This is a genomic window from Stenotrophomonas maltophilia (genome assembly GCF_006970445.1).
GTDB classification, from domain to species: Bacteria; Pseudomonadota; Gammaproteobacteria; order Xanthomonadales; family Xanthomonadaceae; genus Stenotrophomonas; species Stenotrophomonas maltophilia_AU.
Window position 1 is genome coordinate 438,008 of the sequence record NZ_CP033877.1, and the last position, 54,074, is coordinate 492,081.

At 65.5% G+C, this 54,074-nt stretch carries 55 protein-coding genes (2 of these 55 running past the window's edge); 27 read left to right on the plus strand and 28 right to left on the minus strand.

The genetic code is table 11. The features are described 5' to 3' along the window. On the plus strand, positions 1–336 hold the 3' end of the coding sequence (gene hglS / locus EGM71_RS01925) for a 2-oxoadipate dioxygenase/decarboxylase HglS (protein WP_188487415.1). 1,029 nt of this gene lie to the left of the window's left edge; only the last 336 of its 1,365 coding nucleotides appear in the window; the start codon falls outside the window, past its left edge; the stop codon is at positions 334–336. A 72-nt stretch (positions 337–408) separates the two neighbouring features. On the opposite strand, the gene EGM71_RS01930 is transcribed toward hglS, so the two are convergent. After that, positions 409–1,923, minus strand: coding sequence for an acetyl-CoA hydrolase/transferase family protein (locus EGM71_RS01930; protein WP_188487417.1), 1,515 nt, complete (start codon positions 1,921–1,923; stop codon positions 409–411). Positions 1,924–2,287: 364 nt separating this feature from the next. Between EGM71_RS01930 and glnE the strand changes: the two genes are divergently transcribed. Then, the gene (gene glnE, locus EGM71_RS01935; protein WP_188487419.1) at positions 2,288–5,083 is read left to right on the plus strand and encodes a bifunctional [glutamate--ammonia ligase]-adenylyl-L-tyrosine phosphorylase/[glutamate--ammonia-ligase] adenylyltransferase; all 2,796 of its coding nucleotides are present in this window, start codon (positions 2,288–2,290) and stop codon (positions 5,081–5,083) included. A 168-nt stretch (positions 5,084–5,251) separates the two neighbouring features. On the opposite strand, the gene EGM71_RS01940 is transcribed toward glnE, so the two are convergent. The 6 genes from EGM71_RS01940 to EGM71_RS01965 all read right to left on the minus strand — a co-directional run bounded on the left by EGM71_RS01940 (position 5,252) and on the right by EGM71_RS01965 (position 9,153). Next, complete coding sequence (locus EGM71_RS01940) at positions 5,252–5,812, minus strand: queuosine precursor transporter (RefSeq protein ID WP_188487421.1); 561 nt, start codon at positions 5,810–5,812, stop codon at positions 5,252–5,254. Positions 5,813–5,887: 75 nt separating this feature from the next. Next, positions 5,888–6,403: a hypothetical protein gene (locus EGM71_RS01945; protein ID WP_188487423.1), complete on the minus strand. Its 516-nt coding sequence runs from the start codon at positions 6,401–6,403 to the stop codon at positions 5,888–5,890. Between the two features lie 32 nt (positions 6,404–6,435). Continuing rightward, positions 6,436–6,939 (minus strand): hypothetical protein, encoded by a 504-nt coding sequence (locus tag EGM71_RS01950; protein WP_188487425.1) that lies wholly within the window; start codon positions 6,937–6,939, stop codon positions 6,436–6,438. A gap of 19 nt (positions 6,940–6,958) precedes the next feature. Further along, entirely contained in the window at positions 6,959–7,810 is an 852-nt protein-coding gene (locus EGM71_RS01955) for a DUF2145 domain-containing protein (RefSeq protein WP_188487427.1), read from the minus strand. Positions 7,811–7,858: 48 nt separating this feature from the next. Next, a complete protein-coding gene (locus EGM71_RS01960; RefSeq protein WP_188487429.1) occupies positions 7,859–8,089 on the minus strand; it encodes a hypothetical protein in 231 nt (76 codons plus the stop codon). 104 nt (positions 8,090–8,193) lie between these two features. Continuing rightward, positions 8,194–9,153 (minus strand): mitochondrial fission ELM1 family protein, encoded by a 960-nt coding sequence (locus tag EGM71_RS01965; protein ID WP_188487431.1) that lies wholly within the window; start codon positions 9,151–9,153, stop codon positions 8,194–8,196. 126 nt (positions 9,154–9,279) lie between these two features. On the opposite strand from EGM71_RS01965, the gene EGM71_RS01970 reads away from it, so the two are divergent. Together EGM71_RS01970 and EGM71_RS01975 are read left to right on the plus strand one after the other, a co-directional pair. Continuing rightward, entirely contained in the window at positions 9,280–9,870 is a 591-nt protein-coding gene (locus EGM71_RS01970; protein ID WP_049443517.1) for a malonic semialdehyde reductase, read from the plus strand. A 75-nt stretch (positions 9,871–9,945) separates the two neighbouring features. Next, entirely contained in the window at positions 9,946–10,653 is a 708-nt protein-coding gene (locus EGM71_RS01975) for a YceI family protein (RefSeq protein ID WP_188487433.1), read from the plus strand. Positions 10,654–11,163: 510 nt separating this feature from the next. Here EGM71_RS01975 and EGM71_RS01980 read toward each other — a convergent pair. Continuing rightward, on the minus strand, positions 11,164–11,565 hold the full coding sequence (locus EGM71_RS01980) for a hypothetical protein (protein WP_188487435.1): 402 nt from the start codon (positions 11,563–11,565) through the stop codon (positions 11,164–11,166). Between the two features lie 209 nt (positions 11,566–11,774). On the opposite strand from EGM71_RS01980, the gene EGM71_RS01985 reads away from it, so the two are divergent. Next, entirely contained in the window at positions 11,775–12,608 is an 834-nt protein-coding gene (locus tag EGM71_RS01985) for a hypothetical protein (protein WP_188487437.1), read from the plus strand. Between the two features lie 73 nt (positions 12,609–12,681). On the opposite strand, the gene EGM71_RS01990 is transcribed toward EGM71_RS01985, so the two are convergent. Both EGM71_RS01990 and EGM71_RS01995 read right to left on the minus strand, forming a co-directional pair. Further along, positions 12,682–13,479 carry a siderophore-interacting protein gene (locus EGM71_RS01990; RefSeq protein ID WP_188487439.1) on the minus strand — a complete coding sequence of 266 codons (798 nt, stop codon included), beginning with the start codon at positions 13,477–13,479 and terminating at the stop codon, positions 12,682–12,684. A gap of 60 nt (positions 13,480–13,539) precedes the next feature. Continuing rightward, positions 13,540–14,100 (minus strand): PadR family transcriptional regulator, encoded by a 561-nt coding sequence (locus EGM71_RS01995; protein ID WP_188487441.1) that lies wholly within the window; start codon positions 14,098–14,100, stop codon positions 13,540–13,542. A gap of 545 nt (positions 14,101–14,645) precedes the next feature. Between EGM71_RS01995 and aceE the strand changes: the two genes are divergently transcribed. The 5 genes from aceE (at position 14,646) to EGM71_RS02020 (ending at position 20,550) form a co-directional block, all read left to right on the plus strand. Continuing rightward, a complete protein-coding gene (aceE, locus tag EGM71_RS02000) occupies positions 14,646–17,333 on the plus strand; it encodes a pyruvate dehydrogenase (acetyl-transferring), homodimeric type (protein WP_046984452.1) in 2,688 nt (895 codons plus the stop codon). A gap of 144 nt (positions 17,334–17,477) precedes the next feature. Beyond that, positions 17,478–17,693: a hypothetical protein gene (locus EGM71_RS02005; RefSeq protein WP_161770659.1), complete on the plus strand. Its 216-nt coding sequence runs from the start codon at positions 17,478–17,480 to the stop codon at positions 17,691–17,693. Positions 17,694–17,732: 39 nt separating this feature from the next. Continuing rightward, on the plus strand, positions 17,733–19,313 hold the full coding sequence (locus tag EGM71_RS02010) for an anti-phage dCTP deaminase (RefSeq protein ID WP_164090151.1): 1,581 nt from the start codon (positions 17,733–17,735) through the stop codon (positions 19,311–19,313). Between the two features lie 128 nt (positions 19,314–19,441). Beyond that, positions 19,442–19,816 carry a Panacea domain-containing protein gene (locus EGM71_RS20975; RefSeq protein ID WP_430544080.1) on the plus strand — a complete coding sequence of 125 codons (375 nt, stop codon included), beginning with the start codon at positions 19,442–19,444 and terminating at the stop codon, positions 19,814–19,816. Positions 19,817–19,827: 11 nt separating this feature from the next. Continuing rightward, the gene (locus tag EGM71_RS02020; protein WP_164090153.1) at positions 19,828–20,550 is read left to right on the plus strand and encodes a hypothetical protein; all 723 of its coding nucleotides are present in this window, start codon (positions 19,828–19,830) and stop codon (positions 20,548–20,550) included. 8 nt (positions 20,551–20,558) lie between these two features. Here the strand turns inward: EGM71_RS02020 and EGM71_RS02025 are convergent, their stop codons facing one another. The 6 genes from EGM71_RS02025 to EGM71_RS02050 all read right to left on the minus strand — a co-directional run bounded on the left by EGM71_RS02025 (position 20,559) and on the right by EGM71_RS02050 (position 25,957). Further along, positions 20,559–21,476 (minus strand): HNH endonuclease, encoded by a 918-nt coding sequence (locus EGM71_RS02025; protein ID WP_188487445.1) that lies wholly within the window; start codon positions 21,474–21,476, stop codon positions 20,559–20,561. Positions 21,477–22,100: 624 nt separating this feature from the next. Continuing rightward, positions 22,101–22,469: a hypothetical protein gene (locus EGM71_RS02030; RefSeq protein WP_188487447.1), complete on the minus strand. Its 369-nt coding sequence runs from the start codon at positions 22,467–22,469 to the stop codon at positions 22,101–22,103. A 453-nt stretch (positions 22,470–22,922) separates the two neighbouring features. Beyond that, positions 22,923–23,348: an energy transducer TonB gene (locus EGM71_RS02035; RefSeq protein WP_188487449.1), complete on the minus strand. Its 426-nt coding sequence runs from the start codon at positions 23,346–23,348 to the stop codon at positions 22,923–22,925. A gap of 91 nt (positions 23,349–23,439) precedes the next feature. Then, positions 23,440–23,649, minus strand: coding sequence for a hypothetical protein (locus EGM71_RS02040; protein WP_188487451.1), 210 nt, complete (start codon positions 23,647–23,649; stop codon positions 23,440–23,442). A 91-nt stretch (positions 23,650–23,740) separates the two neighbouring features. After that, the gene (locus EGM71_RS02045) at positions 23,741–25,066 is read right to left on the minus strand and encodes an XVIPCD domain-containing protein (RefSeq protein ID WP_188487453.1); all 1,326 of its coding nucleotides are present in this window, start codon (positions 25,064–25,066) and stop codon (positions 23,741–23,743) included. 21 nt (positions 25,067–25,087) lie between these two features. Then, positions 25,088–25,957 (minus strand): hypothetical protein, encoded by an 870-nt coding sequence (locus tag EGM71_RS02050; RefSeq protein ID WP_188487454.1) that lies wholly within the window; start codon positions 25,955–25,957, stop codon positions 25,088–25,090. Between the two features lie 216 nt (positions 25,958–26,173). Between EGM71_RS02050 and EGM71_RS02055 the strand changes: the two genes are divergently transcribed. The 4 genes from EGM71_RS02055 (at position 26,174) to EGM71_RS02070 (ending at position 30,271) form a co-directional block, all read left to right on the plus strand. Further along, a complete protein-coding gene (locus tag EGM71_RS02055; RefSeq protein WP_188487456.1) occupies positions 26,174–27,100 on the plus strand; it encodes an XVIPCD domain-containing protein in 927 nt (308 codons plus the stop codon). 165 nt (positions 27,101–27,265) lie between these two features. Next, positions 27,266–28,411, plus strand: a complete 1,146-nt coding sequence (locus tag EGM71_RS02060) for a YncE family protein (RefSeq protein ID WP_188487458.1) — start codon at positions 27,266–27,268, stop codon at positions 28,409–28,411. A gap of 143 nt (positions 28,412–28,554) precedes the next feature. After that, the gene (locus EGM71_RS02065; protein WP_188487459.1) at positions 28,555–29,130 is read left to right on the plus strand and encodes a hypothetical protein; all 576 of its coding nucleotides are present in this window, start codon (positions 28,555–28,557) and stop codon (positions 29,128–29,130) included. 37 nt (positions 29,131–29,167) lie between these two features. Next, a complete protein-coding gene (locus tag EGM71_RS02070) occupies positions 29,168–30,271 on the plus strand; it encodes a hypothetical protein (protein WP_188487461.1) in 1,104 nt (367 codons plus the stop codon). A 49-nt stretch (positions 30,272–30,320) separates the two neighbouring features. Here EGM71_RS02070 and EGM71_RS02075 read toward each other — a convergent pair whose 3' ends face one another. Further along, complete coding sequence (locus tag EGM71_RS02075; RefSeq protein WP_188487463.1) at positions 30,321–30,737, minus strand: XVIPCD domain-containing protein; 417 nt, start codon at positions 30,735–30,737, stop codon at positions 30,321–30,323. A gap of 75 nt (positions 30,738–30,812) precedes the next feature. Next, complete coding sequence (locus EGM71_RS02080) at positions 30,813–31,292, minus strand: nuclear transport factor 2 family protein (protein WP_188487465.1); 480 nt, start codon at positions 31,290–31,292, stop codon at positions 30,813–30,815. Positions 31,293–31,523: 231 nt separating this feature from the next. On the opposite strand from EGM71_RS02080, the gene EGM71_RS02085 reads away from it, so the two are divergent. Both EGM71_RS02085 and EGM71_RS02090 read left to right on the plus strand, forming a co-directional pair. Continuing rightward, positions 31,524–32,336 (plus strand): alpha/beta fold hydrolase, encoded by an 813-nt coding sequence (locus EGM71_RS02085; protein WP_188487466.1) that lies wholly within the window; start codon positions 31,524–31,526, stop codon positions 32,334–32,336. Between the two features lie 9 nt (positions 32,337–32,345). After that, a complete protein-coding gene (locus EGM71_RS02090) occupies positions 32,346–32,528 on the plus strand; it encodes a hypothetical protein (protein WP_188487468.1) in 183 nt (60 codons plus the stop codon). A 135-nt stretch (positions 32,529–32,663) separates the two neighbouring features. Here the strand turns inward: EGM71_RS02090 and EGM71_RS02095 are convergent, their stop codons facing one another. Next, the gene (locus tag EGM71_RS02095; protein WP_188487470.1) at positions 32,664–33,344 is read right to left on the minus strand and encodes a hypothetical protein; all 681 of its coding nucleotides are present in this window, start codon (positions 33,342–33,344) and stop codon (positions 32,664–32,666) included. A 138-nt stretch (positions 33,345–33,482) separates the two neighbouring features. On the opposite strand from EGM71_RS02095, the gene EGM71_RS02100 reads away from it, so the two are divergent. The 3 genes from EGM71_RS02100 (at position 33,483) to EGM71_RS02110 (ending at position 35,759) form a co-directional block, all read left to right on the plus strand. After that, entirely contained in the window at positions 33,483–34,133 is a 651-nt protein-coding gene (locus tag EGM71_RS02100) for a hypothetical protein (protein ID WP_188487472.1), read from the plus strand. Between the two features lie 45 nt (positions 34,134–34,178). Continuing rightward, the gene (locus EGM71_RS02105; protein ID WP_188487474.1) at positions 34,179–34,724 is read left to right on the plus strand and encodes an RNA 2'-phosphotransferase; all 546 of its coding nucleotides are present in this window, start codon (positions 34,179–34,181) and stop codon (positions 34,722–34,724) included. 66 nt (positions 34,725–34,790) lie between these two features. Continuing rightward, positions 34,791–35,759 (plus strand): polysaccharide deacetylase family protein, encoded by a 969-nt coding sequence (locus EGM71_RS02110; RefSeq protein WP_188487476.1) that lies wholly within the window; start codon positions 34,791–34,793, stop codon positions 35,757–35,759. Positions 35,760–35,762: 3 nt separating this feature from the next. Here EGM71_RS02110 and EGM71_RS02115 read toward each other — a convergent pair whose 3' ends face one another. From EGM71_RS02115 to EGM71_RS02125, 3 genes are all read right to left on the minus strand, one after another. After that, positions 35,763–36,605, minus strand: a complete 843-nt coding sequence (locus EGM71_RS02115) for a class I SAM-dependent methyltransferase (RefSeq protein WP_188487478.1) — start codon at positions 36,603–36,605, stop codon at positions 35,763–35,765. 456 nt (positions 36,606–37,061) lie between these two features. Then, positions 37,062–37,700: a hypothetical protein gene (locus EGM71_RS02120; protein ID WP_188487479.1), complete on the minus strand. Its 639-nt coding sequence runs from the start codon at positions 37,698–37,700 to the stop codon at positions 37,062–37,064. A gap of 135 nt (positions 37,701–37,835) precedes the next feature. Continuing rightward, positions 37,836–38,252 (minus strand): hypothetical protein, encoded by a 417-nt coding sequence (locus EGM71_RS02125; RefSeq protein ID WP_188487481.1) that lies wholly within the window; start codon positions 38,250–38,252, stop codon positions 37,836–37,838. A gap of 90 nt (positions 38,253–38,342) precedes the next feature. Here EGM71_RS02125 and EGM71_RS20930 point away from each other — a divergent pair, with 90 nt between their 5' ends. Continuing rightward, positions 38,343–38,627, plus strand: a complete 285-nt coding sequence (locus EGM71_RS20930; protein ID WP_188487483.1) for a hypothetical protein — start codon at positions 38,343–38,345, stop codon at positions 38,625–38,627. Between the two features lie 89 nt (positions 38,628–38,716). Here the strand turns inward: EGM71_RS20930 and dmeF are convergent, their stop codons facing one another. Continuing rightward, positions 38,717–39,691, minus strand: a complete 975-nt coding sequence (gene dmeF, locus EGM71_RS02135) for a CDF family Co(II)/Ni(II) efflux transporter DmeF (RefSeq protein WP_188487492.1) — start codon at positions 39,689–39,691, stop codon at positions 38,717–38,719. A 49-nt stretch (positions 39,692–39,740) separates the two neighbouring features. Between dmeF and EGM71_RS02140 the strand changes: the two genes are divergently transcribed. Next, the gene (locus EGM71_RS02140; protein WP_188487494.1) at positions 39,741–40,025 is read left to right on the plus strand and encodes a metal-sensing transcriptional repressor; all 285 of its coding nucleotides are present in this window, start codon (positions 39,741–39,743) and stop codon (positions 40,023–40,025) included. 76 nt (positions 40,026–40,101) lie between these two features. On the opposite strand, the gene EGM71_RS02145 is transcribed toward EGM71_RS02140, so the two are convergent. Next, positions 40,102–40,473 carry a MerC domain-containing protein gene (locus tag EGM71_RS02145; protein WP_014645760.1) on the minus strand — a complete coding sequence of 124 codons (372 nt, stop codon included), beginning with the start codon at positions 40,471–40,473 and terminating at the stop codon, positions 40,102–40,104. Positions 40,474–40,542: 69 nt separating this feature from the next. On the opposite strand from EGM71_RS02145, the gene EGM71_RS02150 reads away from it, so the two are divergent. Next, on the plus strand, positions 40,543–41,868 hold the full coding sequence (locus tag EGM71_RS02150; protein WP_188487495.1) for a GTP-binding protein: 1,326 nt from the start codon (positions 40,543–40,545) through the stop codon (positions 41,866–41,868). Between the two features lie 78 nt (positions 41,869–41,946). Here EGM71_RS02150 and EGM71_RS02155 read toward each other — a convergent pair whose 3' ends face one another. Both EGM71_RS02155 and EGM71_RS02160 read right to left on the minus strand, forming a co-directional pair. Next, entirely contained in the window at positions 41,947–43,554 is a 1,608-nt protein-coding gene (locus EGM71_RS02155; RefSeq protein WP_188487497.1) for an ATP-binding cassette domain-containing protein, read from the minus strand. 271 nt (positions 43,555–43,825) lie between these two features. Continuing rightward, positions 43,826–44,725, minus strand: a complete 900-nt coding sequence (locus tag EGM71_RS02160; protein WP_188487499.1) for a LysR family transcriptional regulator — start codon at positions 44,723–44,725, stop codon at positions 43,826–43,828. A 228-nt stretch (positions 44,726–44,953) separates the two neighbouring features. Here EGM71_RS02160 and EGM71_RS02165 point away from each other — a divergent pair, with 228 nt between their 5' ends. Together EGM71_RS02165 and EGM71_RS02170 are read left to right on the plus strand one after the other, a co-directional pair. Then, complete coding sequence (locus tag EGM71_RS02165; RefSeq protein WP_188487501.1) at positions 44,954–46,132, plus strand: serine hydrolase domain-containing protein; 1,179 nt, start codon at positions 44,954–44,956, stop codon at positions 46,130–46,132. Continuing rightward, on the plus strand, positions 46,129–47,313 hold the full coding sequence (locus EGM71_RS02170; RefSeq protein WP_188487503.1) for an MFS transporter: 1,185 nt from the start codon (positions 46,129–46,131) through the stop codon (positions 47,311–47,313). The genes EGM71_RS02165 and EGM71_RS02170 overlap by 4 nt, the downstream gene beginning before the upstream one ends. A gap of 64 nt (positions 47,314–47,377) precedes the next feature. Here EGM71_RS02170 and EGM71_RS02175 read toward each other — a convergent pair whose 3' ends face one another. Next, positions 47,378–48,994, minus strand: coding sequence for an EAL domain-containing protein (locus EGM71_RS02175; protein WP_188487505.1), 1,617 nt, complete (start codon positions 48,992–48,994; stop codon positions 47,378–47,380). 230 nt (positions 48,995–49,224) lie between these two features. Here EGM71_RS02175 and cycA point away from each other — a divergent pair, with 230 nt between their 5' ends. Further along, entirely contained in the window at positions 49,225–50,598 is a 1,374-nt protein-coding gene (cycA, locus tag EGM71_RS02180; RefSeq protein WP_049444868.1) for a D-serine/D-alanine/glycine transporter, read from the plus strand. A gap of 327 nt (positions 50,599–50,925) precedes the next feature. Continuing rightward, on the plus strand, positions 50,926–51,702 hold the full coding sequence (locus EGM71_RS02185; protein WP_188487509.1) for a lytic transglycosylase domain-containing protein: 777 nt from the start codon (positions 50,926–50,928) through the stop codon (positions 51,700–51,702). Between the two features lie 7 nt (positions 51,703–51,709). On the opposite strand, the gene EGM71_RS02190 is transcribed toward EGM71_RS02185, so the two are convergent. Next, a complete protein-coding gene (locus tag EGM71_RS02190; RefSeq protein ID WP_188487511.1) occupies positions 51,710–53,230 on the minus strand; it encodes a hypothetical protein in 1,521 nt (506 codons plus the stop codon). A 160-nt stretch (positions 53,231–53,390) separates the two neighbouring features. Between EGM71_RS02190 and EGM71_RS02195 the strand changes: the two genes are divergently transcribed. Next, positions 53,391–54,074, plus strand: partial view of an NHL repeat-containing protein gene (locus tag EGM71_RS02195; RefSeq protein WP_188487513.1) — the 5' end (the start) only. It continues 1,398 nt past the right edge of the window; 684 of the gene's 2,082 nt are visible here — the first part of the coding sequence; its start codon is at positions 53,391–53,393; its stop codon lies off the right edge, out of view.

The window sequence follows — 54,074 nt, forward strand, 5'->3', positions numbered from 1 at the left end:
GACCATGACACGCTGCGCCAGGAAGGCCTGGGCTATTACCGCTACCAGCTGACCGACGCCGGCCGCGCCGCACCGGAGCGCGTGGCCGATCTGCCGGCCGAAGTGCTGGTGGCCGCGGGCCTGGCCACGGCCGACCCGATCGTCTACGAGGATTTCCTGCCGGTCAGTGCGGCGGGCATCTTCCAGTCGAACCTGGGTGGCGAAGAGCAGCGTGCCTATGCCGCGCATGCCAACCGCGAGGCCTTCGAACAGGCCTTGGGCGCGGCGGTGAATGACGAGTTCGAGATCTACGAGCGGCTGCAGGCTGAGTCGCTGGCGGCGCTGCGTACCGCGTGAAGGTAGAGCCGGCCGCTGGCCGGCTGTTCTGGGGAGCCGGCCAGCGGCCGGCTCTACCAAGGTTCGCGGGCCTCAGCCCTTCATCGTGCCGGTATCCAGCCAGCGCTGGTGCCACGACAACGCTTCCGGCAGCAGGTGCGGGGTGTGCTTGCCGTAGCTTTCGCGGCTGGCACGGTCGAAATAGTCCTGCAGCTGCGGGCGGAAATCCGGATGCGCGCAGTTGTCGATCAGCACCTGTGCGCGCTTGCGCGGGGTCAGGCCACGCAGGTCGGCCAGGCCCTGTTCGGTGACGATCACCGACACGTCGTGCTCGGTGTGGTCGACATGGCTGGCCATCGGCACGATCGCCGAGATGCTGCCGTTCTTCGCGGTGGACGGGCTCAGGAACGCCGACAGGAAACCGTTGCGGGCAAAGTCACCGGAACCGCCGATGCCGTTCATGATCCGCGTGCCCATCACATGCGTCGAATTGACGTTGCCGTAGATGTCCACCTCGATCATGCCATTCATGCCGATGCAGCCGAGGCGGCGCACCAGTTCCGGATGGTTGGAGATTTCCTGCGTGCGCATGATGATGCGCTCGCGGTAGAAATCGATGTTCTCCTTGAACGTCTCGTTGGCCTGCGGGCTCAGCGCGAAGCCGGTGCACGAGGCGTAGCTCAGCACGCCGTCGCGCAGCAGGTCGAGCATGCCGTCCTGAATCACTTCGGTGAACGCGGCCAGGTCGCGGAAACCGCTCTTGGCCAGACCGGCCAGCACGGCGTTGGGGATGTTGCCCACGCCCGACTGCAGCGGAAGCAGGTTCGGCGGCAGGCGGCCCTTTTTCACCTCGTGCTTGAGGAATTCGATCAGGTGCGAGGCGATCTGTTCGCTGGTCGCATCGATCGGGCTGAACGGGCTGTTGCGGTCCGGGCCGTTGGTACGCACCACGGCCACGATCTTGTCCGGGTCGCAGCGCAGCGCGGTGTCGCCGATGCGATCGTTGGCGTTCACCAGTGGAATCGGCTTGCGGTGCGGCGGCAGCGCGGTGCCGTAGTAGATGTCATGCATGCCGTCGACGCCGGCCGGCTGCCACTCGTTGACCTCGACGATCACCTTCTTGGCCAGGTCCAGCCAGGTCTTGTTGTTGCCGACCGAGGTGGAAGGCACCAGCGAGCCATCTTCGCGGATGGCCGAGACCTCGATCACCGCGGTGTCGATCTCGCCATAGAAGCCGAACCACACGTGCTGGGCAACGTGGCTGAGGTGGATGTCGATGTAATCCAGCTTGCCCTCGTTGATGCGGTTGCGCGCATCCGGGTCGCTCTGGAACGGCATGCGCATGGCGATGCCATCGGCCTTGGCCAGCGCGCCATCGAGTTCCGGGGCAGTGGACGCGCCGGTCATCAGGCTGATCTGGAAGGGCTGGCCCTGGGCATGCACCGCTTCGATGCGGCGCGCCAGTTCCACGGGAACGGCCTTGGGATACCCGGAGCCGGTAAAGCCGCTCATGGCCACGGTTTCACCGGGCTGGATCAGCGCGGCTGCGGCCTCTGCGGAGACCACGCGGTCACGGAGACGCGCGTTGGCGATGCGATCAACAGACATGACGACACGTGTTGCTGGGGGAATCCCGATTATCGGCCATCCCCCGCCGTACGGGGGGTTCTACCTTCGTGGAATGGCTTTTCCCCCGAGGGGGCACCCATACCCGCCGGTTTTGTTTTGCAGTGCAGCGTGCAAAGTGCTTTCGCAGCCCGCACGATGGACCTGCATCCCGACGTGGGGGAGGGAGCAGAGCCCGCTGGCAGTTCGCTGCAAGCGGGCTTTTTTATTGCCTGTCGTCCAGTATGAATACGCGACATCCATTATCGGTAGTGCCGGCCGCTGGCCGGCAACCCCAGCAACCTTCGGCAGGATCATCGGATTTGCCGGCCAGCGGCCGGCACTGCCGGGTCGATACAATCCGTGCATGACCCTCGCCACCGCTGACCTGCCCGCCACCCTGCAGCCCCTTGTCGACCGCGCCCTGGTGCGTCTGGCCCAGGTCCTGCCCGAGCCCATCCCGGCCGAGCTGCTGCCGCTGTTGACCCGGCTGGCGGTGGCCAGCGACTTCGCGCTGGACACCCTGGTGCGGCAACCGGCGCTGCTGGCGCAGCTGGCCGCGCCCGGCTGCCCGCCGATCCCGGCGCCGGTGCTCGATCCGCTGCAGCCCAGCGACTGGCCGGCGCAGATCCGGCGCTGGCGTACCGCCATGTCGACGCGGCTGATCTGGCGCGATCTGGCCGGGCTGGACGATGTGGCGCAGACCCTGGCCGGCGCCACCACGCTGGCCGAGGATTGCCTGCGGTTGGCGCTGGACGCCCTGCAGCAGGAATTCGCACAGCGGCACGGCGTGGTCCGTGATGGCGAAGGCGTGCCCCAGCAGCTGGTGGTATTCGGCCTGGGCAAGCTCGGCGGTGGCGAGCTCAACTTCAGTTCCGATGTGGACCTGGTCTACGCCTATCCGCACGGCGGCGAATCCGACGGGCCGCGCCCGTTGGCGGCGGAAGAATATTTCGCCCGCCTCGGCCAGCGCCTGGCCAAGCTGCTGGACGAAACCACGGTCGATGGCTTCAGCCACCGCGTCGACCTGCGCCTGCGCCCGTTCGGCAGCGCCGGTCGCGTCGCGCTGTCGTTCGCGGCGATGGACCAGTACTTCCAGCGCGAAGGCCGCGACTGGGAACGCTACGCCTGGCTGAAGGCGCGCGCGGTCGCCGGCGATATCGAGGCCGGTGAAGCGTGGCTGCAGACGCTGCGCCCGTTCGTGTATCGCCGCTACCTGGATTTCACCGCGCTCGACGGCCTGCGCGAGATGAAGGCGGCGATCACCGCCGAAGTCGCGCGCCGCGAACTGCATGAGGACATCAAGCGCGGCGCCGGCGGCATCCGCGAGATCGAGTTCCTGTGCCAGGCGCTGCAGCTGATCCGCGGTGGCCGTGAGCCCGCGCTGCGCGAGCGCCGCCTGCTGGTGGCGCTGGAGGCACTGGTGGAGGCCGGGCAGATCGCGCCCGAGGATGGCCGCGCGCTGCGCGAGGCCTACCTGTTCCTGCGCCGGTTGGAGAACCGCCTGCAGATGCTGCGCGATGCACAGACCCACGTGCTGCCCGGCGACATGCTGGACCGCGAGCGCATCGCCGTCGGCCTCGGCTACCCGGACTGGGACGTGCTGCGCGCGGCACTGGCCGTGCAGCAGCAGCGGGTCAGTACGGAGTTCGCCGCACTGCTGGCGCCGCGCAAGGGCCAGGCCGCGCCCGATGCACTGGCCAACTATTGGCGCAGCCTGCCCGAAGGCAGCAATGCACCACTGCTGGCCGAAGCCGGTTTCCTCGATGCCAATGGCGCCGACCAGTCGCTGCGCGATTTCGCCCAGGGCACTGGCGTGAAGTCGTTGTCCGATGCCGCGCGTGCGCGGCTGGATCGCGTACTGCCCGCGTTGCTGCATGCGGCCACGCGCTCGCCACAGCCCGATGCCGCGCTCAAGCGCGTGCTTGGCCTGCTGCAGGCGGTGCTGCGCCGGACCAGTTATCTCGCGCTGCTGGACGAACAACCGAGTGCGTTGGCGCGACTGGTCGATGTGCTGGCGCGCAGCGCGCTGCTGGCCGAGCGCCTGGCCGCGTACCCGCTGCTGCTGGACGAACTGCTGGACGTGCGCGTGTCCGGGCCGATGCCCGATGCCGCCGGCATGCTGGCCGAGTGCCAGCAGGTGCTGGCGGTGGAAGATCCCGAATCCGCACTGCGCTGGCTCAATGAAACGCGACTGGCACTCAGCTTCCGCATGGCGATGGCCACGCTGGATGGCCGCCAGGGCGCGGTGGACAGCACGCGGCAACTGGCCGAGCTGGCGCAGGCGGTGGTGGTCACCGTGCTGGCGATGGCCGAGGCGGACATGCGCGCCGCGCACGGCGAGATCCCTGGCGGGCGCTTCGCGATCATCGGCTATGGCAGCCTCGGTGGGCTTGAACTGGGCTTCGGTTCCGACCTGGACCTGGTGTTCCTGCACGACAACCCGGCCGGCGTGGATGCCAGTGATGGCGCGCGTCCGCTGGAGCCGGGGCGCTGGTATGCGCGGCTGGCGCAGAAGGTGATGGCGCTGCTTGGTGCGGTCACCGCTGCCGGGCGCCTGTACGACATCGACGTGCGCCTGCGCCCGGATGGCGGCAAGGGTTCGCTGGTGTCTTCGCTGGCCAGTTACACCGAATACCAGCGCGAACGCGCGTGGACCTGGGAACACCAGGCGCTGGTGCGCGCGCGTGGCGTGGCCGGCGATGCCAGCCTGCTGGCCGACTTCGAGCAGGTGCGTGCGCAGACGCTGGGCCGCGAACGTGATGCCGGTGTGCTGTATGCCGATGTGCTGAAGATGCGCGGCCGCATGCGCACCGAACTGGATCGCAGCGATGCCGCGCGGCTGGACCTGAAGCAGGGTGCTGGCGGCGTGGTGGATCTGGAGTTCCTGCTGCAGACCGGCGTGCTCGCGCGCAGTGCGCAGCACGTGGCGTTGCTGCAGCCGCGCGATACGCCATCGTTGATCGATGCGTTGGCGGTTGCTGGTTTCCTGCCGGAAGACACCGCACAGGCGTTGCATGGAGCGCATGCCACGTTGCTGGAGGTGGGCCTGGCCTGCACGCTGGACCGGCGCCCGCGACTGGCCCCGACCACGCCCGCGATTGAAGAGGCATGTGCGGCGATTACGGCGGCGTGCAGAGCGGCAGCGTTGCCGTTTGCCTGAGTGGGTGCACCCACCAGAGCTATGGCCTGGCGGTGGCCTGCCGGATCAATGAGCTGGCCGTTGGCCTGCTGTTGGTAGGTGCCAACCTTGGTTGGCACAACCCATCAGCGTTCATGACCCCGACAACAGCGTGCCAACCAAGGTTGGCACCTACCAGGGCGATGGCGGTCAGCTGGCCGCGCGCAGCGGCGCCATCTTCCACAGCAGCGCGCGGAACGGGGCCAGCAGGCAGACGCCGATCGCCAGCTTCACCGCCAGGTCACCGGCCGCCCAGCTCACCCACGGCAGGGTGGAACCGGCAAACGCGATCGACCAGAAAATGGTGGTATCCACCGTCGCACTGCAGGTGGTGGCCACCATCGGTGCGCGCCACCAGTTGCCACGGCGCAGGCGGTCGAACACGGTGATGTCCAGCAGCTGGGCCACGATGAAGGCCGAACACGAGGCAATGGCGATGCGCGGCGTGGCCACCCAGATCGACAACAACACTGCCACCAGGAAACCGATCCACGCCACGCGGCGCGCCGGGCCCGGGCCGAAGCGGCGGTTGATCAGGTTGCTGACCAGGAACGCGACCGGATAGCTGAAGGCACCCCAGGTCAGCCAATCGTTGATCGGGTACTGCACCAGTACGTTGGACAGCAGCACCACCGCGCCCATCGCCAGCACCGCCAGCACCAGGGCGCGCGGGGTCAGCGGGGCAAATACAGGGGCAGGACGCACGGACATGGCGAGCCAGGGGGACAAAGGGGATCGCCCATTATCCGCCCGGCCCGCGGCAAAGCCAAAACCGGTCGTTCAGCTTTACAGCGCTTCGCTCATCACGTCGCCAGCGGCGTAGGCGGTCGGCACATAGGCCAGCGCCTGGCCCTGTGCGCTCTTCACGGTCCAGCCAGCACCGGCGTCCGTCGGGTCGAAGCGCACCTGCTGGCCAACCACGAAGCCAGCGATCGCGTCATCGCCTGCAGCCGCCGGCCATTGCAGCGTTGCGGTCTGGTCGGCCTTGCCGGGCACCTGCAGGTGCACCTGGCGATCACCGGCTGGCGTGGTGGCGACCTGCTTCACCTCCATCGGCGGCAGCGGAACCGCCGGCGTGCGTGCGGCAACCTTGCCGTTGCGTTCGCTGGCCTTGAACGGGGCCTTGGACAGTTCGGCCAATCCCATCGACGTGGCCAACGGAATCGACAGCACGATCAGCGACGTGACCAGCACGCTGGTCTGGCCGCTGTTCAACTGCGGCGCGGCGCCGGCATGGACGGTGGGCACCAGCAGCGCCGAGAGCAGCAGGGCAGAAGCGGGAACGCGCAGGCAACGGAACATAGAGACCTCCTGGTCAGGGTGGGGACGGCGGCTCAGCGCCGGTTATCGAAGATGTCGCGCGGGCCGGTGGCTTCGGGCAGGTATTCCAGTGGGCGGCCCTGGTTGTCCTTCAGCTGCCAGCCCTGGTCGGCGCCGGTCGGTTCAAAGTTCACGGTCTGGCCCACGGTGAACTGCACGGCGGGATCGCCGATGCCGCGCGGGTACTGCATCGATGCGGTGTTCTGCGGGTCATTGGCATCGCGCAGCAGCACCTCGCGGCGGCCATCGACGGTGGTGGCGATACCGCTCACCTCCATCTGCGGCAGCTTGATCTGCTGCGGTCGGGCCAGCGGCTGGCCCGCCTCGGCGGCATCCTGGGCTTCCTTCGCCGCCGCTGCGCGGGCCGAGGCCACCATCTGCGTGGACATCTCCAGGCTCGGCCCCTGAGGGCCCGGGTTATGGATGATCACGATGCGGCGTTCGGCGTGTGCGGCCGTCGACCAGGCCAGGCCGGCGACGATCACCATCGACATCAGGGAAACAGGCAGGGCGCGCATGTCGTTCTCCTTGCAGGATTCAGGGCGTGGCGGCAGTGGCACCGGCCACCGGCACATGGGGGATCACCAGTTCCTGCTGCAGTTGGCTGCGCTGGTGCAGGAAGTCGAATACCGATTCCACCGTCACCACCGAATAGTTGCCGGAGATGCGCTCGCCGGCCGGATGGTCGGTGGTGGTGGCGTTGGCCACGAACAGGCGCGCACCCACGCGCTTGCCGAGGCCGATATGCAGCACGCTGGGCTGGTACTTCTGCTGGCGCAGCCACTGCTGCGCCTGTTCGCGCTTGACGATGGCTGGCGCGCCTTCGGCCTGTGCCATCGCCGCGGCCAGCACTTCCAGCACCCACTGGTTGGAGTTCTGGTAGTCGGTGGCGAATGGGTAGGCGACCACGTTGTACTTGGTCTCGTGCAGCGCCTTGGGCTGGATCGACGGCGACACCAGCATCGCGCGCAGCGCCGCACGCAACGGTGCCGACGGCACACCGATGCGCAGGTCAGTATGGCCACCGCTCTCGCCGACGAAGTTGCCCAGGCCTTCGTGGTACAGCTGCGAGCTGTCGGTCTTGCAGCGGTTGAGCAGGTGCATCGCGCGCCAGCGGCCGTCGTCCTCGCGCAGCAGGAACGCCAAGTGGCTGTGGCGCAGGCCATAGCGGCTCAGGTCCTGGCCACCGCGCGCGGCCACCACCACGTCCACATCGGGCAGCGCGTCCAGGCGTTCGGCGGTGGTCCAGGCCACGTCCAGCATCGCCGCCTGCGACGCCACGCTCGGGTAGCGCTCGCGGCACTCGGTGCTGTTGGCCCATGCCGGTGCGATCGCCAGCAGGCTGGCGATCAGTAGCGCGGCGCGGGGCAGGCGGGAAAAACGATCCATGTCGATACCTTCAACGGCGGGCAGGCCCGCGCGCCGATCATACGCTGCTCAGCGCAGCGGGCGATCTACGCCCTTGCGCTGGAGTTCCTTGTCGCAGGCGTCGCTGATCGGCGCGATCGGCAGCGGCGGGCGCTCGCCCGTCTTCGGATCGCGCAGCGCCGGCTGATCGCGGTACGCATCCAGCTGCTGCTGGCATTGATAGGAGATCGGGTCCAGCTCGGTGGGCGCGGTGGAACACGCGGCGAGCAGGGCCAGGGGCAGCAGGAGCAGGGTACGCATGGGGGCGTTCGGTCCGATGGGGGAAGCTGGACTCTAACCCCGCAGCCGGATCGAAATGTTCAGAAAACGCTGGGCGGTCGGGACGTGCCGGCCAGCGGCCGGCACTACCGCAATGCCAGCCGCGCTTTCACTTCCGCCGCGATCCGCGCGGTTTCGCGCAGTGGCTCGATGCGGTCGTACTGCCAGTCCAGCCAGTGCGCCTGCAATCGCCCGCGCTCGCGCAACTGCTGCTGGAAGCGCGCCAACCGGCCCTGCGCGGTGTCGGCCAGCGCCACCATCACCGGCATGCGCGTGGCGCAGGCCTCAGAGAGCAGGTTCACCGAATCGGGCGAGACCACCACGCGGTTGGCCCAGCCGAGCAGGCCGCCATAGGGATTGGTGCCGTCGCCACCATCGCCCCAGATCACGTGCGGCAGGTCGGCGAATTTCGCGCGCAGGATCTCGGCCAAGGCCGGCGGCGTGCGTCGCGAGGTGGTCGCCAGCAGGCTGCCGCCTTCGCTGCGGATCTGGTCGGCCAGCGCCTGGAACACGCCGACCATCGCCGTCTCATCCCACGGCGCCAGCGGCGTCGGGCCGCCCACCAGCAACGCGGTGCGCGGACCGGGCAGGGTACTGAAGCCGGCGAACGCGGCGCGGCCCCAGGCCAGCCAGTCATCGTCCACCGGGTTGAGGCTGCCGAGCAGGGTCAGCACGTTGCTGCCGCGCAGGGCGTCATGTTCGGGCACCACCACCACATCCCAGTGACGCGCGCCGATGCGCGGGTCGAGGATCTGCACCACTTGGCTGCCACGTGCGCGCAGCACGCGCAGGGCGCCAGCGGCCTGTCGGCCACAACCGATCGCCAGCGCCGGGGCTTCGTTGGCCAGTGTCGCGAAAGCCTCGCCGTACCCGTTCACATCGCCGGGCAGGCGGCGCGGCGACAGCCAGCGCCAGGGCGCGCGGGGCTGCAGGACCAGCGGCTGATGGGTGCCCTGGCGCAGCGCCGAGGCCAGCGCGACCGCCTGGCGGACATTGCCCGCGCGGCCGTCGGTGACCGTCCAGGGCGCGCTCGATCGTTTCACCATTGGCATTAATTCGTTTCAGCCCTGCTGGGTGTTGCAACAGTCGCGACACTCTACACTGCGGCTCGTCGATTCGCCCCGCGCCGCCCGCGGGCACTGACTTCCTTTCGCCGCCCTGGAGATCCACCGATGTCCCACGCGCTCGACGCTGCTGCTCTCGATCAGCTGTTCCGTACTGCCCGTACCCAGAACGCCTTCCTCGACAAGCCGGTCCCGGCCAGCCTGCTGCAGGAACTGTACGACCTGGTGAAGTGGGGCCCGACCGCGGCCAACACCACGCCGGCCCGCTTCGTCTTCGTCACCTCGAAGGAAGCCAAGGACAAGCTGGCCCCGGCCCTGTCCGAAGGCAACCTGGCCAAGACCATGGCCGCCCCGGTCACCGCCATCATCGGCTTCGACCTGGACTTCCACGAAAAGCTGCCGTACCTGTTCCCGCACACCGATGCCAAGGCCTGGTTCGACGGCCCGCAGGAAGGCCGCCACGAAGCCGCCATCCGCAACGGCAGCCTGCAGGGTGCCTACCTGATCCTGGCCGCGCGCGCGCTGGGCCTGGATGCCGGCCCGATGTCCGGCTTCGATGCCGCCAAGGTGGATGAAGCCTTCTTCGCTGGCACCTCCATCAAGTCGAATTTCCTGGTCAACCTGGGTTACGGTGACCCGGCGGGCCTGTTCCCGCGTCTGCCGCGCCTGTCGTTCGACGAAGCGGCGCGCATCGCGTAAGTCGCTGTATCGATTCCGGGCCGCCCCCTTGGCGGTCCCTGCTGTACCCACCCTACGATCCGGAGAGTTCCTGAGATGAGCGCCACCCGTAAACTGCTGCTGCCGCTGGCCCTGACCCTGGCCATCGCCGCCTGCTCCAAGCCGGCCGACACCGCTGCCCCGGCTGCCGATGCCGCCGCCCCGGCCACCACCGAGCAGGCCGCCACCCCGGCTGCTGATGCCGCCGCTGCTGCGCCGGCTGCCGAAGCGATCAAGATCGCCTCGGGCACCTACAAGCTGGACCCGAGCCACACCGACGTGCTGGCGCAGTGGAGCCACTTCGGCTTCTCCAACCCGAGCGCGCACTTTGGCAACGTCGAAGGCACCCTGGTGTACAACGCCGAAGACGTGACCAAGTCCACCGTGGAAGTGAAGCTGCCGCTGAGCGGCCTGAACAGCTTCACCGCCAAGTTCGACGAGCACCTGAAGAGCGCCGACTTCTTCGACGCTGCCAAGTTCGCCGATGCCACCTTCAAGAGCACCAAGGTGGACGCCGCTGGCACCAACAAGCTGACCGTCACCGGTGACCTGACCATCAAGGGCATCACCAAGCCGGTCACCCTGGACGTCACCGTCAACGGCGGCGGCGAGCACCCGATGGCCAAGGTTCCGGCCGCTGGCTTCGATGCCACCACCACCCTGAAGCGCAGCGATTTCGGCGTCGGCGCCTACGCCCCGAACGTCAGCGATGAAGTGAAGATCCGCATCACCACCGAAGCCACCGGCGAAAAGCCGGCTGATTGATGCACCCCGCTCACTCGTCGTGAGAAGGCAGAAGGCCCGCTGAAAAGCGGGCCTTCTTTTTGGGTTCTGGGGAACACGCGTTGGTAGGTGCCAACCTTGGTTGGCGCACGAGCACTCCGCAGGCCAACCAAGGTTGGCCACTACCGGTTCGTGCAGGGCCGGAACGCTTTGGTAGGTGCCAACCTTGGTTGGCACACGGGCGCTCTGCGGGCCAACCAAGGTTGGCCACTACCGGTTCGTGCAGGGCCGGAGAGTTCTTTGGTAGGTGCCAACCTTGGTTGGCACACGGGCGCTCTGCGGGCCAACCAAGGTTGGCCGCTACCGGTTCGTGCAGGGCCGGAACGCGTTGGTAGATGCCAACCTTGGTTGGCGCACGAGCACTCTGCGGGCCAACCAAGGTTGGCCGCTACCGGTTTGTGCAGGGCCGGAGAGTTCTTTGGTAGGTGCCAACCTTGGTTGGCACACGGGCGCTCCGCAGGCCAACCAAGGTTGGCCACTACCGGTTCGCGCTCAGCGCAGCGCGCCCAGCCACGCCACGCACGCTTCGCTCGGGCTCTGCTTGGCCTTCACCGCCAGCCCGCTTACGCGCACGAAAGTCTGCGCGGCCTGTGCCACCACCTGGCGTGCGATCAGCGCCGCCTGCTTGGTCGCGGCCTGCTGCTTGCGCAGCTGCACGATGTTGATTGAAGGCCGGCCCACCGGCGCGTACTTCTGGTCGCGGCGCAGCACGTCGGCCACCTGCGCCACTTCGAATTCGGCCTGCAGGTAGCGGTGCTGTGCCTCCACCAGCTCACGCAGCGGTACGCGCAGGGCAGCGGTGTCGGCGAAGGCGGCCAATGCCACGTCGCAGGCGGCGTCATCGGCGAAGCGGGTACGCAGCGCGTCCACGCTGGCCAGGGTCAGTTTGGCCATGTGGGCCTCGTTGCTGCAGGAAAGGAGCGCGATTGTCGCATTGCTTGCCGGGTCGTGCCGGCCGCTGGCCGGCAATTGCATGGGAGTGTGCGGACCAACGGTCCGCACCCACCAGTCGATGGTGGTCCGCACCCACCGGAGGCGGAGAGCAGCCGAGCATGGGCTCGGCTCTACAATGGCCCGCTGTACCACCCACGGAAGGAAGATCCATGCAGGACGCGCAGTACTGGTTGAACGAATTCTGGACGGGCCTCAGCGTGCTCGATCTGCTGGGCGGCAGCCTGCTCGGTACGCTGCTTGGCCTGGTGCTGGGCATCCTCGGCTGGCGCTGGCTGCACCGCCGTGGTTGGTTGCAGCGGCGCAAGCGCTGGCATCACTGGCTGCTGGCCAGCTACGTGGTGCTGCTGCCACTGGCCACCGCCTTCTTCGGCCTGCAGCTGGGCTTTACTGCCGGTGCGCACCGCGCGCTGTTCAAGCAGCTCGATCATTTCCAGCCGCACCTGCAGACCCTGGTGGAAGGCTGGAGCGAAGGATTCACCGACTCGCTGGACGACCCGCGCATGCGCGAGGCATTGCGCAGCCAGGGCACGGTGGGTGATGTCGCCGACACCATTGCCTCGGCCTACCTCAGCGAACATCCGCTGCCCGGCCTGGATCGTCTTGGCGATGGCCCGCTGGCACGCGGCACCGGCTGGGTGATCGGCAAGGTGCGCGAAGGCCTGCTGCGCGGCATGGTGGAAGACACGCTGGTGGACAAGGCCGGCACGATTGGCCTGGAGCCCAAGGTGGTGCGCGAGGCGCTGACCATGCACGTCGATGAGCTGCTGCACACCCGTGGCGTGCTGCGGCTGGTGAAGGCGCAGATCAACGGCATGATGCCCGGCGTGTACTTCGGGCTGCTGCTGCCGCTGCTGGTCATCGCGCTGCTGGTCGCGCTGGAGATCTGGGCCGCGCAGCGGTTCGGGTGGACGCGGCAGGTGGCATCCAACGCGGTAGTGCCGGCCGCTGGCCGGCAGCTGCAGGTTCCTGCCGAGGGTTCATGAGGTTGCCGGCCAGCGGCCGGCACTTCCCATTGGAGGGCGTGCGGACCAACGGTCCGCACCTACCGTCTTTTGCTCAATCGCCGTCGGTTTCGTCCGGGTGGGCCTTCCAGTAGCCGGTCGAGCGGATCCAGTCGCGCGGCACGCCCAGGTGGCCTTCGATGAACTTGCGCATCATCCGCGCGCGGCGCGATTCGGTGGCAATCCAGTAGAAGACATCGCCGTCCGGCGCTTCGAAGTCGGTCAGCATGTCTTCCAGCAGCGTGCTGCTGGCCGCCGGGAAGCCGTTGCGCTCCAGCCAGTGGATGCGCACGTTCTCGTACTGCGGCAGGTCCTGGCGCTCGGCCTCATCGCTCACTTCGATGAAGGCCTGCACCTCGGCACCGTCCGGCAGCACGTCCAGCCAGCGGGCGATGGCTGGCAGCGCGGTTTCATCGCCGATCAGCACATAGGCATCAAAGCTGTCGGCCACCACGAACGAGCCGCGCGGGCCGCCGATCACCAGCACGTCGCCCGGCTGGGCCTGCTCGGCCCACGGCCCGGCAATACCCTGGTCGTGCAGCACGAAGTCGATGGCCACCTCGCCGGTTTCATGGTCCCACCAGCGCGGGGTGTAGTCGCGGGCCGGCGAGGGCTCCTTGCCGGCCGGATAGCTGCGGCCTTCGGCGGTCAGCACCGGCAGCACCATCTCGCCGCTGGCGTTGGGGAAGAACAGCTTGATGTGGTCGTCGGCGCCGGGCGAATCGAAACCGGCCAGATCGTCGCCGCCCAGCACCACGCGGCGCATGTGCGGGGTGACGTCTTCGGTGCGCAGCACGGTCAGTTCACGGAAGCGCACATCCAGGCGCAGGCGCGTGTTGTTGTGTTCGGTCATGGGGATACCTGCAAAGGTGTCGCGCGGGGGCGCGCGGCATGGGGGAGGACCTGGCTGGATTCAGTCTGGCTGGGTCGTTGAAAACGGTGGGCTCTCGCTACCGGCGGTACCGTTGAGCAGGGCCGAGGCCCGCGTCAGCAGCGCCGCCACTTCTTCCGCCTCGCCCTCGGCCCAGCGGCCGTGGTGATGCACCAGCGCCCGCTTGAACTCGCGCAGGGCCGTGGCCAGCGGCGGCGGCAGCGAGGCCTTGGTGATCTCGCGGGCACGATCAAAGGCACGCCGCTGCGCCAGGCGCACCTGGGTGCGCTGCACCTTCAGCTCGAACTCGCCGGCGGCAGTGATGCGGAAGATCCGCTTGCCGTCCACTTCCTCGGCCTCGATCCAGCCGGCCTGCTCGAAGCTGGCCAGCAGCGGGTACATGGTGCCGGCGCTGGGCGTGTAGGCCTGCATGAACTGGTTGCTGATCAGCTGCATCAGCTCGTAGCCATGGCGCGGCTGCTCGCCGATCAGGGCCAGCACCAGCAGGCGCAGGTCGCCGCGGCTGAGTACGCGCGGCTGGCCGTTGCGGCGGGGCACCGCCGGATCGGTGGAACGAGCTCTGGGAGAAGCGGTACGGCTCATTTCGATATATCGGTAAACGAGTGTGCAAACGATATATCGATATATCGAAGCCGGCAATCATCGATCCGGCCACAAGCAGGTGCGTTTTGGGCCACGGCCGGCCGCGTGCACAGCAAAAGGGGCGCCCCTTGCAGGGCGCCCCGGCGATGCTGTGGAAGGGAGCAGGGCCGCCAAGCCCCTCACTCGCGGCCCACGCTGGACCCGCTGCCGGCACCAATCCAGAGGCAGATGCGACATGTTGTCGCCGGTTCAGTACACCCGCCCGGGGCGCACCTACGGCGGTGCCGGAGTTGCCCTACAACCGTCATCGGCAGCGGTAACACTGCGTCCTGCACATGGGCGCAGCGGCCCGCAAACGACAGCCCGCGCAGCCGCCAAGGCCCGCCGCAGGGCCCTCAGCGGGCCCGGCAAGCCCCTTGCGGACACTGGCCGGTTGCATCCATACGCCTGCGTAGCCAAGTGACGAAAGCCCTTGGTGCGCTACACTTTGCGGTCTAGAAATCTATACAACAGTCGCGCGCGTGCGTGCGGTTATGGGAGCGCTAATGAACTGGTTGAACGAGGTGCTGAACAACGACCCGAATCCTGTGGAAACCCAGGAGTGGATCGAGTCGTTGAAGGCCGTTATTGATGTCGAGGGCTCCGAGCGCGCGCATCAGCTGCTGGAAGGCATGGTGGAACTGACCCGTCGTTCGGGCGCCTACCTGCCGTTCTCTCCCACCACCGAGTACGTCAATACCATCGAGCCGCAGCTCGAGGCCAAGAGCCCGGGCAATGCCGAGCTGGAATGGCGCATCCGTTCGATCATCCGCTGGAATGCGATGGCCACCGTGGTGCGCGCCAACCGCAAGCCGGGTGACCTAGGCGGCCACATCGCCTCGTTCGCCTCCGGCGCCACCCTGTACGACGTGGGCTTCAACCACTTCTGGCGCGCCCCGAGCGAAAACCACCCGGGCGACCTGCTGTTCATCCAGGGCCACAGCGCCCCGGGCATCTACGCGCGTTCCTTCCTGGAAGGCCGCATCAGCGAAGAGCAGCTGGACAAGTTCCGCATGGAAGTGGACGGCGGTGGCCTGTCCTCGTACCCGCACCCGTGGCTGATGCCGGAATACTGGCAGACCCCGACCGTGTCGATGGGCCTGGGCCCGCTGGCCGCCATCTACCAGGCGCAGTTCATGCGCTACCTGGAAAATCGTGGCCTGATCGAGAAGTCCGACCGCAAGGTGTGGTGCTTCATCGGCGACGGCGAGAGCGACGAGCCGGAAACCCTGGGTGCCATCGCCCTGGCCGGCCGTGAAGGCCTGGACAACCTGATCTTCGTGGTGAACTGCAACCTGCAGCGCCTGGACGGCCCGGTGCGCGGCAACGGCAAGATCATCCAGGAACTGGAAGGCGTGTTCCGTGGCGGCGGCTGGAACGTGATCAAGCTGCTGTGGGGCGGTTACTGGGATGCCCTGCTGGCCAAGGACAGCGACGGCGTCCTGAAGAAGCTGATGATGGAAACCGTCGACGGCGAATACCAGAACTGCAAGGCCTTCGGCGGCGCGTATACCCGCGAGCATTTCTTCGGCAAGTACCCGGAAACCGCTGCGATGGTCGCCGGCCTCAGCGACGACGACATCTGGCGCCTGAACCGTGGTGGCCACGACCCGCACAAGGTGTACGCCGCCTACCACCAGGCCGTGAACACCAAGGGCATGCCGACCGTCATCCTGGCCAAGACCGTGAAGGGTTACGGCATGGGCAGCGCCGGTGAGGCACTGAACCCGACCCACCAGACCAAGAAGCTGGACGACGAAGCGGTGCGCCACTTCCGCGACCGCTTCAACATTCCGGTGACCGACGCGCAGCTGGCCGACGGCCAGGTGCCGTTCTACCACCCGGGCCCGGATTCGCCGGAAGTGCAGTACCTGCAGGAACGCCGTGCCGCGCTGGGCGGTTACCTGCCGCAGCGCCGCCGCAAGGCCGACAAGACCTTCGTGGCGCCGAAGCTGGAAGCCTACGACCGCCTGCTGAAGAGCAGCGGCGAGCGCAGCTACTCCACCACCATGGCGTTCGTGCAGAGCCTGAACATCACCCTGCGTGACAAGGAGCTGGGCCCGCACATCGTGCCGATCGTGGCCGACGAAGCCCGTACCTTCGGTATGGAAGGCCTGTTCCGCCAGATCGGCATCTACGCGCCGTTCGGCCAGAAGTACAAGCCGGTCGATGCCGACCAGCTGATGTTCTACCGCGAAGACCAAAGCGGCCAGGTGCTGCAGCAGGGCATCAGCGAGCCGGGCGCGATCAGCTCGTGGATGGCCGCCGGTACCAGCTACTCGGTCAGCAACGTGCCGATGCTGCCGTTCTACATCTACTACTCGATGTTCGGCTTCCAGCGCGTGGGCGACATCGCCTGGCAGGCCGCCGACATGCGTACCCGCGGCTTCCTGCTGGGTGGCACCGCCGGCCGCACCACGCTGAACGGTGAAGGCCTGCAGCACGAAGATGGCTTCAGCCATCTGGTGGCCGGTGGCATCCCGAACGTGCGCAGCTACGACCCGACCTTCGGCTTCGAAGTGACCGTGGTGCTGCAGCATGGCACCAAGCGCATGATGGAAGACCAGGTGGACGAGTATTACTACGTCACCCTGATGAACGAGAACTACACCCACCCGGAAATGCCGGAAGGCGCGGCCGAAGGCATCGTCAAGGGCATGTACCTGCTGACCGACGCCGGCAAGCCGAAGAAGGGCGAGCTGCGCGTGCAGCTGCTGGGCTCGGGCACCATCCTGCGCGAAGCCATTGCCGCCGCCGAGCTGCTGGACAAGGACTTCGGCGTGACCGCCGACATCTGGAGCTGCCCGAGCTTCAACGAACTGCGTCGCGATGGTTTCGACGTGGAACGTGCCAACCGCCTGCATCCGGAAGGTGAGCAGCGCAAGGCCTACGTGACCGAGCTGCTGGAAGGCCGCCAGGGCCCGGCGATTGCCGCCACCGACTATGTGCGTGCGTATGCGGATCAGATCCGTGCGTTCGTGCCGATGTCGTACACGGTGCTGGGTACGGATGGTTTCGGCCGTTCGGATACGCGTGCGAACCTGCGTCGGTTCTTCGAGGTTGACCGGTACTACATCGCGCATGCCGCGATTGCGGCGCTGGCGAAGGAAGGGAAGATGACCGCGAAGGATGTGGCCCGGGCGATCAAGCAGTACAAGATTGATCCGGAGAAGGCTAATCCTGTTGGGGTTTGATGTAAGCCTTTGATTTATATTGCTTTATTGTGGTAATGGGAGCGCGCTCGCGCCACCTCATGGTGGCTCGAGCGACGTTCTTTCACTCGATTTTATCAATGAAGTTGCCTACACTCGCCACATAGGGGCAGCAGGAAGGATGCAATGAAGACTCAGATCTTCGAATGCCATCGACATAAGGACATGATTTCCGCTAACGGAGATTTCCAACAGCTGGAGTTGGATTTCGAGGCCGCTACACGCGTTAGCGCAAAAATTCTGTGCTTTTCAGAACATAGAGCACGGGTTCACGCATTGAGTGAAGGTGATGATGCGTCCCGCCGTTTGCTCGAATTTGCCGCGACCCTCCCTGACTGGTAAATGACTGCGGTAGACTCCCTAGACAAACAGGGGGTAAGGATGAACGCCGCGATCGCACCTGTGGGCAAGAATGCCCCAGCAGCCAGTAATGCGCTCTCTAAAGATGCGAGCGATGAGATTCGCTCCAGGCATTCCAAAGAACTAATAATCGGGCTGAGCGGCCCGGTTGGCTGTGGTCTAGAGCACGTAAAGCGCGTGCTAAGGCAGCAACTTGAACTGCATGGATATGATGTGGTTGACATAAAAGTGTCGGCCCAATTCGCGGAACTGGCGAGAAGATTTGGTTTGCCGGAGCCGCCTAGTTCATTTGCGAATGAGTACGAACGAATCAGTGCTTTCCAGGACTTAGGGAATTCGCTGAGGAGTCGCGTTGGTGGAGACTTGGCTGCGCAGCTTGCAGTAAGCATGATTGCCCAGGATCGAACGGCTAAGAATCCTGGAATGCCTGTTCAGGATATCAAACCGGGCAGAGTTGCCTACATAATCGATCAACTAAAGAATCCTAGTGAAGCGATACTGCTTCGGGAAATTTACGGAAATATCTTCTATCTAATTGGCATCCTAACCGGATATGAAAAGAGGAAGTCTTATCTATCCGCTTTGATGGGAGGTGCTAATGCCGAACAGCTCATTGAACGGGATAGGGCTGAATCTGGAAGTTCTGGTCAGCAATTGGAAAAGACACTTAAACTTGCTGACTATTTTGTCAGAAATGATAGTGACAATACTCCAGAGCTCGAGGCGCCAATACGTCGATTTGTTAAGCTTCTGCATGGAGCGCCAGGTATAACTCCAACACTTCTTGAGCGAGGAATGCACTCTGCATACAGTGCATCGCTTCGCTCTGCCTGTTTGTCGAGACAGGTTGGTGCAGCAATCCTGGATTCGGATGGAATTCTAATCTCAACCGGTTGCAACGACGTTCCGAAGGCCGGCGGTGGGCTTTACGACGAAAGCGGAAATGATCAGCGTTGCGTGTTTCGAGAGGGTGGAATTTGCTTTAATGATAAGCACAAGGATCGCCTCAGAGATGAGATTGAACAACTTCTGATTAATCGTGGTGTTGCGAAAAGTCAGGCAAGTTTGCTGGCGCGCGAGATTCGATCGGGAACGCGGCTTAAGGATCTTATTGAGTTCTCACGCGCGGTCCATGCTGAGATGGACGCGATAATTTCGGCTGCAAGAAGAGGGGGTAGCGCTATTCAAGGGTGCCTGCTTTTCACAACGACCTACCCTTGCCACAATTGTGCCCGTCATATCGTCGCGGCGGGTATTAGCGCTGTGTACTTTATTGAGCCCTACGGAAAAAGTCTCGCCAGTGAACTGCATGATGACGCGATCAGTCACGCACCTTCCTCGTCTGCAGCCTCAGCGACTGGGAAAGTCGCCTTCCTGCATTTTGAAGGAGTCGCTCCTGCACGATTCTCGAGTCTTTTCTTTTCTTTGGACTCGAGGAAGGATTCAGCTGGAAAGGCCAGGTTTGTTCGTGAAGAGCAATCTGAAAAGAGAGCGCCTGAACTTCTTGATAATTACAGGGAGCTTGAAGCGAAAATTAATGAAAGGCTCAAGAAGAAGGTTGATGAAGCGGAGAGCGCTTTCATTCCTGATGGTGTTGCCTAATGAAGGGGTCATTTATGTACGACAGTAGGGCAGTCGCCAATACGGTCCTGGAGTGCGCAGAAAATCGTGGATTAAAGATAACTAATTTATCGCTACAGAAGATCATGTACTTCTGCCACGGATGGCATATGGTAGTTTTTGGGTCGCCATTGATAAGGCAGGAATTTGAAGCGTGGCAATACGGACCAGTGCTTCAAAATCTATATAGGGAATTCAAAGGATTTGAGCGAAAGGCGATTGATGGCAGGTGTACTCAAATTGACCTTGAGACTGGTGCCAGAAAAGTTGTAGAGCCTGTGCAGAAATTGGAAGTCTATAATCTCATTGACTCCTGCGTTTGTTTCTATGGGGCGCTGAGGCCTGGGACGCTAGTTGAAATGAGCCATGATCCGGCAGGTCCCTGGCATGATTCTTGGAATTACGAGGGTGAAGTTAATCCGGGGATGCGAATGCCTAACGAAAGAATTCATGAGTACTTCATGCAGGTGACTCGGCCATTTTAGAGGGATATTCCATGTCGAAAATGAAGGCTCCTAAAGTACCGTCACTGCAGCATCTTGCCCGCACTTGGGATCCTGATCCCGAGAAAGTTAGAAGTACACTGGTGGCATTGGCTAAAAATAGCCCGACTTTTAGCTATCAATTGATGTATGAGTTAGTTCAGGACCTGGTTCATGCCAAAATTCCATATGAGCAAATTGAATTCGCAATAAGGTCTCGCGTAGGGCGGGAGAGTGTCAGAAATAACTTTTTAGAAATTCTTCCGCTGGTTCGTGAAGGTATGGAAGGAATTCGTCCGTCATTCGTCCACAGGGTCGTACCTCGGCACTATCCTCTCGGGCGAGGCCTATATGTCCCGTTCTCTCCGCCATTCGTCTACGGTGCGAGTGGCGCTCTTCATATGCCCTGGTTTAGTTTTTGGCGAAGCAATCCCCTTTCGGGTGTCAGGCTCAGCCTATTTGCGACAATCATCGATGAAATTGTCGAGCAAGATCCAGATCTCGAGTGTGCAGAGGTAACGATTCTTGACTTTAGTGCATCAGGCGCCGCGTCCCCGCGCGAACTTAAGAAAATTAAGCTGAAAGAAATTGAGCGTGTTGATCGAGATAATTTGGTCGAGATGCTCAGAGTTTACGTATCTGGTTATGAGGCGGCGTGCCGTGATTTGGAGGCGAATGATTTTTCGTCGCTGGAGACTGAGTCGGAGAATGATGCGCAGTTCTTGTTGTTCGATTAGGACTGAGATCAAGAATCGCGTTTATTTTCTATGGGGTATTCGTAAGTGCATCTTCTGAATACAGTGTCTCGATGAAACTCAAGATACTCTAGCTGTCGTTGTGAAAAGGGGCCGCAATTGCGACCTTGCGTAATATCAAGCCTGAGAGAATTCTGGACGTTCAAAGGAAAGTCCGGGGCGACGATCAGGTTTGCTTCTTTCGAGAAGCTAATCCAACCCCCATCAAAAAGTAGGTCCGCGTGCGGAGCGAGAAGTAAACCGTTCTCGCCATCAACGCGCTCGCTATGAGTGCTATCTGCCCATGGCTTGATGTGGCTCGCGCGCAAGAATCTCAGGTCCTCAATGCCAGTCAGGCGGCAACCTTTCTCAACGCCAATCAGGCGCTCGCGGAATAGACGTTGCTTCGTCCTAACTGCGGTTTCACGAATTGTGCTGGTCGAGTCAATGCTCTCGAGCGCAGTATTGATCTCAGCCTCATCCTTTTCACCTGCCATGAGGCCCAGTGAGGCTTCCAGTGATCTCAAGCGGAACACGATCGCAGATCTAGGCTGCCCTTCTCGATCTGGTGTGTCAGGTTGAACGTAGGAGGACTGGCACATGAACCTACCAAGGTATCGGTAGGGCCGCCCCTTGCCCATCATCTGAAACACTACGAGCGTCTTGCCATCTTTGACGTGCTCGCCGATCGCTCGGTTGCCCGCCACATACTTCATGTCTCCGACTTGACCCTCGCCGAAGTAATGAAAGACCTCGTCGTCGTCCCAAAAGTCATGGTAGCCGTGAGACACGCCGGCCTCGCCAGTGAATGCGATGACTAGCGGATGCTCCTTGGGTGTCGAAATGCCGCCTTGCTGTTGCCCGCCAAATACACCGTGGATCTGCTTTTGACGGTTGTAGAGCGCGCCAACCTCGAATGGGAGTTCCATCCTAGATCCCTGTCCCAGAAGCTAAGTGCCCAGGATTCTAGCCAGAACCAGGTTCCTTGTGTCATTGGTTGACGCGTTTGGCTTCGTCGACAGGGTGAAGATAGGGGGCTATTGGGACGCAGACCAAGGGCAGCTGTTCTCAGGTGCGCTCAGGTTCCTCCTGCGTCTCTCTGGTGAGCCCCATCCATCTTTCCAGCGCTGTAGCTTCATTGCATCGCTTGCGACCGTAGACATAGTGACCATCAGAAGACTCGGCCCAGAGTTGTCCGAGAACAGAACGGCATCGCCGCGTACGCTGATATCAAAGAAGCGTCTACTGGAATCATGCGTTTCGATGGTGACGCCTTGGCAAGCCAACGCTTCGGCAAAGTTCTCGGCGTCGGCCTGAAACAGGGCAAACTCCGAGTCGGTAAGTCTTGGGTAGTTCTCAAGACTCATTGCGGTGGCCGGCGCGTACGTCCCTACAATGATCAATCCCGATAGCGCTGCCGTCGTCAGGGCAAGCAAAGTTCGGCTCGGCATAGTGAGGCCAGTGTTGGAGGCTAAAGGCTCAGACAGCGGCGAATGCTTCGGACCGTGCATACGATCCATGCATTGCATTCGATGTGGGCAGCAAGGCGCGCTCTACTCCCGAACCTGCAGCCGCTCAATAGCCTGCGCAGTCAACGCCACACAAGCCATCTTCAACCCTTCCATAACCCGATCCCCCAGGTACTCCTCGGGCGCGCCGTTCTGCCGAGTCCGCTCCGCAGCCAGCATCAACTCCGCCACCACACGTAGCCCCGCCAGCGCGCAATCCGCATCCGCCAGCTGAAGGCACCGCCCAGGCAGTTGATGCCGCTCCGGCCAAGGCTGGCCATCCGCAGCCGCACCAGATCCGATACGGCGCAGCGTGGCGACGAAGGCGTTGGGATCGACGGAAGGTTCGCGCTCGGCTTCGGCGTTGTCCGGATCGTACTGCGCGTGCAGGGAACGGAAGTCCGATGTGTTCATGGCAATGCTCCGTACAGGACAGATAGCAACGCCACCGATAAAGGCGGCGGACGGTGCGTGGTTCGAAAGCCGGACAGTAACCAAGCCGGTGGGTCCGAAGACCCCCACGCACCGCCCGCCATGGAACGCGAACGGATTGCCAGCCGGCGCCACGCAAGGTGACGCCGGCTGACAAGCGCAAAACACAAGGCTACTGAACGGGCTTTCGAACCCCGCGCCACTCTTTTCCGGTGGCACGCCAAGAGATACCCGTGCAGCAACCAAATGCCAAGAAACCACAGGACTGATGATTGCCAGCCCTGACGCTTTCGGCATTGTCGCACACGGTGTTAAGCCGGCAAGCGATTGCGCCGCAACGTTCTTGAAGGGCTTGGCGCTATTGGCCCCAAGCGCAGGAGCACCCGCAGCCAGGGCCATGGCCTAGGGCCAATAGCGACAAATTGGACCAGCGGTTCAGCCGAGCGGCGCCTCGGCCGTGGGCACGAAGGTCAGACGGACCCGCACCCGCGCATGCAGCGCGACGCCCTCAACCACGACCGGATCAAAACGCCATTGGTCCACTGCGGTAATGGCAGCACGATCAAGCTCCCGCAGTCCGCTGGACCGCGCCACCATCACGTTGGAAACGTGGCCCAGCTCATCCAGTTGAGCAATCAACAGCACCGTCATGGGAGCCTGCAGGAAGGTATCGGGCGGCGTGGCGACGGCCGTTGAATACACAAGGGCAGGTGCCTGCCGCAGCTTGAAGGTAGGGTTGTCACCGCGCTCTACGAACACTTCGGTGGAAACCTGCGGGTCTGCCGGCATGGCCATGGCAGGTGTAGCGCCCAACAGCATCAGAGCAAGGTTCAGTGCCAGGGCGGTGTTTAAACGGGGCATACGTGGTTTCCATTCCGGTGCACTATCAGCATAGCGGCCATCCCCTGGCATCGCTTGCCTTGAATGCCGGCGCGCTGGACTGCTGCGCGGATTACTCAGGTACGCCCGGCCGTGGCCACAGCGCATCGTCACGCTGCAGGTCGTAGTCGCTGCCGAACGCCAGCGCCGCCTCGCGTGGCGGCAGGTCTGCATAGCAGCCCAGCAGGTACTCATCCATGCTGGCATCGCGATGGTCGATGGCGAACAGGTGGAGAAGCTCCTTGTCGAAGGCTTCCAGCCATGCAGGGTCGATCTTGGTCATGGTCATCCTCCCGAAGCAGGTGAGGATGACCTGGGGAGGTCTCAGGGACTGCGATCTCTGGCCCCGAGAGAGGCCGCCTCAATCTGGACAGTCAGCCCATGCGCATGGCGTGGCTCTGCTGCTCCTGAGTACGTGCATCCAGCGCCTGCTGCTCATTCTGGCGGGTGAGCTCGCGCTGATCGCCAACCACAGCCAGTTGCTGCAGCGACTCAGCCACCGGCGTTTGTGCAGCCACGGCAGTGGGCATGCCTGCACGCAGGTGGGCGGGATCAGATAGGTCGCCTTGTACAACAAAGATGGTGTGACCCGCCGGCTGACTGGCCGTGGCGTTGCTCAGCACCACATGGTCCACCTGTTCCAGACCCTGCTCGCGTGCCTTCACTGTCAGGCTGGCGGCGAGGTTCTCACTGGTCGCGTCGAAGGGGCGGCCGTGCTTCTCGTCCAGTGCAGCGACGCCCTGGCGAATCTGCTGATGGAGCGCGTAGTCCGGGCTGCCTGGCTCTATCGCCGCGATTCGGCGGCCTTCCGTAAAGAGAGGCTCGGGTTCCTGCGTAGACACCACGCGCGGACTCTTGGCGATCTCTCTGTAGGGATCTTCAGGATGAAACTGCTTCGCCTTGGCCTCGCGTTCCAGGCGAACTTCGCGAGTCTCGTTCAACGCGGAAATCTCGGCGGGATCGGTCTCCTTGGTTGTTCTGTCGAGTGGGGGAACGCCCACCGTGCGATTCCAGCTGCCGTCCTTCGGGTCGTAGCTGTGATAGTCGAACTTGGTGCCAATCACGTTCGGATCGACGGCGTCGCGCTGCAGGAGTGCCGCACCCTCGAACTTGCTCAGCTCAACGAAGTAGAAATGCCCGGCAGGCTGCGGCATATCCAGGTGCACGCTGACCGCCGTCTTGCCGGCACGGAATGCGCCTGCAGCGCTGTTGTCCAGCATGTTCTGCCAGACTTTCTCGGCTGCCTGCTCGCCGCGTTTATGCTCCGTAGACACCAGCAGCAAGCGCGGCGTCCAGCAGTTCACATTGAGGTCGTTCTTTTCGAACGAAACATCGTGGGATTTGAGCGTGCTCGTGTAGGGCAGGTTGAGTGCCAGATCGGGCCTGCCGGCCTCCACCCAGCTTCTGCGTTCCGCCAGGTCATTCCTGATCAGATCCTGGCCGAAGGTTTCTTGCCTGCGCTCGGTGAACGCTACGTTCTTCTCGTTGCCGAACAGCGTGGCCTGTTGCTCGGCAACGGCGGTTGCAAAGCTGTTGGCCACCCGGCCGGGGAGGCTGTCGTTGCGCACAACACCCAACGCCAGCAGTCCGTAGCCATCATTGTCGGGAAGCTGCGCGAGATAGTTCCAATACAGCTCGCGATTTCCCTCCTTCGCGTAGGAGGACAGGACACGAATGTCCTTATCGGTAAGTCCGCTCATGGTTCATCCTTGAGATGCGGTTTACGGCTGAACGCGATATCGGCTCAGAAGTTCACGCACGCTGGTTTCCAAGCGCTGCCAGTCGCTCAGCATGACGCGTGCATAGTTCATCTCGATGGCGATGCTGTCGCCCACGTCCACGATGGAATGGCGGCACATTGCGATCTGGCCTTCGCCGGCGCGTTCAAGTGTCTTGCCCTGAATCGTGAGCCCGTCAGGAATGCGGTCTGCCGGGTCGCAGCTGATGAAGGTTGCAAGTTGGCCATCCGTGGTGCGCGCGACATACCAGTCTGGTTCCATCGCCGGGTTGTGCACGTAAGGCCTGCCCAGCGCAGCCTCCGAATCCTTCGCATAGGCTGCCATCAACGATGGGTCGATCGCATACGGCGTCAGACCCCAGCGTTCGGGTTGTGCAACGCGCAGCGCAAGGTTCTCTACCGGGTCCCTTCGCTCCAGTGATCCAGGCGCGCTGGTGGCCTCACTGCTGGACCGACGTGCCAGATAGTTCTGGATGGGAACGCGATCGATGTATCTAAGCTCGACCAGCACCTGCCGTCGGCTGTCCTGCGTGCTGCGCACCGGGCGATTTCCCGGAGGCGCTGCATCGAAATCAGGCCAGAACACGGTGAGCATGACGCCCCCATCGGCCAGGGGGCCCGTCTGGTTGTAGTAAAGGTTGGCCGGGAATATGAAGCGGTGCGGGCCAAGCCGAGCTTCCACCGGCTGCGTCGTGTAGGTCTGTCCGCCCACCGTACGTGGGCTGGTTGCGCTTTCGGACATGGGGGTTCCGTTCGGGTCCTTTTCCGTGGATGGGGCCTTCGCGCAGGCGGTGGTGCTCAGCACGGCCACCAGGGTGAAGGAGGCAAGCCGGCAAGCCGGTGCTCTGCTCATGGGCGATTCCCTTGCATGATCGAAACGACTATAGAACGGTGGAATGGCGAGCTCCAGTCGGTGCCGGGGCCTCGCTCACGAGTAGGGGCCATTACTGCACGCTGGCTCACATATTCAGCAAGCCGCGATCGGCCTCCTCTATTCCTCCACCTGCCTCCCATCCCACCTATGCCATCATCCGCCCAGGACCGCAGCACCCATCAAGGCTGAACAGGCATGGAGCAGGCAACACGCTACACAGCAACGCTTTATCTAGCCGCCCCCGGCACCCCGCTGAAAAGTGGGGGCATCTCGCCGCGCGGCCATATGTACCTGCAGGTGGCGGCGGGCGACGAGGCCCGCAGCTACGGCTTCGCACCACCGCGCCAGGCGCCGGGCGAGACCCGCACCGGCGTGCAGTACGCGCAGGTGCGCCACGACGATGCCGACGAGCATCTGCAGCCGTACTACAGCCGCACCCTGGAAATCACCGAGGAGCACTACGGCTGCCTGCGTGATTTCGCCGAGGAACCGGCCGAGTTCGAATTCGATGTGGATCGCCCGGCCACCATCAACCGTTGCAGCGATTTCGTCTGGGCGGCGCTGCATTACGCCGGGCTGCATCCGCTGCCGGCGCCGCTGGACGGCGGCAGCAACCTGGGCGAGTTCGCGGTGCTGTTCAACCTGCCGGAAATCCAGTGCATTGCCGCGCCGTTCCCGGGCAGCGATCTGAATGCCGAAACCCACCATGCGATGCCCGAGCGCGAGGCCGAACACCATCGCCAGGGCGACCGTGCCAGCGATGAGCCGCCGCCGACGCCGATTGAAGTGGCCGGTACGCTGCTGGACCCTTCGCATCCCGACCATCGCCTGTTCTCGCAGCTGATCCAGAAAGTGGCGGAGCTGGATGCAGCGCATGGCCGCCCGTTCGATGCGGCCAGCCAGCGCATCAGTGCCAGCCTGCTGGTGCTGGCCAAGCAGAACAATCTCTCGCGCGTGGACCACGTGCTGCTCAGCCAGCCGACCAAAAACAGCCATGCGGCCGAGAGCATCTTCATCGTGCAGGGCGACCGCAACGATCCGGGGCACCGCCGCGCCAGCATCGCCACCGAGGTGGCGGCCAAGACCGATGTGGCTGATTCGCTGCGGTTGAAGGAGCAGTAATCCGCGCGTCTGCCATACGCGGGCAGACGCACGCCACGCCCCCCACCTGCTACCATTCCCCGGCAACCCCAGCCAGCCCACCCGCGCAGACAGATGCAGGTCGGGCCGTCGCAGTACGGCCCAGCGAGCCAGGACACCTTCCCGTGCCCATTCAAGGACGCTCGCATGTTCCGTAATCCTCTCTTCCGTTCGGCCGCCCTGGCCCTCGCTGTGTCGCTCAGCCTCGGCGTGCCTTCGGCGTTCGCCGACAACGCACCTGCCGCCAGCGCCAGCACCACCGTGCAGCGCCAGGCCGTGGCCAAGGGCCTGTACGAGCTGGCCTACAGCCCGAAGCAGAACGCCGTGTTCGTGGCCTCCTCCGGCGGTTTCGGCGATGACGCCGGCCCGGCCCAGGTGCTGCGCCTGAACCCGACCACGCTGACCGTGGAAACCCGCATCCCGCTGGAGCGCAAGGCGTTCGGCGTGGTGCTGGATGACGCCCACAACCGCCTGTACGTGGGCAACACCGTGGACCTGTCGGTGACGGTGGTCGACACCGCGCAGAACAAGGCGGTCGGCACCATCCAGCTGATGGAGAAGAAGACCGGCAAGGACGGCAAGGCCGCCTACACCCACGACCTGCGCGAGCTGGTGGTCGACAGCGCCGCCAACCGCCTGTACGTGACCGGCCACAGCAGCCAGCCGGACGTGAGCAGCGTGCTGTTCGTGATTGATACCACCACGCTGAAGGTGATCAACACCATCGACGGCCTGGGCAATGCCAAGGCACCGGGCCTGGCGCTGGATGCGGCCAACAAGCGCGTCTACACCAGCAATCTGCTGGCCGACCTGGTGGTGGTGGGTACCGATTCGAACGAGGTGGTGGCGCAGCACAAGATCGCCGCCGAGCAGCCGATGAACATCGCGCTGGACCCGGCCGGCATGCGCCTGTTCGTGACCGACCAGGGCTCGGAATTCCTGCGTGGCTACCAGGCCAAGAGCAGCGGCCTGGTCAGCAAGCATCCGGGCCAGCGCGTGCTGGTGCTCGACCGCAGCACCGGCAAGGAACTGGCCAGCATCCCGACCGACGCCGGCCCGCTGGGCATCCTGCTGGATGCACCGCGCAAGCGCCTGTATGTGACCAACCGCGAAGCCGGTACGGTGACGGCGTACAACAGTGACAGCTACCAGAAGGTGGCCACCTACACGGTGCCGACCCACCCGAACAGCCTGGCGCTGGATGCGAAGAACAACGTGCTGTTCGTGAGCATCAAGAACGGCGAGAAGGATGACAAGGGCGCTGACGAGAGCGTGGCGCGCATCCAGCTGTAAGGCGCTGACGCCGGGCCCCGCCCGGCGGTTTGCCGCGTGAAGAAGGCAGGGTGCAGACCCTGCCTTTTTCTTTGCCTGGTTGCAGTGCCTGAGGCCGCCCGCTAGGGTTGAAGCTCATGGCAGGGAGCCAAAGGATCTGAATCATGCTGGGTATCCACCGCTGGCTGCGCGCCGGCCTGATCTTCACGCTGGCGGGCACACTCGGCGCCTGCAGCAGCCGCGTACCGGATGCGCCGGAGCCGCTGGATCTGGTCAAGCCGATCAACGTGGCCGAGTCCGGCCAAGCGGTGCGGTTCGAGTTCGAGACGAATACCCGCAACTTCCAGCCGGGGCGCACGTATGCGCTGGAACTGGAGTTGCAGCGCCAAGCGACGCGTAGGCCGGACGAGCCTGACGTGGGCACACTGAGGGTCCCGTTCGAGGTGACCCTGCAGCAATGGGGCGCTGATGCCTGGAAGGATGTTCCCACCTACGACAGCTATCAAGCCGGGGTGCTCAATGCAGGTGAGCCGCTTCCGGAATGGCACGCATCCAGCGAATGGCGGTATACGTCGCCGCACATGGGCAGTGACGGCCAGTACACGCTGAGCCTGGTTGCTCTGCCATTGGAGCGTGATACGCGCTATCGCGTACAGGTTCGCACCGTACAGGCCACGCCGGAACTGCAGCATTACGCGGCTCAGTTGCGGGTACACGCAGCCCGGCCGCCAGGCAAGTAATCCACTTCACCACTGGAAGGAACGAAGGAGCCACCTTATGGACAAGCCACGCTATACCGTAGAGATCGTTATCGCTGCACCTGGCACACCGCTGATCGACCCCAGGACGCACAAGCAGGCCGTCGACGCGGAGGGCATTCCGCAGACGTCCGCCCCCGGCCATATGTTCTACGTCCTGCATGCCCCCGGCGTGCCTGCGAAGAGCTATGGGTTTGCTCCCAAGGAGCACGGAAGCATGAATGGTCCTGGCACCATCATGGAGGATGACGCAACGGTCTATAAGGACCCGCGCTATACGCGTACGCTCGAGATCAGTGAAGACCAGTACAAGAAGCTCCAGCAGTTCGGCTCGGACCCGGAGAAATTCGGCTTCAGCAAGCACTATCAGGATGTTCGCCACAACTGCGTGGACTTCACCTGGGAAGCACTGAACCACGCCGGCATCGAACGGAAAAGAAGTATCGACGTGAACGGGCTGGTCGGTCCTGCCGCGCAGCTTCTTCCGGATGTGCGCATTCCCCTGGGCATGAAAGGCGAAGGCAAGGACGCTTATCGTCCGCTGCGTAACATCCACGGCGTTGAAAGCATCGATCCGCCGTTCCCCGACAGCGAGCTCAACCGTACGAAAACCAACCCGATGCCCGATCGCACGTGGAAGCAGCACCTGCTGAGCGAGAACGACGACATGGGTGAGCGCAGTGGTGAGCGGTTGGCCAACGACGCGCGTGTGCCGGGTGACGCGTTGCATCCGCTGGATCAGCGCGTGCGTGCGGCGCTGGGGGAGGCCGCCGATCGGCAGGGGCTGCCGCCGGGACAGCAGCCCGAACTGCTGGCGGGCCACCTGACACGCTTGGCGGTGCAGGGGGGCTACACCGAACGCGATACCTTGCAGGTGGCCTTCAGTAGTGGCGGTGCAGCGGATTCGCCGGGCTATGTCTTTCTGCAGCGCACGGGCGAGACTGCATCACCGGATCCGGCGGCGAACCGCCAGCGCCTTTCGCTGGCCGATACCCAGCAGGGCACGGTTGAAGAGGTGTACCAGCTCGCCAGCGTGCAGCATCAGGGCCGCGAGGCCAGCCGCGTCGCGCAGGACGATCAGCTGCAGCAGCAGACGCAGCACGCTCAGCCGCGAATGGGCTGATACAGGGTTTTCCACAGGCGTCGATGGCATCGACGCCTGGCGGCATTCTTCACCCCAGGCGATGCACGGGATTCTGCTGCGGGTCCTGCGCCTGTGCATCCAGCGTCTGCTGCTCGGCGTGCACCGCCGGCTGTACAACCAGCCCCAACTTCTGCATCGACTGCTCCACCGGCGTCTGTACCGCCACCGCGGTCGGCATCATCGCGCGCAGGTGCGCGGGGTTGGCGGGGTCGCCCTGCACCACGAAGACGTTGTGCCCGGCCGGGTGCTGGGCCGTCGCATTGCTGATCAGCACATGGTCGACCTGCTGCAGGCCCTGCTCGCGGGCGAGCACGGTCAGGCTGGCGGTCAGGCGCTCGCTGGTCTGGTCGAACGGACGGCCGTGCTGGGCGTCCAGTGCGGCCACGCCTTGGCGGATCTGCTGATTGAGGCCGTACTCGGGATGGTTGGGGGTGATCTCTGCCATGGCGATCGAACGGTTGCGGTGGGTCGTGGTGGACCCCGCCAGTATAGATCCGGCCCGTGAAGCACGCCCGATGGGTCAGTCCGCTGCGTGATGGTCGTAGCTGATCACCCGTTCGGCCAGCCAGCGCCCGTCCACGCGGCGCCAGATCTGGATGAAGCGGGCCTGGCCCACCCAGTGCTCCACGCCGTCCTTGCCGCGCTCGTGGAAGCGGTGGTCGCCGATTTCCAGCGCCCGCTCATCGTGCAGCGGGAACACCTGCAGCGAGGACTCCACCAGTTCGCGGCGCAGGTGCCAGCCGCCCTTGCGCGCGTTGTCGCACATGTTGGCCACGCTACGGCGGAAGTCCTCGCGGTTGCTGGCCGACTTGCCGTCCTTGTCATGGAAGAACTCCATGTCTTCGGTGGTCATCGCGGCGGCCCTGTCGGCATCGCAGGCCTCGAAGGCCACAGCAAAGAGCTGGGTATCGGCCTGGCGGATCTGTTCGCGCAGGTCATTGGCGGGCGACGGTGCGGCAGCGAGGCCGGCGGCCAGCAGGGGCAGGGTGAGCAGCAACATGGCGAAACTCCCGGGAGTGATGCGCGCAGGCTGGCATGTCGGTGACCACGGCGGTACGGCGCTGCGACGAAACCGGGAAGGCGCGGTGCGAAGGCCGGGAATGCCGGCGCGGCGCCGTGCGGAGGCGTGCGGAGGCGTGTGCAGGCGATGTCACGGGCGGGCGCGATTCCCTCACGGCTGCCATAGGGCCTGGCCGCTAGCCTGCAATCCTCCCCTTCCACAGGAGCTCCCATGCCTGCTTCCCGCATCCGCCTGCATATTGAAGACAGTGGTGGCGACGGCCGCCCGGTGATCCTGATCCACGGTTGGCCGCTGTCCGCCGATGCCTGGAAGCCACAGGTGTCGATCCTGCGCGATGCCCAGCACCGGGTGATCAGCTACGACCGGCGTGGTTTCGGCCGCTCCGACAAGCCGACCGAGGGCTATGACTACGACACGCTGGCGGCGGACCTGGCGGGGTTGATCGAGGAACGTGATCTGCGCGACGTCACGCTGGTTGGTTTCTCGATGGGCGGCGGCGAGGTGGCGCGCTACGTGGCCAACCACGGCCAGGATCGCCTGCACAGCGTGGTGTTCGCTGCGGCGGTGCCGCCGTTCCTGCTGCGTGGTGGCGACAACCCGGAAGGTCCGCTGACCCAGGACAAGGCCGATGAAATGCGCAGCGGATTGGAGAAGGACCGCGAGGCGTTCTTCGACGGCTTCACCCGCGACTTCTTCAGCGCCAACGGCCAGTTGATGGTGACCGAAGAGACGCGGCAGGCGGCGATCGCGCTGTGCCATCAATCCGACCAGGCGGCGGCACTGGGCTGCATGCACGCGTTTGCCACCACTGATTTCCGGGATGACCTGAAAAAGGTCACGGTGCCGACGCTGATCCTGCACGGCGACAGCGATGCCATCGTACCGTTCAAGGGCTCCGGCCAGCGTACCCATGCGGCGATTGCGGGCAGCGAGGTGGTGATGCTGGAAGGTGCACCGCATGGCTGCAACACCAGCCACGCCGATCACTTCAATCTGGCGCTGCTGAACTTCCTGAAGCGATAAGCTGTGACGATGCGCGAGCCGAAGACACCACCGTGGAAGAAGCCCAAGCCCAGGGGGCAGGCGCCGCAGCCGCTGTCGGATGCACAGAAGGCTGCGGCGCGGCAGCGGGCGGAGGAGAACGGGCGGCGGTATCCGAACCTGGTCGACAACATGTGGGCGGCGAAGCTGCCGCGTGGGCGTGATTTGTCCTGAGCTGAGCGTGGACTCCGCATTGCACGGTTTCGCCATGCGTTCATCCACGCATGGCGTGGATCTAACGCCGAAGTATGTGGGCGGCGAAGCTGCCGCGAGGGTCGTGATTTTCATTGAGTCGGGCATGGCTCGGCTCTACGGACCGGGCAATGGCTGCCAGCCCGACTCCCGCCATGGCGCTACGTCGCGCTGCTGCACGTTGATCGCCTCGATCGGAAATCCTGCCAGCCGTGCCAGGTCCGCACGCAGCATTTCGCTGTCTACCGGCAGCGCGATGGCCACCTGCAGGCGGTCGCCCTGCTGCCGCACCTGCACGGGCACGACCGCATGGGCTTCATGCTCGCCGCCGGTGCGACCGATCGGGTAGCGCATCGCCGTGGGCCGCCCCAGCTGTGCGAGCGCGGGTTGCCATGCCTGCAGCACGACGGGCTGTGCCGCCACGGGAACCGGCACTTCGATGAGGGCACCGGGGTAGCCGACGAGGTTGCCCACCATCACCTGGAAGCGTGCGCCATCGGGGATGACCAGCACGGTGGCGATCAGCACCATCAGCGAGAGGACAGCTGCAGCGAAGTGCCAGCTGCGGGGCGCGGTGGCGGCGCGGGTTGCCGTGCGCAGGCCCGGCTTGCGGCGCAGCTTGCGCGCATAGATGCGTCGATCTTTCTTGCGGGGGCTGCTGCTGTGCTCCGGCAGGTTCAGCGGGACGCGAGGCATCCGCGCGACACGTGCATTGATCAGGCGCGAGAGCAACCACCACGCGAGCACGAACGCCAGCAGTGGCAGCAGCGTTCGTACGACCAGGTACAGCATCACCATCGGGAACACCCTGCTTGGCACACACGGATTCAATCAACCTTGCCATCGTAACGGTGCTGCGTGGTGCGTGTCGCATCCGCCAGCCGACAGGCCTGAAACGCTTGGTTAGGATGGCTCTTTGCTGTCATGGATGAACCGATGAGCCCTGCCACGTCCCGAATCCGCCGCATCTGCGGGCAGGGCCCGATCCTGCTGATGCTGCAACTGGTCGCGCTGCTGTCCGTCGCGTTGGCAGCGGGCTTCTTCCATTACCGGGTCGACCTGCTGCTGGAGCCGATCAACGCGGCCTGCGGTGGCCCGGATGAGCAGGCACGGTTGCAGATGGCCGAACAGGTGATGGCACGTGCCGGCGCATTGGATGACTGGCAACCCCTGAGTTGGATTCCGGTGGCAGGCATCGTGCTGGCGCTGCTGGGGGCGATGGCGGTGTGTGCGAGCCGAGCGCTGTGGCTGCGCGATCGGCTGCGCACGGCGAACCTGGCGCTGATGCTGCTGCACGGGGGCGCATTGGGCTTGGCCGGGTGGACGCTGCACCTGTACGAGAACGCGTGGAGCAGCGTGGCGCGACTGTCACCCACGGCATGCCTGATGGACCTGGTGGCGGAGGGCGATACCCCGCTGGTGCAGGCGCAGCACGTGGTGTTCCACATTCTGGCGCGCGAGAACGCGACGCTGCTGCGCAATCCGGATGATCTGGCGATGGTGCTGGCGGTCCTGCTGCTGGCGACGATGGTGGGCGGCATCGCGCTGTGGCGGGGGATCGCGCGGGCCCGGACGGCACGATCGTAAGTGGCCTGACTGGCATCCGGCAGTGATCTGCGGCAGCCTATGCCGATGAGTACGGATACTTCACACAAGCACGCCAGCAAGTTCATGAGCCTGGTGTTGCGCCACGAACCGGAGAAGATCGGCCTGCAGCTGGATGCGCAGGGCTGGGCCGATGTCGATGATCTGCTGCAGCGGATGGCCGATCATGGCGTGGCGCTGGACCGGCACACCCTGCAGGCGGTGGTCGAGACCAATGACAAGCAGCGCTTCGCGCTGAGCGACGACGGTCTGCGCATCCGCGCCAGCCAGGGGCATTCGATCCAGGTGGATCTGGGCCTGGAGGCGCTGCAGCCGCCGGCATGGTTGTACCACGGCACGGTGGCCCGCTTCGTCGGTGCCATCCGTGAGCAGGGCCTGCGGCCTGGCGAGCGCCAGCACGTGCACCTGTCGCTGGATCGCCAGACCGCGCAGCAGGTGGGCGCACGCCGCGGTGCGCCGGTCATCCTCAGCGTGGATGCCGGGCGCATGCATGCCGACGGCCATGTGTTCCACCGTTCGGCCAATGGCGTGTGGCTGACCACGCACGTGCCGCCGCAGTACATCGCCGGCTGAGCACACGCTCGGCGGCGCGCGGCAATCGCGCTACAGTCGATCCCTCGCCACTCCAGGGAAGACCCGATGCGCTTGTTGCTGCGTGCGTTGCCGTTGTTGCTGTTGTCGCTGGCGGTGCACGCCGCCGAGGTGGATCGCCGTATCGCGGTGACCATCGACGATCTGCCATGGGCACGGCTGGACGAGATCGTACCGCCGGACCTGCAGGCACGGCATGAGGCGTTGATGGCCCAGCTGCATCAGGCGGGCGTGCCGGTGGTCGGCTTCGTCAACGAGAACAAGCTTGAGGTGGACGGGCAGGTGCAGCCGGCGCGGGTGCAGATGCTGCGGGACTGGCGCGATGCTGGCTATGTGCTGGGCAACCACACGTACTCGCACATGGATCTGAATGCGAAGGGCGTGGCGGCGTTCCAGCAGGACTTCCTGCGCGGCGAGACGGTGCTGCGGCCGCTGCTGGCCGAGAAGGGGCAGGCGCCGCAGTGGATGCGCCATCCCTACCTGCGTGCCGGGCGCACCGCGGATGAGCGCGTGCAGATGGATGCGTTCTTCAAGCAGCATGGCTACCGCGTGGCACCGGTGACGGTGGACAACGGTGAGTGGGTGTGGGCGTTCGCCTATGCCAACGTGATGAACGAGCAGGCGGACTCGCCCACGCGCGCGGCGACGCTGGCGCAGCTGCGCAAGGGCTACGTGCCGTACATGCTGAACAAGCTGGACTACTACGAGAAGCAGTCACAGGCGTTGCTGGGTTACGCGCTGCCGCAGGTGTGGTTGATGCACGCCAACGAGCTCAATGCGGCGACGTTCGCCGAACTGGTGGCGGCTACCAGGCGCCGAGGCTATCGCTTCATTTCGCTGGACGAAGCGATGCGAGACCCGGCGTATGCGCGGGGCGCCGAAGGTTACAACGGCCGCTACGGCCCGAGCTGGCTGCACCGTTGGGCGATGGCGGAGAAAAAGCCGAAGGACTTCTACGCCGGCGAACCCGAGGTGCCGGCGTGGGTGATGAAACTGGCCAAGGTCGATTCGGAGTGACGCTCAGCGCTTGACGGCCAGCACGCCGTCCAGCGCCAGCTCGGCCTTGAAACCGGCCTTCTCCAGGCGCTTGGCCACTTCACGCGGTACGTCGCGGCCGCTGGTCAGCTTGTTCGGCGCACCGGTGTAGTGGAACAGACGGCCGCCCTTGCGGATGACGCGGGCGAGGTGGTCGTAGAACACCTGTGAGTACAGCTCGCCGGCGATGCCGAAGCGCGGCGGGTCGTGCAGGATCGCGTCGACACTGTTGCTGGCCACCTGTTCGATCTGCTGCGAGACGTCGCCGTGGCTGAACTGCAGGCGGCCGCCGGCGACAGCCGAGTCCGGATCCGGCGACCACGGGTTGAGCGTGCGCAGCCACATCACATCGGCGTTCTTCTCGAACGAGCGGATCTGGCCGACACCGGCTTCCAGCGCGCAGGCGGCGAAGTAGCCCAGGCCACCACAGGTATCGAGGATGACCTTGCCGGCGGGAGCGACCAGCTCGACCTTGCGGCGCGCATCCTCGAACGGCGACAGCTTCGAGGTCGGCAGCATCTTGATGCCGTCGATCTCGAAGGTCGGTGCGCCCCATTCGGTCGGCACCAGCTTGATCAGCGAACCGCTGTAGCGCGAGATCGGCGCGAACTCTTCGCCATCCCAGTAGTACAGCGTGCGGTCCTTCAGCTTGCCCGGCCAGGGGTAGGGCTGGCCACGGAAGTGGAAGCCGTCCGCACCCAGCGCCACGCTGTCCTGGCTGCGGCCGAGGTCGAGCGAGCCCTGCCAGTCGGCGGCGCCCTTGTCATGGGCACGGCGCAGGGTGTCGGCGCTGTCGCGGGTCAGCAGGGGGCCGGTGTAATGGGGCACGGCGGGTACCGGGGCGGTTCGGGGGAGGGCATGGTACCGCAGGACCTTCGCCAGGATACTGAGATTCCGTAGTGCAGACCCAACCGGTGGAGGGAGTTGGTAGAGATGCAGTTCCCAATGAGGGCGTCATGCCCATGGCGGCACAGAATTCTCTGTGGAAGTCGCGTGCCGCTGAGGGTTGAAGATCGTAATGATAGGTCAGTACTCCCTCTTCATTTCTGATCAGAAGTTGCTGGATGCATATCATGTTTCCAGGACTGTCAGGGGCCAATGTGCTGCGGATGACCACAGGCGTCCCTTGGAGGCTGTAGTCCGCGCTCAGTTGGCCTGGGATGCATGAGCTTGATACGAAAATCAGGGATTGAACGATGGTAGCGATCATCGGGAATCGGGTCATGTACCTAAGCAGCGAGGGTGGCTTGGTCACCCTCACTGCTAGGTCAAAAGGTTCTGGTATCAGTTGGCTCTGATGGAGCCACGATCACTGGCGCAGGCGCGCGGTACACAACCTTCCATCAGCGTATTCATCGTCTGTGGGGAATGAGCAAAGCAGAGGACTCTTGCAGTGTGATTTCCCACAGTGTTTGGCGGATAATACTCGCTATAGAAGGTCCGACACCTTCCGTTGTCTATTTGCGCGCTACCCTGGATGTTCCCGCTGACTGAGCTGTTGAATCTTACGGTTCCGTAGGAAACGAAGTTCTGGCCAGCTGACACCTGTCCATTTGGTGCATAGGCGATTACATAGTCAGTACTCTTTGCGTCGCTAGCACTGTTCAAATCGATGCTTGAGCAATGCCACGCGGCGCTTCCTGGCCCCACTGTGATGGACTCGCCCTTGGCAGGGTTCATTCCAAGATCTGCGCAGGAGGCCTCGTGATACTGCTTCGTCGCTTCCGTTTGATCGTCGTAGCGATATACATATTGTCCCTTCGAGTTGCGGGTGAGGGACTGCTCCACACTGATCGTCCCCCCAATGAAGTCGGGCCATTCTGCGCTGCGAACTATTTTTTCCGGGGTCTTCGCTTTGTCTGCGGTTTGTCCGACAGCTGGATTTCTGTCTCCTGCCTGCACGGATGCAGAGGCGATGAACATGATGATGGCTAGCTGCAATTTCACTTGGGCCTCTCAAATCTGGGTGAGGCTCCATCTTCGCTACTTGCCCAATGGTGCTTTGGGTTGCATCACGCAGTTCTTTGGATTTCAAACATTTCTCAAAAGTCTGTGTCGCTAATCGCACTTCACCGCATACACCGGCCCGGCCCCGATCAGCATCAACGCCATGTAATCGCTGTCGCTGGCCTTGCCCTTCAGCGTCGCGCCCTTGTTGAAGTGGAAGATGCCGAAGCCGCCGGCCATGCGGATCAGCGCACTGTCGATCTGCTCGGCGTCGTCGCGGAAGTAGCGGCTGATCTCGCTGCGGGTGGCCTTGTGCAGGGCATTGGGTTCGCGCTGCCACTGCTCGCCGCGGCTGAAGGAAACGAAGTACTGGCCGCCTTCCTTGTCGATGCGGAAGTCGGCGGGCTTGCGCGCGCCGGTGGCGAAGCAGCCCTGCAATGGGTCGGCGGAGAAGGGAAGCCGCGCATCGTCGCCGCAGGCAGTGAGCAGCAGGAGGGCACCGGGCAGCAGCAGGCGAAGCGTGCGCATGGGATGTCCCTACAGGGCAGGTGCGGCTAGTGTAGGCAGCACGCGGCCGCGGCCCGTACAGAAATTCGGCAAGGACACAGGGGTTTTCGGATGGCGCAGGGCAAGGCACCGTGGTGCGGCGTGGCCAGTTGGCTGGGGATCGCTGTGGGGTGGGGTGCAGGCACCGTGGCGGCGCACGCGGCTGTGGCTGCAGGCGGCAATGGCATGGCCGCTGGGCTGGGCGTGGGCGTGCTGGGCGCGGCGCTGGTGGGCTGCGGCCTGGCGGTGGCCTCGCGCGTGCGCGGTGAGCGCTGGCCGTGGATCGGTATTGGTGGTGCGGTGCTGAGTGCGCTGCCGCTGCTGATGTACCTGCTGCGGATGATGTTGAAGCTCTAGCGGGTAGTGCCGGCCGCTGGCCGGCAACCCCATGAACGCCGCACGCAACCTGCAGTTGCCGGCCAGCGGCCGGCACTACCCGACGCGGGTCATGCGCTGCGGTGGATCTCCACGGTGACATGTACCAGCTCTTCGTGGATGGCCAGCGCGTTGCGCACGGTATCGGCATCGAGGCTGGCGTCGCTGGTGACCACGCTGGCGCTGACCGCGTACTTGCCGCGGCCGACCTGCCAGACGTGCAGGTCGGCCAGGCGTGCCGGCCACGGGCCCTGTTCGATCACTTCACGTACTTCAGCCACCACCGGCGCGTCCATCTGCGCGTCGAGCAGGATGCGACCGCTGTCGCGCAGCAGGCCAATCGCCCACACCGTCACCAGCACGGCGCCGACCAGGCCCATCACCGGGTCCAGCCAGGTCAGGCCGAGCAGCTTGCCGCCGAGCAGGGCGACGATGGCCAACACTGAGGTGGCGGCGTCGGCCAGCACGTGCACATAGGCCGAGCGCAGGTTGAGGTCGTGGCCGTGTGCGTGGCTGTGGTCGTGGTGATCGTGGCCATGCCCGTGGTCATGGCCATGGGCATGACTGTGATGATGATGCGCGTGTCCGGGGCTGTCGTGCAGCCACCAGGCGCACAGCAGGTTCACGCCCAGCCCGACCGCAGCGATGGCGATGGCTTCGTTGTAGTGGATCGGCGCCGGTACCCACAGCCGCTGCAGTGACTGCACGGCCATCAGCGCGGCGACGCCAAGCAGGGCGATGGCGCTGGTATAGCCGGCCAGGATCTCGATCTTCCAGGTGCCGAAGGCGAAGCGCGGGTCGTGCGCGTAGCGGCGCGCACAGCGGTAGGCGAACACCGAGAGGCCCAGCGCCAGCGCATGCGAACTCATGTGCCAGCCGTCGGCGAGCACGGCCATGGAGTTGAACCACCATCCGCCGACGATCTCCACCAGCATCATGCAGACGGTGAGCCACAGGGCGCGGCGGGTGTTGCGTTCGGCCAGCGGGTTGCCGTCGTCGAAACGGTGTTCGTGGCGACGGGCGGCGGCGAGGGCGTCCAGATGCATGGGGGTCAGAGGGTGGAGTGGATACCCCTATAGGGTATATGATCCGACCATGGCTCATGTACACAAGCATCGAAAGCAGTTGCTGTCCCGTGTGCGCCGCATCGGCGGGCAGGTGGCGGCGTTGGAGCAGGCGCTGGACAGGCCGGAGGGCGAGGCCGGCGACTGTGCGGACGTGCTGGTGCAGGTTGCCGCCGTGCGCGGTGCCGCCCACAGCCTGCTGATGGAGCTGCTGCACGAGCACCTGCAGGAACACGTGGTCGGCGCCGAAGACCCGCAGCAGCGGGCGGCCGAGGCAGAGGTGCTGGTCGAGCTGCTGCGCCGCTACGGCAAATAGCAGGTAGTGCCGGCCGCTGGCCGGCAACCGCAGATTAGTGTGTGAAATTCATGGAGTTGCCGGCCAGCGGCCGGCACTACCCGTGCCGGTGCCGCGCGTTCCAGATGTGCGTGGCGGCCAGCAGCAGGCTGCCGGTGACCGTCATCGGTGTCTCCCAGTCGTGCGAGGGCAGCGCCAACGCACCGGCCAGCAGCAGGCCGAGCCCGGCGCCGGCGGTGGCCCAGGCCAGCACCGGCAGCGGGTGACGGCGCTCGGCCCGCCACAGCGCGTAGCCGGTCAGCGGCAGGGCGATGGCCACGAACAGCAGGTGCACCCATTCCGCTTCGGCCCAGGTGCCAAACAGTGGCAGCGCGGCGGCAAGCAGGGGCAGCGCCAGGCAGTGCAGCAGGCACAGGCTGGACAGGGCGACCGCGCCGGCATCGAGCAGGGCGGCAGAAGGCGACTTCATCGGGGGAGGTTCCTTGCACAACAATTGTTATACAGTAACATTTCCGTTCCGCAGCCAACCCGCTCCGACATGAACACTGTTTCCCGCGCCGACCGTCGCCTTCCGGTCACCGTGCTGTCCGGCTTCCTCGGGGCCGGCAAGACCACTCTGCTCAACCAGATCCTGCGCAACCGCGAGGGCCTGCGTGTGGCGGTCATCGTCAACGACATGAGCGAGGTCAACATCGATGCGCAGCTGGTGCGCGAGGGTGGCGCCGAACTGCGCCGCACCGAAGAGACGCTGGTGGAATTCAGCAATGGCTGCATCTGCTGCACGCTGCGCGATGACCTGCTGCAGGAAGTGCGGCGCCTGGCCGACGCTGGTCGTTATGACTACCTGCTGATCGAGTCGACGGGCATCGGTGAACCGATGCCGGTGGCGGCCACCTTCGCGGTACGCGACGAGCACGGCTTCAGCCTGAGTGACATCGCGCGCCTGGACACGATGGTGACGGTGGTGGATGGCAGCGCGTTCCTCGCCGACTTCGGCTCGACGTTGCGCCTGGCCGAGCGTGGCCAGCAGGCCGGACCGGATGACGATCGCGGCGTGGTCGACCTGCTGTGCGAGCAGGTCGAGTTCGCCGACGTGATCGTGGTCAGCAAGGTCGACCAGGTGGATGACGAAGTGCTGCAGGACACGCTGGCCGTGCTGCGTGGCTTGAACCGCGACGCGAAGCTGCTGCTGTCCAGCTTCGGCGATGTTCCCCTGGCCGAGCTGCTGGACACCGGCCGCTTCGATTACGAGCGTGCGCAACGTGCGCCGGGTTGGGTGAAGGAACTGCGTGGCGAACACACGCCCGAAACCGAGGAGTACGGCATCGCCAGTTTCGTCTATCGCTCGCGGCGTCCGTTCCATCCTGCGCGCTTCGCCCGCGCGCTGCAGTCGGGCATGCCGGGTGTGATCCGCAGCAAGGGCTGGTTCTGGCTGGCCAACCGCATGGACTGGGTGGGCGAGCTGAACACTGTGGGTGCCGCGACGCGGACGCAGGCGGCGGGATTCTGGTACGCCGCGCGCGATCGCGTGCGCGCCGGGCTGGAAGACACCGCGCCGTTGCTGCCGCCGACGCCGCTGCCCTACAGCGACCTGGGGTGGGCACGGCAGCAGGCCGACTGCTGGAGCGCGCCGTTGCCGGGGCTGGAAGCATTCCCGGATGCGGCCGCGCATTCGGCGATGCAACGGCTGTGGCACCCGCTGTGGGGCGACCGCCGCCAGGAGCTGGTGGTGATCGGCGTGCACATGGATGAGCGTGCAGTGCGCGCGGAGCTGGATGCCTGCCTGCTCAACGAACAGGAGCTGCGTGCCGGCCCGCTGCTGTGGCATCAGCTGCCGCAGGCGTTCCCGGTGTGGAAGCGGTGAGCGGGCGTTGAGGGTTCGGGGTGTGCCGGCCAGCGGCCGGCACTACCCGCCATGCATCGATCCACGCATGGCGTGGATCTACAGGGCGTCGCGCCACTGCCAGCCATCGGCACCGACCTGCAACACCTGCGTCGGCTGTAACGCCTGCAGCAGGTGCTGGTCGTGGCTGACCATCACCAGGGCACCCGGCCATGCCACCAGCAGTTCTTCCAGCGCCTGCAAGGCACCCAGATCCAGCGCATTGCCGGGCTCGTCCAGCAGCAGCAACTGCGGTGCGGGATCGGCATACAGCACGCTGGCCAGCGCGCCTTTCACCCGTTCGCCATCGCTGAGGCTATGGGCTGCACGCTGGATACGCTGTGCGTCCAGCCCGAGCAGGGCCAGCCGCGTGCGCAGTTCACCCGCATCAGCCGCCGGGTTGGCGGCCTGCACGGTGTCGAGAATGCTGCGTTCGCCGGACAATCCCAGCAGCTGCTGGTCGAGCAGCGCCAGGGGTGCATGGCGTTGCACGGTGCCACTGCGTGCAGGCCGCTGCCCGGCCAGCACGCGCAGCAGCGTGGACTTGCCACTGCCGTTGTCACCGACCACGGTGATGCGTTGGCCGCGGCGGATCTCCAGTTGCAACGGCGCACTGCAGCCATGCGGCAGCACCAGCGACTCCGCCTGCAGCAGGCGTGCGCTGCCGCGTTCACCGTCACCGGCAAACAGTGCCAGTTCCGGCGCGGCCTGAACCGCCGAGGCTGCAGCGCGCAGCTGGTCTGCGCTGACCTGCAGGCGTTCGGCCTGTACCTGCTGCGCGCGGCCGTGGCTGGCCTCGGCACGCTGCTTCTGCCGGCCGAGCAGGATCGGCGCCTGGTTGGCCTGCTTCGCATCGCGATTGCCGCGTGCCTGGCGTTGCTGCTGGCGTTCGTGCTGTTCCCGCGCGCTGCGCTGTTGCTGCCGGTGCTGGGCGCGCGCATGGTCGAGCTGTGCAGCAGCGGCTTCGCGTTCGGCAGCACGCGCGTCGGCATAGTGCTGCCACGGCCCGCCATAGCGATGCAGCCCGCGCGCGTCGAGCTCGACGATCTGCTGCATCTGCGCCAGCAGCTCGCGATCATGGCTGATCACCAGCAGGCCACCGCGCCATTGCTGCAGCTGTTGGTACAGCTGCTGGCGATGGCGTGCATCGAGGTGATTGCTGGGTTCGTCCAGGATCAGCCAATCGGCGCCGCTGGCCCAGGCGCCGGACAGCGCCACCTGCATGGCCTGGCCGCCACTGAGGCGCGCGGCGGGTTGGGCGGGATCGAGATCGTCGGGCAGCCGTAGGGCTTGCCATTGCTGCTGCAGGCGCTCGCGCAGATCCCAACGTTCACCGACGCAGGCGAAGTCGTTCTCGTCCACGCTGCCGGCTTCGATGCGTTGCAGCGCGGCCAGTTCCGCGCCGACGCCGGCCAGTTCACCGACTGTGCCGGCGGGTGGATAGCCGGGCGTCGGCAACAGGAACACGCGGCCGCTGCCGCGTACCTGCCCGTTCTCTGGCTGCAGCCGACCGGCCAGCAGGCGTGCGAGCACGCTCTTGCCGGAGCCATTGGCACCCACCAGGCCGGTGGCGACCGGATCGAAGGAAAACGAGAGATCGGAAAACAGCGGGCGGCCGTCGGCCAGCCGATACGACACGCGATCGAGCGTGAGGGAATGTGTGGTCATGCGACCTCCATGGATGCCGGGTTCTCCCCTGCGCGCAGGGGCGGGAAGAGTCAGGCCGTCTAGCGGGAAGACGGCGGCATCAATGGCGCATTGGTCGCGAGCCTCTTGGAGGAATGAGGGGGCAGTATAGCGGTGTTGGCTGAATGGCCGGGTGTGGCACCGCCGGGCATGGCCGACGCTACAAGGCATCCAGGCACGGTGTGGATCTACTGCACGAGGCACGCATGGCGTGGATCTACGGTGGGTCGGGCATGGGGTGGATCGATCGCGGCTACGGCACGGTTTCCAGGCGGGCGCTGACGAAGTCGATGAACACCCGCAGCTTCGGCAGTACGTGGCGGCCCGAGGGCCACAGCAGGTGGAAGATGCCGCAGGAATGCACGTGTTCGTCCAGCACGGTGACCAGGCGGCCGTCTGCCAGCGCGTCGCGCACCGAGTGCACCGGTACGAAGGCCAGCCCGATATCGTGCAGCGCCAGCGCGACCCGTGCCTCGATGGTGTTGGCCACCATGTGCACCGGCAGTTCCTGCGGTGTTTCGTGGTCGGGCCAGTGGATCGGCCACAGTTCCAGCTTGCCGGTGCTGGGGAAGCGGTAGTGCAGCAACGTGTGCTGCAACAGGTCGGCCGGCGTGCGTGGCGTGCCGCGGCGCTGCAGGTACGCCGGCGAGGCAACGATGCGGCGTGGAAACACGCCCAGGCGACGTGCGTTCATGCGTGAGTCGCTGGGTTCGCCGACACGCAGCACGGCGTCGAAACCCTCCTCGATGACATCGACCAGCCGGTCGCTGAAATCCAGGTCGAGGCGGATGTCCGGATACGCCGCCATGAACTCGGCCATCAACGGCAGGGTGAGGTCGCCCACCAACGGCAGGCCGATGCGCAGCGTGCCGCGAGGCGTGGCGTGCGGCTGTGCCAGTTCGGTGCGCGCGGCATCGCGCTCGTCGAGGATGCGCCGGCAGCGCGCCAGGAACAGCTGGCCCTCGGCGGTGAGCGTGATGCTGCGCGTGCTGCGGTGGAACAGGCGCACGCCCAGTGCGTGCTCCAGCCGCGCAACGCATTTGCCGGCGGCCGAGGCGGAGATGCCCTGCAGGCGACCGGTCTCGACGAAGCTGCGGGTGTCGGCGGCGTGGACGAAGGTCTGCAGGTTGGCGAGGTTGTCCAGGACTGACATGGGCGTACGGGCAATGAAAGCAGCAGGGTAGGGGCGCGTGATCGCGACGGGCGGCGCCGCCACCGCAACACTGTGGTGCGGGGCGGGTCGCCGGCCGTTGCGGCCTTGCAGTTCCGGGCATGATGCCGATTGCGGACTGCACGGTCCATGATGCCCGGAGCGGCAACCGGCTTTTTGCGCCGTGCCGTGCTGCCTAACGTGGCGGGCCTCTCCCCACGGATCACCGCGATGAATGCCGTTCTTTCCCTTGAACCCGCGCCGGCGCTGCCTTCGGTGCAGCGGCTGCTGCAGCAGGTCCACCCGCTGCGCCTGGTCGGCGCGGTGGTGCTGGTGCGTGAGCACGGCGTGCTGCGCCATGCCAGCGCGACCGGGCTGGCTGATCGCGAGTCGGCGATGCCGATGCGGCGCGACCAGATGTTCCGGCTGTCATCGGTCAGCAAGCCGCTGTTGACCACGGTGATCCTGCGCCTGGTGGCCGAGGGCGTGCTCGACCTCGATGCGCCGGTGCAGCGTTGGCTGCCGGAGTTCCGCCCCGCGCTGGCCGATGGCCGCACGCCGTCGATCAACCTGCGTCAGCTGCTCAGCCACAGCAGCGGGCTGGGCTATCGCTTCCTGGAAGCCGATGCGGACGGCCCTTATGCGCGTGCTGGGGTCAGCGATGGCCTGGATGCGAACCCGCTTTCCCTGGCCAAGAACGTACGCCGCATCGCGCAGGCACCGCTGCTGTTCGAGCCGGGCAGCCAATGGCTGTATTCGTTGGGCGTGGACGTGGCCGGTGCGGTGGCCGAAGCGGCGACCGGAGAAACGCTGCAGGTGCTGTTCGAGCGTTTGCTGGCCGCCCCCTTGGGCCTGCGCGATACCGCCTTCGCCACGCGCGATGCCTCGCGGTTGGCCACGCCCTATGTGAGCGACACGCCGCAGCCGCATCGCCTGCGCGAAGGCGAGGTGGTCGCGCCGTTCGAAGGTACGGTCGGCATCGAGTACAGCCTTGCGCGTGCCCTTGATGCCAGCCGTTTCGCTTCCGCCGGCGCCGGCCTGGTGGGGACTGCCGATGAAGTGATGTCGGTGCTGGAGGCGCTGCGTGATGTGCAGCGCTCCGGCCTGCTACCGCCCGCGCTGGCGGCAGAGATGGCCAGCCCGCAGGTGGGTGAGCAGGGGCCGCCGGAACCGGCCGGCTGGGGCTTCGGGCTGGGCTTTGCGGTGCTGCGCGATGCCACTGCCAGCGGAACGCCGCAGCGCGAAGGGACTTGGCGCTGGGGCGGCGCCTATGGGCACAGCTGGTTCGTCGACCCGTCGCGTGGGCTGAGCGTGGTGGCACTGACCAACACCCTGTACGAAGGCATGGATGGGGCCTTCGTCGATGAGCTGCGTGATGCGGTGTACGCCGATCTGGAGACTGTACGATGAGCGGCCACGCCATCGATGCGGCCAGCCCGGCCGGTGAGGCCACGCGTTTGCCGTGGGCGGGCCTGCTGGCGTTGGCCGGCGGTGGCTTCATCACCCTGCTGACCGAGACCCTGCCGGCCGGCGTGCTGCGGCCGATGGGCGAAAGCCTGGGCGTGAGTGATGCGGCGGTCGGCCAGCTGGTGAGCGTGTACGCGCTGGGCTCGGTGATGGCTGCACTGCCGATGACCGCGCTGACCCAGCGCCTGCCGCGGCGTCCGTTGCTGCTGGCCGCCATTGCCGGCTTCGTGGTGGTCAACACGTTGACTGCGCTGAGCAGCAGCTATGCGCTGATCCTCGCCGCGCGGTTCCTGGCCGGCGTGAGCGGTGGCCTGCTGTGGTCGCTGGTGGCCGGTTACGCGGCGCGCATGGTGGTGCCCTCGTTGCAGGGGCGGGCGATCGCGGTGGCGATGGTGGGATCACCCTTGGCGCTGTCGTTGGGGGTGCCGGCCGGCACGCTGCTTGGCCAGCAGATCGGCTGGCGCTGGGCGTTCGCGTTGATGAGCGTGCTGGGCGTGGGACTGCTGGTATACGCGCGGTGGACACTGCCGGCGCTGCCAGCGGCCGGTGCCGGCCAGCGCACCTCGCTGGCCACGGTCTGGCGGATGCCCGGCGTGCGCAGCACGCTGCTGGTGATGGTGCTGTACGTGCTGGCACACAACGTGCTGTACACGTACATCGAGCCGCTGGCGGTCGACGCGGGGGCCGGTGCATGGCTGGACCGGCTGCTGCTCGCCTTCGGCGTGGCGGCGATTGCCGGCATCGGTATTGCTGGCTGGGGCGTGGATCGCCACCTGCATGTACTGGTGTGGGCGGCGGTAGTCGGTTTCATCGTGCCGGTGCTGGCCTTGCTGGTGTGGCCGGGCGTGGCGAGTGCGCTGCTGCTGGCGACGATCCTGTGGGGCGTGGCGTTCGGCGCCGTGCCGACCCTGTTCCAGACCGCATTGGCACGACGCGCCGGGGCCGCTGCGGATCTGGCGCAGTCGATGCTGGTGACTGGTTGGAACCTGGCCATTGCTGCCGGCGGCGTGGCAGGCGGCGTGCTGCTGCAGGCCAGCGGCACGAGCCAGCTGGGATGGCTGCCGTTGCTGTTGCTGGCGGTGACCGTGGCGTGGCTGCTGGCACGGCCGAAGGCGTGGGCGTAGGCGCCGATCAATGATGGCGCGGTGCCGGCCAGCGGCCGGCACTACCGTGGGCCATGCTTTCGCTTTATTCCAGCGGTACCTGCTCGATCGGCACGCTGCGCGGGTTCTGCATGTGCTCGCGTGCAGCGCCGTACTGCTGCTGCCGCTTGTGATGGAAAGCGACGAATTCATCACGCGGCAGCGGCCGCGAGAACAACCAGCCCTGACCGAATTCCACGTGCCGGCTGTGCAGGTAGGCCAGCTGCGCTTCGGTTTCCACGCCCTCGGCCACCACCCACAGGCCCAGCTCCTTGGCCATGTCGATGATGTGCGGCGTGACCGGGCTGGTCGCGCTCTCGGTATCGATCGCATCGATGAACGACTTGTCGATCTTCAGCGCGTCCAGTGGCAGCTGCTCCAGGTACTGCAGGCTGGAGAAGCCGACGCCGAAATCGTCGATGGCCACGCTGTGGCCGGCGCGGCGGGCGGCGGCGAGCATGGTGCGCGCGCGGTCCAGGTCGAGGAAGCCGCGTTCGGTGGCCTCCATCCAGATCTGCTGCGGCAGGATGCCGCTGCCGGCCATGTGCCGGGAAATCATCTTCAGGGCGCGGCCGCTGCTGATGTCTTCCGCGGCGAGGTTGATCGCGATGTGCGCGCTGCGGTCGGCCACCAGCAGCTCGCGCATGTCGCGCACCACGTTCTCGATCACCAGGTCGGTGACGTCGGCGATCATGCCGGCCTCTTCGGCCAGCGGAATGAACAGGTCCGGCCGCACCTGGGTGCCATCCGGGCGTTGCCAGCGCACCAGCGCCTCGGCACCGACGCAGATGCCGGTGTCCAGTTCGATGATCGGCTGGTAATGCAGGTACAGCTCGCGGCGGCGGATGGCCGTGGCCAGTTCACCGCGCAGCGACAGGCGGCGCCGCGACAGCCAGATCACCAGGCCGGCCCCCGCGGCGGCCAGCAGCAGGCCCACCGGCACGTACAGCCATGCCTGTTGGCGGAAGGCCGCGGCCAGCGCGGTGCGCGGTGTGGTGGCGATGGCCAGCCATTCCTCGTTGCGCGCGGTGGCGAACAGGGTGCTGTGATCCAGACCTTCGCCAGGGTCGCGCAGCAGTGCCTGCAGCAGGTCCGGATCCAGGCCTGGCTGTTTGGCCAACAGGCGTCCATCGGGGCTGGCCAGCGCCAGCCGCACATTCGGGTCGGCAATGACATCGACGAAGCGGCGCGGGTCCACCAGTGCGTCGTAGGACCCATACAGGACCGCCAGCACCTGGCGGCGCCCGCTGTTTTCCGGGCGCACATCCACCGCGATGCCGGCGCCATCGCTGGTGACGTGGTCCGGCGTGGGCTGATCCACGTCGGACAGGAACGGTCCCCAGGAGGTGCAGCGCAGCTTGCCGCCTTCGAAGTAGCCCATCTGGTCGATCGATGGGGTGGTCATCACCAGGGTCTGCAGGCGCCGGATGTGCTCGGGACTGCAGGGTACGTAGCCACCGGCCTCGGCCGATTTCAGTGCCGCCAGCGCTTCCTGGTAGGACAGGTCGGAGCGGCGCAGGGTACGGTCGGCGATGTCGCGCAGCCGCTGTTGTTCGACGCTGATCGCGCGGTCCCAGGTGGCATAGGCCATGACGGCGATCGGCACCGCAGCGGCCAGCAGGGCCAGCGCGGTGCCGCCGATGATGACGCGCAGGCGGCTCATGGCCGGGGCTCCAGCGGGGCGGGCGGGGCAGGGCGCATGGTCGGGCCGGTCCTTGGGCAGGTGCGGCTATCTGAGCATGGCGCCGGGCCGGGCGGAATGGGATCAATACGGTATTCGGTCACAATGTGGTGAAAGCGGCCCGCTTTGACGCAATGGGGTCGTCCGGCGCTGGCGCTCGGCGCCGTGGAGGACTACCGTCGGACGCTTCGCCCGCCCTTTTGCCCGCGCCCATGACCGAGCCCGCAACGCCCCCCGAGCACCTGCGCCGCAGCCTGTCCAACCGCCACCTGCAACTGATCGCCATCGGCGGTGCCATCGGTACCGGCCTGTTCATGGGGTCAGGCAAGACCATCAGCCTGGCCGGCCCGTCCATTGTCTTCGTCTACCTGATCATCGGCGCGATGCTGTTCTTCGTGATGCGCGCGATGGGCGAGCTGCTGCTGTCCAACCTGCAGTACAAATCCTTCATCGATTTCTCCACCGACCTGCTCGGCCCGTGGGCCGGGTTCTTCTGTGGATGGACGTACTGGTTCTGCTGGATCGTCACCGCCATTGCCGACGTGATCGCGATCGCCGCCTATGCGCAGTTCTGGTTTCCCGGGCTTGAAGCCTGGAAACCGGCGCTGGCCTGCGTGATGCTGCTGCTGGCGTTGAACCTGGTGACGGTGAAGCTGTTCGGTGAAATGGAATTCTGGTTCGCGCTGATCAAGATCGTGGCGATCTGCGCGCTGATCATCACCGGCGCCGGGCTGGTGGCGTGGGGCTTCACCTCACCCAGCGGCCACACCGCGTCGCTGTCGAACCTGTGGAATGACGGCGGCATGTTCCCGATGGGCCTGGTCGGCTTCTTCGCCGGGTTCCAGATTGCGGTGTTCGCCTTCGTCGGCATCGAGCTGGTCGGCACCACCGCCGCCGAAACCGCCGACCCCGAGCGCAACCTGCCCAAGGCGATCAACTCGATCCCGGTGCGCATCATCATCTTCTACGTGCTGGCGCTGATCGCGATCATGGCGGTCACCCCGTGGCGCCAGGTGGTGCCGGACAAGAGCCCGTTCGTGCAGCTGTTCGTGCTGGCCGGCATTCCCGCTGCCGCCAGCCTGATCAACTTCGTGGTGCTGACCTCGGCCACGTCCTCGGCCAACAGCGGCATCTTCTCCACCAGCCGCATGCTGTACGGCCTGGCCGAAGAGGGCCACGCCCCGCGCGGGCTGTCGAAACTGTCGCGCGCTGCAGTGCCGGCCCGTGGCCTGCTGTTCTCGTGCCTGTGCCTGCTGGGTGGCACGCTGCTGATCTACCTGATTCCCAACCTGGTGACCGCCTTCACCCTGGTGACGACGCTGGCGACGGTGCTGTTCATCTTCGTCTGGTCGCTGATCCTGGTGGCCTACATGGCCTATCGCCGCCGCTACCCGGAGCGCCACGCTGCATCGATCTTCAAGATGCCCGGTGGCGTCGCCATGTGCTGGGCCTGCCTGGTGTTCTTCGCCGGCGTGCTGGTGCTGCTGAGCCTGCAGGGCGACACCCGCCAGGCGCTAATCGCCAGCCCCGCGTGGTTCGTGCTGCTGGGCGTGGGCTATTGGGTACGGCGGAGGGCTGCGAAGTAACCCGGCGTTTTCGTTCCATTGATTGATCCACTGTCTCCGGACGTTTCATCCACGCATGGCGTGGATCTACTGCCCGCCGCTGGGAGCTGTCGAAGGCGGGGTGGGTCCGGTTGTGGGGGCGTGAGCCGCATGGATGCGGCGACCGAGCTTACATGGACGTACTTGCAGCGTCCCCCACAACCGGACCCACCCCGCCTCCTCGCAGGAAAACGGCTGTTGCTGTTGAGGTTGCCGGCCAGCGGCCGGCACTACCGCAGGTGCAGGGCGCAGCCCTGCCGACCCCCATTCACCCAACATTAGCGGGCCCGGCCGGATCATCCGGCCGCCATGTCCCCTCGCCCCCTCCTGCTCGTGCTGTTGCTGCTGCCCAGCCTATGGCCCGGGCTGGCCACCGCGCGCACGGTCTACCGCTGCGTGCAGGGCAACACCGTCAGCCTGGCCACCGCGCCGGAACCCGGCTCGCGCTGTACCGCCAGGGAGATCGACGACAACGCCGTCCAGACCCCGAACCTGTGGGGCAACATGGGCGTGTTCAGCGGCGTGTTGTACGAACGCGAACAGGACGGGGCGATGGTCTACTCCACGCGCAACCTGCCCGGCTCGCGAGTGTTCCTGAAGTTCACCGTAGCCACGCCGCCGGGCGAGCCGGCGCACGAAGGCCTGGGCAAGGTCGGCAAACCGCAGCTGGCGCAGCACGCCAGGCAGTTCAAGGCCGCAGCCAAGGCCACCGGCGTCGATGATGCCTGGCTGCGTGCCATCGCCCACGCCGAAAGCAATTTCGACGCACTGGCGGTATCCAGCAAGGGCGCACAGGGGGTGATGCAGCTGATGCCCGATACCGCGCAGGAATACGGGGTGAGCGATCCGTTCTCGCCGCAGCAGTCGATCGAGGGCGGCGCGCGCTACATGCGCGCGCTGCTGCGCCGCTACAACGGCGACCGCCCGTTGGCGGCGGCCGCCTACAACGCGGGCATCGGTGCAGTCACCCGCTACAAGGGCGTGCCGCCCTACGCCGAAACCCTGGCCTACGTGGACAAGGTGATGGCCCTGTACGCACGCTACCGCGAAGCCATGGGCATCCGCACCGAGGTGCCTGCGCGCTAGCAGGCACTCAGCGCGAGGTGGAAGTGCTGACCAGGTCGTAGCGCTCGATGCGGCCGACGCGTGCCACCTCGGCCTGCACGTCGGCACGCTGCTTGAGTGCACGCCACGCGGCATCGATGCGCACATCGCCCGGCAATGACGGATAGGTGCGCATGTCCTGCAGGCTGGCCAGGGTTTCACCGCGTTCAACCGGCGAGCGCAGCTGTTCGATCAGCACGGCGGCGGCCCCGTCCAGGTTGCCTTCCTCCAGCAGCATTTCGCGATGGAACAGGCGGGCATCATCGCGCTGGGCCAGGATCACCGCGCGCGCCGCATCGCGTGCCTTGGCATCGCCACGCTCGCGGGCGGCGGCGAACTGCAGCAGCGCCTGCGCGGCCTTGCCGTAGCCGGCGAGGCCCGGCATGTCATTCACTGCCTGCGCAGCGTCCTGCAAACGCCCCAGCGAACTGAACACGAAGCCGACATTCATCTGGTGCTCGACACCATCCGGGCCGAGCGCGCCGATGCGTGCGGCCTGTTGCGCCGTGGCCAGCGCCTCATCGGTGCGGCCCAGCCGGCGCAGCGCGGTGAGCCGGCTGTTGAGCAGCCAGGCCACCCATTCCGCTTCCGCGGCGGCGGGCGATTCGCCGTTGCTGGCGGCACCGGCCATGCCCTCGGTCAACGACAGCACTTCCTCGTTGCGGTCCAGCATCAGCAGGGTGGTGCTGAACTCGGCCATGCGCGCGTCCAGTGCGCGGTCGAGCAGGCCCGAAACACGCAGTTCATCGAGGTGGCGCTGTGCCGCCTGCACCGGATCGAAACGCGCGTCACCGCGTTCGACATAACGGTCGAAGCGCTTGTCGCTGCGCAGGCGGATGATTTCGGCCGGGCTGTCGATGCGCGCCAGCGTGGCTGGAATGCTGTCGCCACGGCCGTTGTCGGCCTGCAGCGTGGCCAGCGCCAGCCACAGCCCGGTGGGTTCCAGGCCGCCGCTCTTCCAGCCGTTGTCGAACAGCGCCTGCAGCAGGTCCATGCGCTTCTGCGGCTGGTCACGCAGGCGGTACTGCAGGTAGTTGATGGCGTGGTGATCGACCGGCAGCGGTGCGTCGGCATGCTGCAGTGCCTTCACCAGGAAGGTGGTGGCTGCGGCCGGCTGGTTGTCCGACAGTTCCACCGACACCTGGGTGAGCAGGATCTGTGCATCCTCCGGCAGGGCCTCCTGCGCCTGTTGCAGGTAGCGTCGGGCCAGTGCCGGCTTCTTCTGCATCAGTGCGGTCCAGCCGGCGACCTGCGAGGCGCGGCCGCGATGTTCGGCATCGAAGTCGTCCAGCAACGGATCCTCCATCAGCCGCTCCATGCTGATCAGCGCGCCCAGCGTGTTGCCGCCGCGCGCCTGCTGGATCGCTTCATCCCAGCGCGTGGCGTACGCCGCGTGTACTGCATCGGCGGTGGCTGATGGTTTCTGCGGGGCCACCGTGATCGAGGCGGAGGCGGGCGCACTGGCCAATGCGGCCAGCAGCAGGACGGTGAGGGGGAGAACGCGGGGCATGGAGAATCTCCATCCGTGGGAACCGCATTGAACCTGCTGCAGCCAGTGAGAACAAGCAGGGCGCATGGAACTCTGCTGTTCCGCCGTACGATTGGCCGTGGCGGATCGCACCTTCACCGTCTATTGTCGGTGCCTCTTCAGGCAGGAGCAGCGCAGCACGATGGCACGGTGGCAATGGATGGTGGCAGGGGTGGCGTCTGCAACGGCGGTGGCATTGGCAGCGACCTGGTGGGAGACGCCGCTGCACACGCTGGCCGAGCCTGCGGGCCCGGCGCCCACGCCATTGGCCTGGACCGCACAGATCGAGCCGTTGGCCGGTGACGGCCATCCCGGTGACCGGGACGGTGGATCCGCGCAGGCGCGTTTCGCCGATCCCTACGCGCTGCTGCGCGGTGCCGATGGCAGCATCTACTTCACCGATGCCGGCGACAACAACCGCATCCGTCGCCGACTGCCCGATGGCCGCATCGAAACCGTGGCCGGGCAGGGCGAGGGACGCGTCGACGGCCCGGCACTGCAGGCCAGTTTCAATACGCCCTCGGGCATTGCCGCCGACGCGCAGGGCAACCTGTATGTGGCCGACACCGGCAACCACGCGATCCGCCGCATCGGCACCGATGGCCAGGTGACCACGCTGGCCGGTGGCGAACAGGGCCATGACGATGGCCCCGCCGCGCAGGCCCGCTTCGATGCGCCGATGGGCATCGCAGTGGATGCGCAGGGCCAGGTCTACGTGGCCGATACGTTCAACGATCGCATCCGGGTGATCGGTACCGATGGCAGCGTGCGCACCCTGGCCGGTGGCGATCGGCCAGGCTTTGCCGACGGCGTGGGTGCCGCCGCG

What these genes read in the sequence shown, in the direction of transcription:
- EGM71_RS02035 (WP_188487449.1), bottom strand. Translation starts at nt 23,348, where the DNA reads ATGCCCCGTTTAAACACCGCCCTGGCACTGAACCTTGCTCTGATGCTG.
- EGM71_RS02155 (WP_188487497.1), bottom strand. Translation starts at nt 43,554, where the DNA reads ATGACCACACATTCCCTCACGCTCGATCGCGTGTCGTATCGGCTGGCC.
- EGM71_RS02070 (WP_188487461.1), top strand. Translation starts at nt 29,168, where the DNA reads ATGGACAAGCCACGCTATACCGTAGAGATCGTTATCGCTGCACCTGGC.
- EGM71_RS20930 (WP_188487483.1), top strand. Translation starts at nt 38,343, where the DNA reads ATGGCGCAGGGCAAGGCACCGTGGTGCGGCGTGGCCAGTTGGCTGGGG.
- EGM71_RS01980 (WP_188487435.1), bottom strand. Translation starts at nt 11,565, where the DNA reads ATGGCCAAACTGACCCTGGCCAGCGTGGACGCGCTGCGTACCCGCTTC.
- EGM71_RS02030 (WP_188487447.1), bottom strand. Translation starts at nt 22,469, where the DNA reads ATGAACACATCGGACTTCCGTTCCCTGCACGCGCAGTACGATCCGGAC.
- EGM71_RS02105 (WP_188487474.1), top strand. Translation starts at nt 34,179, where the DNA reads ATGAGTACGGATACTTCACACAAGCACGCCAGCAAGTTCATGAGCCTG.
- dmeF (WP_188487492.1), bottom strand. Translation starts at nt 39,691, where the DNA reads ATGCATCTGGACGCCCTCGCCGCCGCCCGTCGCCACGAACACCGTTTC.
- EGM71_RS01940 (WP_188487421.1), bottom strand. Translation starts at nt 5,812, where the DNA reads ATGTCCGTGCGTCCTGCCCCTGTATTTGCCCCGCTGACCCCGCGCGCC.
- EGM71_RS01965 (WP_188487431.1), bottom strand. Translation starts at nt 9,153, where the DNA reads ATGGTGAAACGATCGAGCGCGCCCTGGACGGTCACCGACGGCCGCGCG.
- EGM71_RS02010 (WP_164090151.1), top strand. Translation starts at nt 17,733, where the DNA reads ATGAACGCCGCGATCGCACCTGTGGGCAAGAATGCCCCAGCAGCCAGT.
- EGM71_RS02085 (WP_188487466.1), top strand. Translation starts at nt 31,524, where the DNA reads ATGCCTGCTTCCCGCATCCGCCTGCATATTGAAGACAGTGGTGGCGAC.
- EGM71_RS02110 (WP_188487476.1), top strand. Translation starts at nt 34,791, where the DNA reads ATGCGCTTGTTGCTGCGTGCGTTGCCGTTGTTGCTGTTGTCGCTGGCG.
- aceE (WP_046984452.1), top strand. Translation starts at nt 14,646, where the DNA reads ATGAACTGGTTGAACGAGGTGCTGAACAACGACCCGAATCCTGTGGAA.
- EGM71_RS02140 (WP_188487494.1), top strand. Translation starts at nt 39,741, where the DNA reads ATGGCTCATGTACACAAGCATCGAAAGCAGTTGCTGTCCCGTGTGCGC.
- EGM71_RS02185 (WP_188487509.1), top strand. Translation starts at nt 50,926, where the DNA reads ATGTCCCCTCGCCCCCTCCTGCTCGTGCTGTTGCTGCTGCCCAGCCTA.
- EGM71_RS02020 (WP_164090153.1), top strand. Translation starts at nt 19,828, where the DNA reads ATGTCGAAAATGAAGGCTCCTAAAGTACCGTCACTGCAGCATCTTGCC.
- EGM71_RS01970 (WP_049443517.1), top strand. Translation starts at nt 9,280, where the DNA reads ATGTCCCACGCGCTCGACGCTGCTGCTCTCGATCAGCTGTTCCGTACT.
- EGM71_RS02050 (WP_188487454.1), bottom strand. Translation starts at nt 25,957, where the DNA reads ATGAGCAGAGCACCGGCTTGCCGGCTTGCCTCCTTCACCCTGGTGGCC.
- EGM71_RS02100 (WP_188487472.1), top strand. Translation starts at nt 33,483, where the DNA reads ATGAGCCCTGCCACGTCCCGAATCCGCCGCATCTGCGGGCAGGGCCCG.
- EGM71_RS02005 (WP_161770659.1), top strand. Translation starts at nt 17,478, where the DNA reads ATGAAGACTCAGATCTTCGAATGCCATCGACATAAGGACATGATTTCC.
- EGM71_RS02160 (WP_188487499.1), bottom strand. Translation starts at nt 44,725, where the DNA reads ATGTCAGTCCTGGACAACCTCGCCAACCTGCAGACCTTCGTCCACGCC.
- EGM71_RS02045 (WP_188487453.1), bottom strand. Translation starts at nt 25,066, where the DNA reads ATGAGCGGACTTACCGATAAGGACATTCGTGTCCTGTCCTCCTACGCG.
- EGM71_RS01930 (WP_188487417.1), bottom strand. Translation starts at nt 1,923, where the DNA reads ATGTCTGTTGATCGCATCGCCAACGCGCGTCTCCGTGACCGCGTGGTC.
- EGM71_RS02090 (WP_188487468.1), top strand. Translation starts at nt 32,346, where the DNA reads ATGCGCGAGCCGAAGACACCACCGTGGAAGAAGCCCAAGCCCAGGGGG.
- EGM71_RS02080 (WP_188487465.1), bottom strand. Translation starts at nt 31,292, where the DNA reads ATGTTGCTGCTCACCCTGCCCCTGCTGGCCGCCGGCCTCGCTGCCGCA.
- EGM71_RS02025 (WP_188487445.1), bottom strand. Translation starts at nt 21,476, where the DNA reads ATGGAACTCCCATTCGAGGTTGGCGCGCTCTACAACCGTCAAAAGCAG.
- EGM71_RS02125 (WP_188487481.1), bottom strand. Translation starts at nt 38,252, where the DNA reads ATGCGCACGCTTCGCCTGCTGCTGCCCGGTGCCCTCCTGCTGCTCACT.
- EGM71_RS02075 (WP_188487463.1), bottom strand. Translation starts at nt 30,737, where the DNA reads ATGGCAGAGATCACCCCCAACCATCCCGAGTACGGCCTCAATCAGCAG.
- glnE (WP_188487419.1), top strand. Translation starts at nt 2,288, where the DNA reads ATGACCCTCGCCACCGCTGACCTGCCCGCCACCCTGCAGCCCCTTGTC.
- EGM71_RS02040 (WP_188487451.1), bottom strand. Translation starts at nt 23,649, where the DNA reads ATGACCAAGATCGACCCTGCATGGCTGGAAGCCTTCGACAAGGAGCTT.
- EGM71_RS02165 (WP_188487501.1), top strand. Translation starts at nt 44,954, where the DNA reads ATGAATGCCGTTCTTTCCCTTGAACCCGCGCCGGCGCTGCCTTCGGTG.
- EGM71_RS02190 (WP_188487511.1), bottom strand. Translation starts at nt 53,230, where the DNA reads ATGCCCCGCGTTCTCCCCCTCACCGTCCTGCTGCTGGCCGCATTGGCC.
- EGM71_RS01945 (WP_188487423.1), bottom strand. Translation starts at nt 6,403, where the DNA reads ATGTTCCGTTGCCTGCGCGTTCCCGCTTCTGCCCTGCTGCTCTCGGCG.
- EGM71_RS02060 (WP_188487458.1), top strand. Translation starts at nt 27,266, where the DNA reads ATGTTCCGTAATCCTCTCTTCCGTTCGGCCGCCCTGGCCCTCGCTGTG.
- EGM71_RS01955 (WP_188487427.1), bottom strand. Translation starts at nt 7,810, where the DNA reads ATGGATCGTTTTTCCCGCCTGCCCCGCGCCGCGCTACTGATCGCCAGC.
- EGM71_RS01985 (WP_188487437.1), top strand. Translation starts at nt 11,775, where the DNA reads ATGCAGGACGCGCAGTACTGGTTGAACGAATTCTGGACGGGCCTCAGC.
- EGM71_RS02150 (WP_188487495.1), top strand. Translation starts at nt 40,543, where the DNA reads ATGAACACTGTTTCCCGCGCCGACCGTCGCCTTCCGGTCACCGTGCTG.
- EGM71_RS02055 (WP_188487456.1), top strand. Translation starts at nt 26,174, where the DNA reads ATGGAGCAGGCAACACGCTACACAGCAACGCTTTATCTAGCCGCCCCC.
- EGM71_RS01975 (WP_188487433.1), top strand. Translation starts at nt 9,946, where the DNA reads ATGAGCGCCACCCGTAAACTGCTGCTGCCGCTGGCCCTGACCCTGGCC.
- EGM71_RS02120 (WP_188487479.1), bottom strand. Translation starts at nt 37,700, where the DNA reads ATGTTCATCGCCTCTGCATCCGTGCAGGCAGGAGACAGAAATCCAGCT.
- EGM71_RS02175 (WP_188487505.1), bottom strand. Translation starts at nt 48,994, where the DNA reads ATGAGCCGCCTGCGCGTCATCATCGGCGGCACCGCGCTGGCCCTGCTG.
- EGM71_RS01995 (WP_188487441.1), bottom strand. Translation starts at nt 14,100, where the DNA reads ATGAGCCGTACCGCTTCTCCCAGAGCTCGTTCCACCGATCCGGCGGTG.
- EGM71_RS02095 (WP_188487470.1), bottom strand. Translation starts at nt 33,344, where the DNA reads ATGGTGATGCTGTACCTGGTCGTACGAACGCTGCTGCCACTGCTGGCG.
- EGM71_RS20975 (WP_430544080.1), top strand. Translation starts at nt 19,442, where the DNA reads ATGGTAGTTTTTGGGTCGCCATTGATAAGGCAGGAATTTGAAGCGTGG.
- cycA (WP_049444868.1), top strand. Translation starts at nt 49,225, where the DNA reads ATGACCGAGCCCGCAACGCCCCCCGAGCACCTGCGCCGCAGCCTGTCC.
- EGM71_RS01990 (WP_188487439.1), bottom strand. Translation starts at nt 13,479, where the DNA reads ATGACCGAACACAACAACACGCGCCTGCGCCTGGATGTGCGCTTCCGT.
- EGM71_RS02170 (WP_188487503.1), top strand. Translation starts at nt 46,129, where the DNA reads ATGAGCGGCCACGCCATCGATGCGGCCAGCCCGGCCGGTGAGGCCACG.
- EGM71_RS02065 (WP_188487459.1), top strand. Translation starts at nt 28,555, where the DNA reads ATGCTGGGTATCCACCGCTGGCTGCGCGCCGGCCTGATCTTCACGCTG.
- EGM71_RS02145 (WP_014645760.1), bottom strand. Translation starts at nt 40,473, where the DNA reads ATGAAGTCGCCTTCTGCCGCCCTGCTCGATGCCGGCGCGGTCGCCCTG.
- EGM71_RS01960 (WP_188487429.1), bottom strand. Translation starts at nt 8,089, where the DNA reads ATGCGTACCCTGCTCCTGCTGCCCCTGGCCCTGCTCGCCGCGTGTTCC.
- EGM71_RS01950 (WP_188487425.1), bottom strand. Translation starts at nt 6,939, where the DNA reads ATGCGCGCCCTGCCTGTTTCCCTGATGTCGATGGTGATCGTCGCCGGC.